Origin of the sequence: Arthrobacter sp. zg-Y1219, from assembly GCF_030125545.1 — a bacterium.
Lineage (GTDB): Bacteria > Actinomycetota > Actinomycetes > Actinomycetales > Micrococcaceae > Arthrobacter_B.
The window spans coordinates 57,672-115,342 of the sequence record NZ_JASKLY010000014.1; the positions used below are offsets into that span (position 1 = coordinate 57,672).

The 57,671-nt window shown below is 66.9% G+C and carries 48 protein-coding genes and 1 pseudogene (2 of these 49 cut by a window edge); 35 read left to right on the forward strand and 14 right to left on the reverse strand.

Going from position 1 to position 57,671, the window contains the following annotated elements:
• On the forward strand, positions 1 to 1,387 hold the 3' end of the coding sequence (locus QNO00_RS11575; RefSeq protein ID WP_284024610.1) for a pyruvate carboxylase. 2,021 nt of this gene lie to the left of the window's left edge; the window shows 1,387 of its 3,408 coding nt (coding positions 2,022–3,408); the start codon falls outside the window, past its left edge; its stop codon occupies positions 1,385 to 1,387.
• A gap of 101 nt (positions 1,388 to 1,488) precedes the next feature.
• A complete protein-coding gene (locus tag QNO00_RS11580; protein ID WP_284024611.1) occupies positions 1,489 to 2,901 on the forward strand; it encodes a mycothione reductase in 1,413 nt (470 codons plus the stop codon).
• A 32-nt stretch (positions 2,902 to 2,933) separates the two neighbouring features.
• Here QNO00_RS11580 and QNO00_RS11585 read toward each other — a convergent pair whose 3' ends face one another.
• The gene (locus tag QNO00_RS11585; RefSeq protein ID WP_284024612.1) at positions 2,934 to 4,742 is read right to left on the reverse strand and encodes an AMP-dependent synthetase/ligase; all 1,809 of its coding nucleotides are present in this window, start codon (positions 4,740 to 4,742) and stop codon (positions 2,934 to 2,936) included.
• Between the two features lie 261 nt (positions 4,743 to 5,003).
• Between QNO00_RS11585 and QNO00_RS11590 the strand changes: the two genes are divergently transcribed.
• Positions 5,004 to 5,966 carry an ROK family glucokinase gene (locus tag QNO00_RS11590; RefSeq protein WP_229967123.1) on the forward strand — a complete coding sequence of 321 codons (963 nt, stop codon included), beginning with the start codon at positions 5,004 to 5,006 and terminating at the stop codon, positions 5,964 to 5,966.
• Positions 5,967 to 5,978: 12 nt separating this feature from the next.
• Here the strand turns inward: QNO00_RS11590 and QNO00_RS11595 are convergent, their stop codons facing one another.
• Positions 5,979 to 6,629: a hypothetical protein gene (locus tag QNO00_RS11595; RefSeq protein ID WP_284024613.1), complete on the reverse strand. Its 651-nt coding sequence runs from the start codon at positions 6,627 to 6,629 to the stop codon at positions 5,979 to 5,981.
• On the reverse strand, positions 6,626 to 7,387 hold the full coding sequence (locus QNO00_RS11600) for an alpha/beta hydrolase (protein ID WP_284024614.1): 762 nt from the start codon (positions 7,385 to 7,387) through the stop codon (positions 6,626 to 6,628). The genes QNO00_RS11595 and QNO00_RS11600 overlap by 4 nt, the downstream gene beginning before the upstream one ends.
• A gap of 167 nt (positions 7,388 to 7,554) precedes the next feature.
• Between QNO00_RS11600 and QNO00_RS11605 the strand changes: the two are divergent.
• Positions 7,555 to 8,229 (forward strand): annotated as a pseudogene (locus QNO00_RS11605) (lysophospholipid acyltransferase family protein); the annotation flags it as partial.
• A gap of 396 nt (positions 8,230 to 8,625) precedes the next feature.
• Here QNO00_RS11605 and QNO00_RS11610 read toward each other — a convergent pair.
• Positions 8,626 to 10,116 carry an FAD-dependent oxidoreductase gene (locus QNO00_RS11610; RefSeq protein ID WP_284024615.1) on the reverse strand — a complete coding sequence of 497 codons (1,491 nt, stop codon included), beginning with the start codon at positions 10,114 to 10,116 and terminating at the stop codon, positions 8,626 to 8,628.
• A 221-nt stretch (positions 10,117 to 10,337) separates the two neighbouring features.
• Between QNO00_RS11610 and QNO00_RS11615 the strand changes: the two genes are divergently transcribed.
• Entirely contained in the window at positions 10,338 to 11,732 is a 1,395-nt protein-coding gene (locus QNO00_RS11615; protein ID WP_229967011.1) for a class II 3-deoxy-7-phosphoheptulonate synthase, read from the forward strand.
• A 197-nt stretch (positions 11,733 to 11,929) separates the two neighbouring features.
• On the opposite strand, the gene QNO00_RS11620 is transcribed toward QNO00_RS11615, so the two are convergent.
• On the reverse strand, positions 11,930 to 14,125 hold the full coding sequence (locus tag QNO00_RS11620; RefSeq protein ID WP_284024616.1) for a Stk1 family PASTA domain-containing Ser/Thr kinase: 2,196 nt from the start codon (positions 14,123 to 14,125) through the stop codon (positions 11,930 to 11,932).
• Between the two features lie 87 nt (positions 14,126 to 14,212).
• Complete coding sequence (locus QNO00_RS11625) at positions 14,213 to 15,493, reverse strand: LysM peptidoglycan-binding domain-containing protein (RefSeq protein WP_284024617.1); 1,281 nt, start codon at positions 15,491 to 15,493, stop codon at positions 14,213 to 14,215.
• Between the two features lie 278 nt (positions 15,494 to 15,771).
• Here QNO00_RS11625 and QNO00_RS11630 point away from each other — a divergent pair, with 278 nt between their 5' ends.
• Positions 15,772 to 16,125, forward strand: a complete 354-nt coding sequence (locus QNO00_RS11630; protein ID WP_229966987.1) for an Rv2175c family DNA-binding protein — start codon at positions 15,772 to 15,774, stop codon at positions 16,123 to 16,125.
• Positions 16,126 to 16,306: 181 nt separating this feature from the next.
• On the opposite strand, the gene QNO00_RS11635 is transcribed toward QNO00_RS11630, so the two are convergent.
• Entirely contained in the window at positions 16,307 to 17,413 is a 1,107-nt protein-coding gene (locus QNO00_RS11635) for a polyprenyl synthetase family protein (protein ID WP_229966986.1), read from the reverse strand.
• Between the two features lie 6 nt (positions 17,414 to 17,419).
• Positions 17,420 to 17,710 carry a hypothetical protein gene (locus QNO00_RS11640; RefSeq protein ID WP_229966985.1) on the reverse strand — a complete coding sequence of 97 codons (291 nt, stop codon included), beginning with the start codon at positions 17,708 to 17,710 and terminating at the stop codon, positions 17,420 to 17,422.
• Between the two features lie 427 nt (positions 17,711 to 18,137).
• On the opposite strand from QNO00_RS11640, the gene dinB reads away from it, so the two are divergent.
• The 23 genes from dinB to dnaE all read left to right on the forward strand — a co-directional run bounded on the left by dinB (position 18,138) and on the right by dnaE (position 45,581).
• Complete coding sequence (gene dinB / locus QNO00_RS11645) at positions 18,138 to 19,346, forward strand: DNA polymerase IV (RefSeq protein ID WP_229967009.1); 1,209 nt, start codon at positions 18,138 to 18,140, stop codon at positions 19,344 to 19,346.
• A 231-nt stretch (positions 19,347 to 19,577) separates the two neighbouring features.
• Positions 19,578 to 19,961, forward strand: coding sequence for an SCO2097 family morphological protein (locus QNO00_RS11650; protein ID WP_229966984.1), 384 nt, complete (start codon positions 19,578 to 19,580; stop codon positions 19,959 to 19,961).
• Between the two features lie 294 nt (positions 19,962 to 20,255).
• Positions 20,256 to 20,687 (forward strand): division/cell wall cluster transcriptional repressor MraZ, encoded by a 432-nt coding sequence (mraZ, locus tag QNO00_RS11655; RefSeq protein ID WP_229966983.1) that lies wholly within the window; start codon positions 20,256 to 20,258, stop codon positions 20,685 to 20,687.
• Positions 20,688 to 20,905: 218 nt separating this feature from the next.
• Positions 20,906 to 21,904, forward strand: a complete 999-nt coding sequence (rsmH, locus tag QNO00_RS11660; RefSeq protein ID WP_284024618.1) for a 16S rRNA (cytosine(1402)-N(4))-methyltransferase RsmH — start codon at positions 20,906 to 20,908, stop codon at positions 21,902 to 21,904.
• Positions 21,901 to 22,656: a cell division protein FtsL gene (gene ftsL / locus QNO00_RS11665; RefSeq protein WP_284024619.1), complete on the forward strand. Its 756-nt coding sequence runs from the start codon at positions 21,901 to 21,903 to the stop codon at positions 22,654 to 22,656. The genes rsmH and ftsL overlap by 4 nt, the downstream gene beginning before the upstream one ends.
• A gap of 29 nt (positions 22,657 to 22,685) precedes the next feature.
• On the forward strand, positions 22,686 to 24,476 hold the full coding sequence (locus QNO00_RS11670) for a peptidoglycan D,D-transpeptidase FtsI family protein (RefSeq protein WP_229966980.1): 1,791 nt from the start codon (positions 22,686 to 22,688) through the stop codon (positions 24,474 to 24,476).
• A 143-nt stretch (positions 24,477 to 24,619) separates the two neighbouring features.
• Entirely contained in the window at positions 24,620 to 26,266 is a 1,647-nt protein-coding gene (locus tag QNO00_RS11675; protein ID WP_284024620.1) for a UDP-N-acetylmuramoyl-L-alanyl-D-glutamate--2,6-diaminopimelate ligase, read from the forward strand.
• Positions 26,267 to 26,272: 6 nt separating this feature from the next.
• Entirely contained in the window at positions 26,273 to 27,796 is a 1,524-nt protein-coding gene (locus QNO00_RS11680) for a UDP-N-acetylmuramoyl-tripeptide--D-alanyl-D-alanine ligase (RefSeq protein WP_284024621.1), read from the forward strand.
• Positions 27,796 to 28,899, forward strand: a complete 1,104-nt coding sequence (gene mraY, locus QNO00_RS11685) for a phospho-N-acetylmuramoyl-pentapeptide-transferase (RefSeq protein WP_229966977.1) — start codon at positions 27,796 to 27,798, stop codon at positions 28,897 to 28,899. The genes QNO00_RS11680 and mraY overlap by 1 nt, the downstream gene beginning before the upstream one ends.
• Positions 28,881 to 30,473 (forward strand): UDP-N-acetylmuramoyl-L-alanine--D-glutamate ligase, encoded by a 1,593-nt coding sequence (gene murD / locus QNO00_RS11690; RefSeq protein WP_229966976.1) that lies wholly within the window; start codon positions 28,881 to 28,883, stop codon positions 30,471 to 30,473. The genes mraY and murD overlap by 19 nt, the downstream gene beginning before the upstream one ends.
• The gene (ftsW, locus tag QNO00_RS11695; RefSeq protein WP_229966975.1) at positions 30,474 to 31,838 is read left to right on the forward strand and encodes a putative lipid II flippase FtsW; all 1,365 of its coding nucleotides are present in this window, start codon (positions 30,474 to 30,476) and stop codon (positions 31,836 to 31,838) included.
• A complete protein-coding gene (gene murG, locus QNO00_RS11700) occupies positions 31,835 to 32,944 on the forward strand; it encodes an undecaprenyldiphospho-muramoylpentapeptide beta-N-acetylglucosaminyltransferase (protein ID WP_284024622.1) in 1,110 nt (369 codons plus the stop codon). The genes ftsW and murG overlap by 4 nt, the downstream gene beginning before the upstream one ends.
• Positions 32,941 to 34,401 carry a UDP-N-acetylmuramate--L-alanine ligase gene (gene murC, locus QNO00_RS11705; protein ID WP_229966973.1) on the forward strand — a complete coding sequence of 487 codons (1,461 nt, stop codon included), beginning with the start codon at positions 32,941 to 32,943 and terminating at the stop codon, positions 34,399 to 34,401. The genes murG and murC overlap by 4 nt, the downstream gene beginning before the upstream one ends.
• A complete protein-coding gene (locus QNO00_RS11710) occupies positions 34,394 to 35,347 on the forward strand; it encodes a cell division protein FtsQ/DivIB (RefSeq protein ID WP_284024623.1) in 954 nt (317 codons plus the stop codon). Before murC ends, QNO00_RS11710 begins: the two co-directional genes overlap by 8 nt.
• A gap of 232 nt (positions 35,348 to 35,579) precedes the next feature.
• The gene (gene ftsZ, locus QNO00_RS11715) at positions 35,580 to 36,776 is read left to right on the forward strand and encodes a cell division protein FtsZ (protein ID WP_229966971.1); all 1,197 of its coding nucleotides are present in this window, start codon (positions 35,580 to 35,582) and stop codon (positions 36,774 to 36,776) included.
• 56 nt (positions 36,777 to 36,832) lie between these two features.
• A complete protein-coding gene (locus QNO00_RS11720) occupies positions 36,833 to 37,540 on the forward strand; it encodes a purine nucleoside phosphorylase YfiH/LACC1 family protein (protein WP_229966970.1) in 708 nt (235 codons plus the stop codon).
• A gap of 89 nt (positions 37,541 to 37,629) precedes the next feature.
• Entirely contained in the window at positions 37,630 to 38,394 is a 765-nt protein-coding gene (locus QNO00_RS11725; protein WP_284024625.1) for a YggS family pyridoxal phosphate enzyme, read from the forward strand.
• A gap of 73 nt (positions 38,395 to 38,467) precedes the next feature.
• A complete protein-coding gene (locus QNO00_RS11730; RefSeq protein WP_229966968.1) occupies positions 38,468 to 39,013 on the forward strand; it encodes a cell division protein SepF in 546 nt (181 codons plus the stop codon).
• A 66-nt stretch (positions 39,014 to 39,079) separates the two neighbouring features.
• A complete protein-coding gene (locus QNO00_RS11735; RefSeq protein WP_284024626.1) occupies positions 39,080 to 39,370 on the forward strand; it encodes a YggT family protein in 291 nt (96 codons plus the stop codon).
• A gap of 152 nt (positions 39,371 to 39,522) precedes the next feature.
• On the forward strand, positions 39,523 to 40,230 hold the full coding sequence (locus QNO00_RS11740; RefSeq protein WP_284024627.1) for a DivIVA domain-containing protein: 708 nt from the start codon (positions 39,523 to 39,525) through the stop codon (positions 40,228 to 40,230).
• A gap of 152 nt (positions 40,231 to 40,382) precedes the next feature.
• A complete protein-coding gene (gene lspA, locus QNO00_RS11745; RefSeq protein ID WP_442860528.1) occupies positions 40,383 to 41,018 on the forward strand; it encodes a signal peptidase II in 636 nt (211 codons plus the stop codon).
• A 2-nt stretch (positions 41,019 to 41,020) separates the two neighbouring features.
• A complete protein-coding gene (locus QNO00_RS11750) occupies positions 41,021 to 41,956 on the forward strand; it encodes an RluA family pseudouridine synthase (protein ID WP_231712867.1) in 936 nt (311 codons plus the stop codon).
• Between the two features lie 85 nt (positions 41,957 to 42,041).
• Positions 42,042 to 45,581, forward strand: a complete 3,540-nt coding sequence (gene dnaE, locus QNO00_RS11755; RefSeq protein WP_284015980.1) for a DNA polymerase III subunit alpha — start codon at positions 42,042 to 42,044, stop codon at positions 45,579 to 45,581.
• Positions 45,582 to 45,645: 64 nt separating this feature from the next.
• Here the strand turns inward: dnaE and QNO00_RS11760 are convergent, their stop codons facing one another.
• Entirely contained in the window at positions 45,646 to 45,840 is a 195-nt protein-coding gene (locus QNO00_RS11760; protein ID WP_284024628.1) for a helix-hairpin-helix domain-containing protein, read from the reverse strand.
• Between the two features lie 365 nt (positions 45,841 to 46,205).
• Positions 46,206 to 47,711 carry a YhgE/Pip domain-containing protein gene (locus tag QNO00_RS11765; protein ID WP_284024629.1) on the reverse strand — a complete coding sequence of 502 codons (1,506 nt, stop codon included), beginning with the start codon at positions 47,709 to 47,711 and terminating at the stop codon, positions 46,206 to 46,208.
• Positions 47,712 to 47,791: 80 nt separating this feature from the next.
• On the opposite strand from QNO00_RS11765, the gene QNO00_RS11770 reads away from it, so the two are divergent.
• The 3 genes from QNO00_RS11770 (at position 47,792) to nrdR (ending at position 50,525) form a co-directional block, all read left to right on the forward strand.
• Positions 47,792 to 48,451 (forward strand): TetR/AcrR family transcriptional regulator, encoded by a 660-nt coding sequence (locus tag QNO00_RS11770; RefSeq protein ID WP_284024630.1) that lies wholly within the window; start codon positions 47,792 to 47,794, stop codon positions 48,449 to 48,451.
• 42 nt (positions 48,452 to 48,493) lie between these two features.
• Positions 48,494 to 49,855 (forward strand): histidinol dehydrogenase, encoded by a 1,362-nt coding sequence (gene hisD / locus QNO00_RS11775; RefSeq protein WP_284024631.1) that lies wholly within the window; start codon positions 48,494 to 48,496, stop codon positions 49,853 to 49,855.
• 172 nt (positions 49,856 to 50,027) lie between these two features.
• The gene (gene nrdR, locus QNO00_RS11780) at positions 50,028 to 50,525 is read left to right on the forward strand and encodes a transcriptional regulator NrdR (RefSeq protein ID WP_229966961.1); all 498 of its coding nucleotides are present in this window, start codon (positions 50,028 to 50,030) and stop codon (positions 50,523 to 50,525) included.
• A gap of 130 nt (positions 50,526 to 50,655) precedes the next feature.
• Here the strand turns inward: nrdR and ppgK are convergent, their stop codons facing one another.
• On the reverse strand, positions 50,656 to 51,462 hold the full coding sequence (ppgK, locus tag QNO00_RS11785) for a polyphosphate--glucose phosphotransferase (RefSeq protein WP_229966960.1): 807 nt from the start codon (positions 51,460 to 51,462) through the stop codon (positions 50,656 to 50,658).
• Between the two features lie 41 nt (positions 51,463 to 51,503).
• Positions 51,504 to 52,382 (reverse strand): type I methionyl aminopeptidase, encoded by an 879-nt coding sequence (map, locus tag QNO00_RS11790; protein ID WP_229966959.1) that lies wholly within the window; start codon positions 52,380 to 52,382, stop codon positions 51,504 to 51,506.
• An 89-nt stretch (positions 52,383 to 52,471) separates the two neighbouring features.
• Between map and QNO00_RS11795 the strand changes: the two genes are divergently transcribed.
• The gene (locus tag QNO00_RS11795) at positions 52,472 to 52,648 is read left to right on the forward strand and encodes an SPOR domain-containing protein (protein ID WP_229966958.1); all 177 of its coding nucleotides are present in this window, start codon (positions 52,472 to 52,474) and stop codon (positions 52,646 to 52,648) included.
• 136 nt (positions 52,649 to 52,784) lie between these two features.
• Here QNO00_RS11795 and QNO00_RS11800 read toward each other — a convergent pair whose 3' ends face one another.
• Both QNO00_RS11800 and panB read right to left on the reverse strand, forming a co-directional pair.
• The gene (locus QNO00_RS11800) at positions 52,785 to 53,219 is read right to left on the reverse strand and encodes an NUDIX hydrolase (RefSeq protein WP_284024632.1); all 435 of its coding nucleotides are present in this window, start codon (positions 53,217 to 53,219) and stop codon (positions 52,785 to 52,787) included.
• Between the two features lie 287 nt (positions 53,220 to 53,506).
• On the reverse strand, positions 53,507 to 54,376 hold the full coding sequence (gene panB / locus QNO00_RS11805) for a 3-methyl-2-oxobutanoate hydroxymethyltransferase (protein ID WP_229966956.1): 870 nt from the start codon (positions 54,374 to 54,376) through the stop codon (positions 53,507 to 53,509).
• Between the two features lie 254 nt (positions 54,377 to 54,630).
• Between panB and glnA the strand changes: the two genes are divergently transcribed.
• Both glnA and QNO00_RS11815 read left to right on the forward strand, forming a co-directional pair.
• The gene (glnA, locus tag QNO00_RS11810; RefSeq protein ID WP_229966955.1) at positions 54,631 to 55,971 is read left to right on the forward strand and encodes a type I glutamate--ammonia ligase; all 1,341 of its coding nucleotides are present in this window, start codon (positions 54,631 to 54,633) and stop codon (positions 55,969 to 55,971) included.
• A 53-nt stretch (positions 55,972 to 56,024) separates the two neighbouring features.
• A protein-coding gene (locus QNO00_RS11815) for a bifunctional [glutamine synthetase] adenylyltransferase/[glutamine synthetase]-adenylyl-L-tyrosine phosphorylase (protein WP_284024633.1) crosses the window boundary here: on the forward strand, positions 56,025 to 57,671 show its 5' portion. The gene runs 1,371 nt beyond the window's last position; the window shows 1,647 of its 3,018 coding nt (coding positions 1–1,647); it begins with the start codon at positions 56,025 to 56,027; its stop codon lies off the right edge, out of view.

Below are 57,671 nucleotides of genomic sequence, written 5' to 3' on the forward strand. Positions count from 1 at the left end.
CATGATGGATCCGAACGAGACGCTGTACACGCTGGACTACTACATGGACCTCGCCCAGCAGATGGTCGATGCCGGCGCGCACATCCTGGCCATCAAGGACATGGCCGGGCTGCTGCGTCCCGCCGCCGCGGCCAAGCTGGTTGCCGCCCTGCGTGAACGCTTTGACCTGCCCGTGCACCTGCACACCCACGACACCGCCGGCGGCCAGTTGGCCACCCTGCTGGCTGCGGCCAACGCGGGCGTGGATGCCGTCGACGTGGCCAGCGCCTCGCTGGCCGGCACCACCAGCCAGCCTTCGGCGTCGTCGCTCGTTGCCGCGCTGACCAACACGGACCGCGACACGGGGCTGAGCCTGGATGCCATCAGCGCCATGGAGCCGTACTGGGAAGCGGTGCGCCGGGTCTACGCTCCGTTCGAGTCCGGTCTGGCCGGACCCACCGGACGCGTCTACCAGCATGAGATTCCCGGCGGACAGCTCTCCAACCTCCGCCAGCAGGCCATCGCCCTCGGCCTGGGCGAGCGGTTCGAAGCGATCGAAGACATGTACACCGCCGCGGACCGCATTCTGGGCCGGCTGGTCAAGGTCACGCCCTCCTCCAAGGTGGTCGGAGACCTCGCCCTGCAGCTGGTCGGCAGCAACGTCTCACCCGCGGACTTCGAGGAAAATCCGCAGAACTACGACATCCCCGATTCGGTCATCGGCTTCCTCAGCGGCGAACTTGGCAACCCGCCCGGCGGCTGGCCGGAGCCCTTCCGGACCAAGGCGCTCCAAGGCCGCACCATCAAGGTGCGCGACGCCGAACTCACCGAGGTGGACCGCGCCGGCCTGTCCGGCGACTCGGCCACCCGGCGGGAAACGCTGAACCGGCTCCTGTTCCCCGGCCCGGCCAAGGAATTCGCGACCGTCCGTGAAACCTACGGCGACGTGTCGGTCCTGGACACCCGTGACTACCTCTACGGCCTGCAGCGCGGGGTTGAGCACGTGGTGGAACTCGAAAAGGGTGTCCGCCTGATTGCCACCCTTGAAGCCGTGGGGGAGCCCGATGAAAAGGGCATGCGTTCGGTGATGACCACCCTGAACGGCCAGATGCGCCCCGTCCTGGTCCGTGACCGCAGCGTGCAGTCGCAGGTGAAGGTCGCCGAACAGGCCGACCCGGGCAATCCCGGCCACGTTGCCGCGCCGTTCGCCGGCGCCGTGACCATCACGGTCCAGGAAGGCGATGAAGTGGCGGCCGGCGAAACCGTTGCCACCATCGAAGCCATGAAGATGGAGGCCTCGATCACGGCCCCCGTCGCCGGCACCGTGACGCGGGTGGCGATCTCCGCCGTTGAGCAGGTGCAGGGCGGGGACCTGCTGGTGGCGATCGATCCCAAGAAGGAGAGTTAGCCCCAGCGCTTCCGCCGCACGGCGGAAGCACAACGGAAGCACATAAGGACCCCGGGAACCGGTTACGGATCCCGGGGTCCTTGCGGCTCTAGACTGGAATCGTGACTCATTTTGATTTGGCCATCATTGGCTCGGGTTCGGGCAATTCGCTGATCACCCCCGACTGGGACGGCAGGAAAGTTGCCGTCATCGACGGGGGCACCTTCGGCGGCACCTGCCTGAACGTCGGCTGCATCCCGACGAAAATGTTCGTGTATCCGGCGCAACTTGCCGCGGCCGGTGCCGACGGCCGGCGACTGGGCGTCGACCAGACCCTGGAGAAGGTGCGCTGGCGGGACATCCGCGACCGCATCTTCACCAGGATCGATTCCATCTCCGAGGGCGGCCGCCGCTACCGTGCCGAGGAGCTGGAGAACGTCACGCTGTATGAGAACCACGTGCGGTTCGTCGGCGAGCACGCCCTGGAGACCGACGACGGCCAACGCATCACCGCCGACCAGATAGTGGTGGCCGCCGGCTCACGGCCGGTGCTGCCGGACGTGCCCGGCATGGACCTGCCGCAGGTGCACACCTCTGACACCGTGATGCGGATACCCGACCTGCCGGAGCGAATCCTCATCATCGGCGGCGGTTACATAGCCGCCGAGTTTGGATTCGTGTTTTCCGCGTTCGGCGCCAAGGTCACGATGGCGGCGCGCTCCGGTCCGCTGCTGCGTGCCTTGGACGCGACCTTGTCCGCACGGTACACCGAGGAAGTCTCCAAGCAGTGGGACGTTCGGCTCAACACCCAGGTGACGGCGCTGATGGAAAACGCCGACGGCTCCGTCCGGGCGCTGCTGCGCGGACCCGGGGGAGAGACCGGCATGGACGTTGATCTTGTGCTGGTGGCAACCGGCCGGGTGCCCAACACCGACCGCCTTGATGTCCAGGCTGCCGGATTCGACCAGCGTGCGGACGGACGGCTGGCAGTGGACGAATTCCAGCGCGTGCTGAAGGACGGCAGGCCGGTCGACGGCGTCTGGGGATTGGGGGATGTCAGCAGCGACTTCCAGCTCAAGCATGTGGCCAACCATGAGGCGCGCACCGTGGCGCACAACCTGGTGCACCCCGGGGACCTGCGCGCGAGCGACCACCGGTTCGTTCCCGCGGCGGTCTTCACCAGCCCGCAGATCGCATCCGTGGGCATGACCGAGGAGGAAGCCCGCCGCGATACCCGGGCGAGGGGAGTGGAACTGGCCGTGGCGGTGCAGGAATACGGCTCCACCGCGTACGGCTGGGCGATGGAAGACACGACCGGATTTGTGAAGCTGCTGGCGGAGAAGGAAAGCGGGACGCTGCTCGGGGCGCACATCATGGGCCATGAGGCGTCCATGCTGATCCAGCCCTTGATCCAGGCCATGTCCTTCGGTTTGGATGCGCAGACGATGGCCTCGGGCCAGTACTGGATCCATCCCGCGCTGACCGAGGTGGTGGAGAACGCGCTGCTGTCCCTGCGGACCGGCACTGCCCGGTAAATCCGCAGGGACTGCTGCCGCGACGTGCCGGGCTAGACCTTCTGGCCGCTGTAGATGTCTTCCACCACGGCTGAGTAGTCCCGAAGCACCTGGGCGCGCTTGATCTTCAGGGACGGCGTGAGGTGGCCGCTGGCTTCGGTGAAGTCGGTCGGAACCACGCGGAAAACCTTGATGGCCTCGGCCTGGGAGACCGTCTTGTTGGCGCTGTCCACCAGGGCCTGGATTTCGATCTGCAGCTGGGCGGTCTCGGCAGCTTCGGCCACCGTCGTACCGGCCGGCAGCTTGTGGCGCTCGAGCCAGCCGGGAAGGGCTTCCTCGTCCAGGGTGACCAGTGCGGAGATGAAGGGCCGCTGGTCCCCGACGACGACGCACTGGGAGATGATGGCGTCGGCGCGGATGCTGTCCTCCAGGACCGCCGGAACGACGTTCTTGCCGCTGGCGGTGACGATGATTTCCTTCTTGCGGCCGGTGATCTTCAGGAAGCCGTCCGAGTCCAGCTGGCCGATGTCCCCGGTGCGGAACCAGCCGTCGTCGAAGGCTTCAGCCGTCAGGTCGGGGCGCTTGTAATAGCCCTTCATGACGCTGACGCCCCGGGTCAGGATCTCGCCGTCGTCGGCGATCTTGACCGCGTTGCCGGGCAGGGGCGCGCCGACGGTGCCGATCTTGATCAGCTTGGGGGTGCTGACGCTGATGGGAGCGGTGGTCTCGGTCAGTCCGTAGCCCTCCAGGACCATCACGCCGATGCCGTGGAAGAAGTGCCCGAGACGGTCCCCCAGGGGTGCTCCGCCGGAAATTGCATACTGGACCCGGCCGCCCATCGCGGTGCGGATCTTGCCGTAGAGCAGCCTGTCGAAGACGGCGTGCTTGACCTTGAGGGCCAGCGGGATCTTGCCGGCCTCCTGCGCTTTGGACCATTCAATGGCGGTCTTGGCGCCGGCGTGGAAGATCTTGCCCTTCCCGCCGTCCTCGGCCTTGAGCATGGAGGAGTTGTAGACCTTCTCGAAGACGCGGGGGACCACGAGGAGGAAGGAGGGCTTGTAGCTCTGCAGATCCGGAAGCAGGTTCTTGACGTCCGGCGTGTGGGCCACTGTGGCGCCGGCGGTGACGCACAGGACGGAAATGAACCGGGCAAACACGTGGGCGAGCGGCAGGAACATGATGGTCTGCGCGCCTTCGCGGCAAACTTCGGGCACGGCCAGGGCGGCGTTCCGGGAGAGATTCACGAAGTTGCCGTGCGTCAGTTCGCAGCCCTTGGGCCGGCCCGTGGTTCCCGAGGTGTAGATAATGGTGGCGGTGTCCTCCAGCGTGGCCTTCGAACGGCGCGCTTCGAGCTCGGCGTCGGACACTGCTGCGCCGGCCGTGCGGAGCTCATCCAGGCCCGAGCCGTCGATCTGCCAGACGTTGCGCACGGCGTCGAGATCTTCCTCCACACCGGCCTGCCGGACCACGTTCTCATGGCGGGCGGCTTCGACGACCACGGCGACGGCACCGGAATCACCGAGGATCCAGGCCACCTGGGAGGGCGATGAGGTCTCGTAAATCGGCACGGAGACCGCCCCGGCAAACCACAGGGCAAAGTCCACGAGCGTCCACTCGTACCGGGTGCGGGCCATGATGCCCACGCGGTCGCCCGGTTGGATGCCGGAGGCGGCGAAGCCCTTGGCGAGCAGCCGGACGTCCTTCAGGAAATCAGTGGCGGTGATGGGCTGCCAGGTGTCGTCGGCTGCCCGAACCGAGAAAAGGGCCGGATTGGAGGCCTTGGCCGCCTGTTCCAGCAGTAGGTCGGTGGTGTTTGTCTCCAATGGTGATTCCACCAGAGGGGGGACACTGTATTCACGCACGATAGCTCCTTTGATATCCGGCCGGCCCGCAGGCGTTACCGCAGACTTTACCGCACAACCTATAACGTGGGTCACATAAAATACCCGCCAGTAACTTCTCGAAGCAATAACGCTTTCGCTGGCGGACCGGCCGGTGAATACAATTGGTTGTTGATGCGTCCCGTTAACCCAGCGCCCGTTCCCCGTTCTTCCCCGATCCTTTGGCAGCGCCGTGCCATTGAGCCCTTCCCCGCCCGCCGTCCCATCCGGCTGCCGAACCGGATGCGGCGACGCGGGCTGGCCATCGGGATCGATATCGGCGGCACCAAGGTGGCCGCGGGCCTGGTCGACGGCGACGGCCGCATCATTGCCGAAGCCCGCCGCGCCACTCCCGGCCAGGATCCGCGCGAGGTCGAGTCCGTCATCGTGGACCTGGTGCGGGAACTGTCCGCGAACCACCACGTGTGGTCCGTCGGCATCGGCGCCGCCGGCTGGATGGACCTTGCCGGCAGCACGGTGCTCTTCAGCCCCCATTTGGCCTGGCGCAACGAACCGCTGCGGGAGAACCTCGAACGGCTGCTGCGCCGGCGCGTGTACCTGGTCAACGATGCCGACGGCGCTGCTTGGGCAGAGTGGCGCTTCGGGTCCGGACTGGGCCAGAGCCGGATGGTCTGCGTGACGCTCGGCACCGGAATCGGTGGTGCCATGGTGATGGACGGCCGGCTGGAGCGGGGAAGGTTCGGCGTGGCGGGAGAGTTCGGCCACCAGATCATCATGCCGTCCGGGCAACGCTGCGAGTGCGGAAACCGCGGCTGCTGGGAGCAGTATGCCTCAGGCAATGCGCTGGGTCGGGAAGCCCGTGAACTGGCCGCCGCAAACTCCCCGGTGGCCCAGGAACTGCTGCGGGCCGTGGACGGCGACATCAGTGCCATCACCGGCGCCGTGGTCACCAGGATGGCACTTGAGGGCGACCAGACGTCAGTGGAACTGCTGGAAGAGGTCGGTCAGTGGCTTGGCCTCGGACTGGCGAACCTGGCGGCCGCGCTGGATCCGGGAATGTTTGTCATCGGCGGAGGCCTGAGCGCTGCCGGTGACCTGTTGCTGGAACCCGCCCGCAGGTCCTTCGCCCGGAACCTGACCGGCCGCGGGTTCCGGCCCGCGGCGCGGCTGGAACTGGCCGCCCTCGGGCCCGCTGCCGGCATGATCGGTGCCGCTGACCTGTCCCGGATTGCAGCCCGGCGCTGAGTTCAGCTGCCCTTAGACGGCGGCGCCGTCGTCATCGCGGTGCTGGGGCAACCGGAAGAGCAAATAGCCCACGGCCACACCGAAGAGGGCCACCAAGCCGAGTATGACGGCCAGCGGAGCTCCGCGCCAAAACATGGCGAACAGCAGCAGCAGGAGGGGCCCGCCCAAAGCGCCGATCCACGCCAGGACCACGAGCGGCTCACCGGTGCTGAACGGCGGCGGTTCGGGCGGCACAAACTCACCCTCCGACTCGAGTTCCTCGGGCTCGTCGTAATCCCGGGGGCCCCGCGGCGGCTGTGCGCGGAACGGCTGGTTCTCGAAAATGGCGCGGGTGCGCTCGGCGGGGGAGCGCGGAACGGGGCCGCGGGCCGGGGTGCCTTCACCGGAGCCCGGCTTGGCAGCAGTTTCGGCTCCGCCGGTCCCGGAGGGAGTTTCGGGGTGAGCCCCTTCGTCCGCGCCCGCCGGCGATGGTGAACCAGCCGCATCCGGCCCGGACGCCGTCGCTCCGGGTTTGATCCGGGACCCTTCGGAGCTGCCGTGTCCGCCGGGTGCATCCCGGCCGCCGTGCGTCTCATCAGCCGGCATATTCTCCAGCCGGGCCACGAGGTCCAGCCAGACGGCGTTGTCAGTGGACTCGTTGCGTTCCGGTTCGCGTTCTTTCATGCTGGCGCACCTGCGCTGATCCTTTGGATGAACTGGTGGGAACGGTCAAAAATCAAGGGAGCATCATGATCCATGGTTGCCACATGATAGCTGTTTTCCAAGGGGACCACCTCCAGTTCGCTGCCCAGATACCTGCGCAGGACGTCCATGCTGGAGTCCGGGACCACCGAGTCCACCGTCGAGCGGAAGGCGAGGACCGGTGCCGTGATCCGCGGCAGCACCGCCGTCGTGTCCTTGAACAGCCGCATGAGCTGGTGAACGCCGCCCACGGGGGTCCGCAGGTAGGCACCTTCATCCTGGCCGTCGAGCTTGATGTTGTTGGCAATCGCCGGTACTGAACGCTGAACGTACTTCAGGAGTCCCGAGTACCTGGCCCGCGGATCATCGATGGTCAGTCCCGGATTCACCACCGCCACCCCGGCGACGGGGCGGTGTGCGGCAAGGCGGAGGGCCAGCGTCCCGCCCATGGACAAGCCCGCGGCGACCACGCTGTCGGTCCGCTCTGCGAGTTGCTGGTACGACCGGTCGTAGGCGTCATACCAGAGCTCCCAGGGAGTGCGGGCCAGCTCCTGCCAGGTGGTTCCGTGTCCGGGCAGCAGCGGCAGGCTCACCGCGTAGCCCTGGGCGGAGAGGTGCCGGGCCCAGGCGGCAAGGCTGACCGGGGACCCGGTGAAGCCGTGGCTCAGGAGAACGCCGGTGGCTGCATTCACGCCTTGCCCGTCGCTGGTAAAGGCGGCTGCGCCCGGTGGGAGAGTCATACCTCTATGGTTGCATTCAGGAGGCTGATTTCCACCCCCGTAACGCCCAAAGTTGCGTCGCCGCCGAGAGTCGAAATTCAACGCAGCCGGGAGGGCGCATAGAGTAGGAGTTGGGAAACCAAACCGGGTCCCTGATTTGTTATGTCCGGACGGGAGAGCTGGCTTACGTGTTCTATTGGGTGATGAAGACCATTTTCATCGGACCGGTGGTCAATCTGCTCTTCAGACCCTGGGTTAAAGGCATGAACAATGTGCCCGAAACCGGTCCGGCCGTGCTGGTGAGCAACCACTTGTCCTTCTCCGATTCGATCTTCCTGCCGCTGGCGGTGCCGCGTCCCGTGAGCTTTCTGGCGAAGTCGGAGTACTTCACGGGCAAGGGGATCAAGGGCAAGCTCACTGCCGCTTTCTTCCGGCTCACCAACCAGCTCCCGATGGACCGTTCCGGCGGTGCGGCATCAGCCAGCTCCCTCAGCGCCGGCGTGGACGTCCTGGAGAACGGGGGACTGCTCGGCATCTACCCCGAGGGCACGCGCAGCCCGGACGGCCGGCTGTACCGCGGCAAGACCGGCGTGGCCAAACTGGTGCTGAAAACCGGCGTCCCGGTGATTCCGGTGGCCATGATCGGCACTGACAAGGTCCAGCCGATCGGCCGGAAGATCCCCAACATCCGCCGCATCGGCATCATCGTCGGCGAGCCGCTGGACTTCTCCCGGTACGCGGGCATGGAGAACGACCGGTTCATCCAGCGCTCGGTGACCGATGAAATCATGTACGAGCTGATGCGTCTGTCAGGCCAGGAATACGTTGACGTGTACGCCAGCACCATGAAGGAAAAGCAGGCCGCGGCCCGCAAGGTTTCCAAGGGAGCCGAGGCCCGCAGCGCAGCGGTGCGTCTGCCCGAGCCGGGCACCGCCGCCTCGAAGGCGGTCGGATCCTCAGCTGCCGCAGCGGTGCCCGCGGAACCCGGCGGCCGCACCCATCCGGCAGCGGAGCATGGCACCGCCGGCACCGGCGACGGCTCGGCGCCTTCACCAGGGTCGGCACCCGGACAGGAGCCGGCAGCCGCCGAAACGCCGTCCCGGCGGAAATCGCTGCGGAAGCCCGGCACGGTGACGATCATTGGCCGCCGGAAAACGCCGCCCGCATCGGCGGGTCCCGCGGCATCCACGGGTGCCGAACCCGAGGACACGGAACCCCACAGCGCCTAGTCTGCCGCCGTCGTCCGGCTTATCCGGGCCTTACCCGGCTGGGGCTTCCGCTTGCTCCGCTGCCGCTGCGCCGGCGCGCCGGCCAAAGAAGGTTCCGTCGCCCAGGGACGTGCCGCTGATGTAGCCGTGGCCGTGCAGGCCCGAGGTGACCCGGCCGGCGGCATAAAGTCCCGGCATCGGTGAGCCGGAAACATCGAGGACTTCGCCGTCGAGCCCGGTGCGCAGCCCGCCAAGGCTGAAGACCTTGGCCCCGCCCCGCCCCGAAGCACCCAGCTCCGGCGACGCCATCCCGCGGCTGACGTCGATCGCGGCAAACGGTGCCTCCAGTGGACGCACCCACCGCTTGTCCTTGTGGAAGTACGGATCCTCGCCCGCCGCCGCGTGTCGGTTGTACTCGCTCGCTGAAGCGGTCAGGGCGCCGTCGGGCATGCCGATCTCCTGTTCCAGCTCGCCGGTGGTTTCGGCAACGTAGTGCGGAAGCACGCCCCAGCGTTCGTTTTCGGGCACTTCCTCGAAGGACTTTTCGTCCAGGATGATCCAGACTGCCAGGTCCTGCCGGAACAGGGCGGCCTGGCCCAGCATTCCGGGATACTGGTCTTCGTTGATGAACCGCTGGCCGACGGCGTTGACCAGCATGCCGCGCACCGCCAAGGCCGGCACCAGGGTGATGCCCACCTGGGCCGCCGACATCCGCTGCACTGCTGCTCCGGCCGCCTGGGCCATTTTGATTCCGTGCCCGTCGTCCCCGCCGTCGCTGGTCACGCCCAATCCGATCAGCTGCGGGGCGTGCTGGGCCACCATCTCCGCATTGTCGGCAAATCCGCCCGTGGTCAGAATGACTCCCCGCCGGGCCCGGTAGGTCACCGGCTTTCCGAAGCGGCGCGCAGTAACACCAACAACCCGGGGCCCGTCAAGGATGAGCTGCGTGGCATAAGTATCGGTATGGATCCCGGCCCCCGCTTCCTCCACGGCCCGGCAAAGGACATCCATCAGCACCTTGCCGCCGAAGCCCTTGGCGGTAACCCGGTGACCACGGGGTGCCGGCTTGGCGAGGCCGGTGAAGGGGTACGCGTTTTCACCCAGCCACATCAGGCCGTCGTCGGTGGGAGGAACCCAGGAGGGAGTTCCCCAGAAGGACGGCTTGAACGGGACGCCCTGCTTGGTGAGCCAGTCGTAGTGCTCCAGGCTGCCGCGGCTGTACATCCTGATTTTCGCGGCGTCGGCCGAGGGCCCCAATGCCGCGAGCAGATACGCTTCCATGTCTTCGGCGGTGTCGGTGAAGCCGCAGGCACTCTGGATGGGAGTGCCGGCACCCAGATAGATCTCTCCGCCGGAGGCCGCGGACGAGCCGCCTCCACCGCTGGCGCGTTCCAGGACGATGACGTCGGCACCCCGGCTGCGCGCTTCCAGGGCTGCGGCGGCTCCGGCACAGCCGTATCCGATCACCAAAACGTCGGTTTCGTAGTCAAAGTCGAGGACACTCCGGCGATCCGCCGGTCCCGCCGGTTCTTGCCTGCTCATCATTGAGCCCCTCCGCTAGTCGATTGGTTGGTTACTAAACCATGGGCGGCTCCGGGCGGAAACCCGGTCCCGGCCAACGGGACTCGGTCGGCTGCAGCCGGACCGGGGAGGCGGCCAGGCAGGCACGTGCGGCGGCCAGTGTTGCGGAGCGGCGGGCCCAGATTACGTCAGCCTGCGTGCGCCTTCTGCCCCGGAGCGCTGCAGACAGTACCCTTGAAGGCGTGACTTACACTCCTGTAGACAACGCGTCAGATTTTTCCACCGCTCCCCGGCAGGGCGCGGCGGACTATCCGGGCCTGGACGACTGGCGGTCCCTGCCGGCTCTCCAGCAGCCGTCGTGGCAGGACCACCCCGGGTATCCGGCGGCAGTCGCCGAACTGTCGATGGTCCCTCCGCTGGTCTTCGCCGGAGAGGTCGACATCCTCCGTGACCGGCTGGCAGCCGCAGCCCAGGGCAAGGCGTTCCTGCTGCAGGGCGGTGACTGTGCCGAGACCTTCGACGGTGCAACCGCTGACAAGATCAGTGCCCGGGTAAAAACCATCCTGCAGATGGCAGTTGTCCTGACCTACGGCGCCTCGCTGCCCGTCATCAAGATGGGCCGGATGGCCGGCCAGTTCGCCAAGCCGCGTTCCTCCAACGACGAGACCCGGGCGGGCGTGACGCTGCCCGCCTACCGCGGCGACATGGTCAACGGCTACGACTTCACTCCGGAGTCCCGCGAGCACAACCCGGCACGGATGGTCCGCGCCTACCATACGTCCGCTTCGACCCTGAACCTCATCCGGGCGTTCACCCAGGGCGGGTTTGCCGACCTGCGCCTGGTGCACCACTGGAACAAGGGCTTCACCGCGAACCCGGCACATTCACGGTACGAGTCACTGGCCCGCGAGATTGACCGGGCCGTCCGGTTCATGGATGCCTGCGGGACGGATTTCGAGGCGCTCAAGCGCGTGGAGTTCTTCGCGAGCCACGAGGCACTGCTCCTGGACTACGAGCGCGCGCTGACCCGCATCGACTCCAGGACCGGATTCCCGTACGACACCTCGGCGCACTTCCTCTGGATTGGCGAACGCACCCGCGACCTGGAGTCCGCACATGTGGACTTCCTGTCCAAGGTCCGCAATCCGATCGGCGTCAAGCTGGGCCCGAACACCAAGCCCGAAGACGCCCTGGCCCTGATCGACAAGCTCGATCCGGAACGCGAACCGGGCCGCCTGACCTTCATCACGCGGATGGGTGCGCAGAACATCCGGGAAAAGCTACCGCCGCTGGTGGAGCGGGTCACCGCCTCCGGCGCCAAGGTTCTCTGGGTGACGGATCCGATGCACGGCAACACTGTGACGTCTCCGAACGGCTACAAGACCCGCAACTTCGACGACGTCATGGACGAGGTCCGCGGCTTCTTCGAAGTGCACAACGCACTGGGCACCTTCCCGGGCGGCCTGCACGTGGAGATGACCGGCGACGACGTCGCTGAGTGCCTGGGCGGGGCGGACCCGGTGGATCAGGAGGCGTTCCTGGAAGGCTACGAGTCCGTCTGCGATCCGCGCCTGAACCACATGCAGTCACTGGAAATGGCGTTCCTGGTCGCCGGGGCCCTCTCCCGCCAGGGCTAGAGGCCACGGGCGTCCGGTTCCGCCGGATCATTCCCCCGAAATGGCAGTAGGGGGCCCCCCCCCCGCGTGGGGGTGCGCCGCCGGCCCTTTAGGGCGGGGGGCAGCGTGTAGCCCCCGGCAACAGCCCCCCCAAATGCCCTATGGTGCCCCCCCCCCCGAGGGGTGGCCCCCCTACTGCCATTTCGGGCGGAGGAACGCTAGACCACCCGCAGCGTGATGACCGACCCTTCCGGTGCCATCGATCCGCCGCTGGGATCCTGTGACTGGACGATGCCAAGGAGGCCGCCCAGCAGCTCGCTGATCTGGACCTGGAAGCCCAGACCCTCCAGCTGCGCCCGGGCCTCGTCGGGGGACCGGCGCACGACGTTCGGCACCGACACCATGACGGGACCCTTCGAGATGGTCAGCTCCACGGCCGAACCGCGCTGCACCTGGCCGGCGGCCGGTGTCTGGGCGGCAACTGCTCCGTCGGGTGCCTCGCGGCTGTTTACCTGCTCGGGAAGGACTTCCGCCGTCAGTCCGGACTCTTCAAGAATCTTCACTGCTTCCGCCTCCGACTTTCCCACGACGGAGGGCACTTCCACGGGGGCGGGCCCCAGCGACACCTCCAGGTTCACGGCGGCATCGCGCCGCAGCTGCGTGTCCGGCGCCGGGAACTGGCTGATGACCTTGCCGGCATCGACGGTTTCGCTGTATTCCTCGGTCACCGCGCCGACGACGAGGCCGGCATCCGTAATGTTCTCCGACGCCGACTCCGCGGTCCGCTGCACCACGTTGGGGACATCAAACAGCTCGGGCCCCATGCTGATCAGCAGGGTCACCGGCTGATAGCGCCGGATTTCGGCCGGGGCGTCGGGATCCGTTCCCACAGCCAGCCCGGCGGCGACCATTTCGTCGTGGACTTCGTTTGTGGAGTACTGCAGCCCCTCACCGCTGAGCAGGGCGCCGGCCGCCTCCTGCGAGACGTTCGCGACATCAGGAACGGTGACGACGGCGCCCGGCCCGCGGCCGAAGAACCAGCCGGTAAACAGCGCACCGGTGATGAGCAGCACAGCGAGCACGATCAACAGCGCGCCGCGCCGCCGCGGCCGTCCGCGCCGCAGGGAGATTTCCGGGCGGTGCGCGTCCCGGCTGGACTGCCGCTCGAAGGCCTTCGCCTCCCGGCGGGCCTGCCGCCGTTCGGTGCGGGTTCCCGGGGCCGGATGCTGCTCCGGAGCGTTGGCGCCGTCGTCGTCGGCGGTCTCGCCTGCCGGATAACCGCCGGAATTATCGGGAGGCAGGTGCGGGCCTCCGGGACCGCGCCCGCCGGCAGGGAACACCGAGGTCGCGTTGTCGGACCGGCGGATGACCTCGGTGGGATAGGCCCCGGCCCCCGTCGCAGCGGCTGCGCCCGCCGTCGAGATGACTTCGGTGGCACCGGCCGGGGGGCGCGGAAGGGCGGTCGTGGTGTCGGCCTGCAGGGCTTCGGTGACACCGGATGCGGAGGGAAACTGCTCTCCGGCGGGGTCGGCACAGCGGAAATCCAGCTGTTCATCGGTGAGGGACGTCCGAATGTGGCGGAGCTCGCCCAGCAGCGCCTTGCCGTCCACGGGACGGTTGTCAGGGTCAGGCGCAGTGCACCACTGCACCAGCTCATCCAGATCGGGGGCCAGGCCGGGGCAGGCGTCGGACGGCGCCGGCACGGTGGAGTGCACATGCTGAAAGGCGATCTGGATGGGCGCCGTGCCGGTGAAGGGCTGGCGGCCGGTCAGCATTTCATACAGCATGATGCCGGCGGAATACACGTCGCTGCGCTCATCGGCACCGGTGCCGGTGACCAGCTCGGGCGCCAGATAGGCAACGGTTCCCACCAGCGTGCCGGTGTTGGTGCTGGTGGACACCGCACGGGCCAGGCCGAAGTCGGCAATCTTGATGCTGCCGTTGTCGGCCAGCAACACATTCTCGGGTTTGACGTCCCGGTGAATCAGTCCGGCGTTGTGGGCTGCGGCCAGGCCGTCGACGACGGCGTCCAGCAGCGCCAGGGCGAGCCGCGGAGTCAGGCGGGTCCGGGCTTCCAGCAGTTCGCGCAGCGTTTTGCCGGGAACATACTCCATCACCAGATAGGCCAGGTTGTTTTCGGCGAGGCCCTGGTCCAAGACTCCGACGACGTGCGGATGGGACAGCCGGGCGGCGGACTTGGCCTCCCGCTCGAAGCGGTCGAGGAAGCCGCGGTCGGCAGCCAGGTGGGGGTAGAGGACCTTGAGGGCGACGTCCCGGTCCAGGCGCAGGTCAGTGGCCAGATAGACCGTGGACATACCGCCGCGGGCAATACGGGAGAGCACCCGGTAGCGCTCGTCCACCACGGTGCCTACTATGGGGTCATTTCCTCTGGGGTCAGTTCCGGAATCATGCACCCTACGATCCTACGTGCGCGAAAGGGCAGGGCCCGGATCGACACCCGATCCGGGCCCTGCCCTCCTGCGTCAAGCAGCTGCGGCGTCCTAGGAGAAGGACTCGCGGTGCGCCAGCACCGACGCCACATAGCCGCGGGTGTCCTCGAACATGCCATGGGTCGTCACTGAGTACTGGCCCTGGTAGTAGGAGGCAACGGCGTTTTCCAAGCTGTCGCTGGTCTGCATGAGCGAGCTGATGATCGCAACTCCGGCGGTGGCGTTGTCATAGGGATCCAGCAGGTTCAGCTGGCGTCCCACGAGGTCCGATGCCCAATCTCCGGAACTGGGGATGACCTGCATGGCGCCGATGGCGTTGGCGGGGGAGACTGCCCGCTGGTCAAAGCCGGACTCCTGGAAGGAGAAGGCCATCGCCAGGGCGGGGTCGACACCCATCTGCGCCGCCGTCTGGGCCACGATCTGCTGCATCTCGGCCTGCCCGGGCACTGCCGCGCCGTTCAACGCCTGCTTGTTGACGTTGGCGTCGGCGACCACGTCGTCCGGGTACGTGTAGTGCAGGAAGGTGTTGGGAACCAGGTCCGCGGGGGCGGCTTCGGCCGGAGCCGCGGCAAGGGTGGTGACGCCTGCGCCGCCGGAAAGGACGACGACGTCGCCCGGGAACAGGACGGTGCTCTCATCCATGCCGTTGGCCGACATGAGCGCGGCCACGCTGACGCCGTGGCGGGCGGCGATCCCGGTCAGGGTGTCACCGGCCTCGACGGTGTGGTTCGCTGCGGCTGCAGATGCCGGAGCTGCGGCGGAGGCCGAACCGCCGGACAGGGCGATTTCCTGGCCGGGCATGATGACTGACGTCATGGTCAGGCCATTCACCGCCAGGACGCTCTCCAGGCCGACTCCGTTCGAGGAGGCAATCCCGCTCAGCGTGTCGCCTGCTTCCACGGTGTAAGTGCCGGCAGCTGCGCCGGACGTCGAAGACGCTGCTGACGAGCCGCCGGCAGGCAGGCGCAGTTCCTCGCCGGCGAAGATCAGCGAACTGCTCTGCAGGTTGTTCACCCGAAGTACTTCATCCAGCGACACGCCGTAGCGCACGGCAACGGAACTGGCGGTATCGCCGGCCTCAATGCGGTGAGTGGCGGGCACGCTGGATTCCGCGGCAATGGTAGACGGAATCTGGGCGGCCAGCTGCGAGGGCGCCGCAACGTTCGCGGTTCCGGCGGTCAGGTTCTTGATGGCCTGGAGCGGAACCTGCGGGAAAAGCGCAGCGTTCGGGCCAACGGGAGCTGCCTGAGCCGGTTCGGCAAGCACGAGTGCTGACATCATGACGGCGGGAATGGCCGCGGTGGTAACGGCAACACTGAGTTTGCGGGGCATTCCCCTGAAGCTGGAACGCGGGGAATTGCTTCCCTGAATCGACTGAGCAGTCATAAAGGGTTGTTTCCTCATCTGTAGACGGCGCGGCCTTTACCGCAACTCGTTTTAAACCAGTGGCAATAATGGTGCGGGTGTGACAGAAGTGATTTCTGTAACGTAAGCGAATTTACACTACCGCGGGTCTCCGGCCTACCTGAGTAGACACTGCGTCTCGATTTCCATTGAGTAACGAGTGAGGGAAGTGGCTCCGAACGGGGTTCTCGTGGGAACCTAGGAAGGTGACTGAACTTGAGGAACTTGTTTCCGACTGGCTGACCCTGCCCGATGTGGCTGAAAAACTTAACGTTTCCATTACCAAGGTGCACAGCATGCTCGAAGAGCGTGCGCTGGTGGCCGTACGGCTGGGGGAGCGCAAAATCCGCAGTATCCCGGCCGCCTTTATCGCCGACGGCGCTGTCCTGGACAGCTTGAAAGGCACGATTTCCGTGCTGATCGATGCCGGCTACAACGACCGCGAAATGATTCGCTGGCTCTTTACCGCGGATGACTCGCTGCCCGGACGTCCGGTGGATGCCCTGCGCGAGGGGCGGAAGACCGAAATTCGCCGCCGCGCCCAGGCCCTGGGCTGGTAGCGCACAAACACGGATAGATAGTAAGACATTGAAATATAAAGCAGGACGCAAATAACACAGCAGCGGCTCCCAATGGGAGCCGCTGCTGTTGTATTACTGCGCGGCTTGTATTACTGCTGTTTTGCTTCGCCGTTGTATTACCGGCTGCCTATTGTTGCCTCGCCGGCGCAGGGACGGACCGTCAGGCCGAGCGGGTGACTGCGGCGTGGGCCAGGGAGGTCAGGGCAGCCCGGGCCACGTCGTCGACCGGCATCTGCTCCAGTGCGTCAAAGGCGGCGCGGGTGTGTCCCTCTATGAGGGTTTCCGTTGCCGCCAGCGCCCCGGAGTCCTCGATCAGGGCGCGCAGCGCGGCTACGCCGTCGTCGTCCAGATCGGTCCGACCGAGCGCGGAGCCGATCACGTCGCGGGCGGAGGGTCCGCCCAGTGCCAGCGCGTAGGCGATCAGCACCGTGCGCTTGCCTTCGCGCAGGTCATCGCCGGCGGGCTTTCCGGTCTGCGCCGGATCGCCGAAAACGCCCAGGACGTCGTCGCGCAGCTGGAATGCCTCTCCGAGCGGCAGCGCAAACCGGGAGTACCAGTCGAGCAGCTCCTCTGAAGCTCCGGCCAGGGCTCCGCCCAGGGTCAGCGGGTGCTCAGTGGTGTACTTCGCTGACTTGAAACGCAGGATGTTCCGGGCCCGGACGACGGCCCGCTCGGGCTCGTGCGTGGGTCCCACCACCTCTTCGAGGATGTCCAGGTACTGCCCGGCCATGACCTCGGTGCGCATGCGGTTGAAGATCCGCCGGGCCGGTGTGCCGTGCGCGGCCTGGGCGCCGACTGCTGAAAACATTTCCTCGCTCAGGGACAGGCACAGGTCGCCGGCGAGGATGGCGGCTGACGAACCGAAGTGGGTGCCGTCCAAGTGCCAGGCGGCCTCAGTGTGCGCGGTGCTGAACCGACGGTGGACGCTGGGCCCGCCGCGGCGGGTGTCGGAGCGGTCAATGATGTCGTCATGGATCAGGGCAGCGCTCTGGAACAGTTCCAGTGCGACGCCCGCCCGGACCGCTGGTCCGCCCAGCTCGGCCCCGCCGGCGCCGCGCCAGCCCCAGTAATTCAGCAGTGCCCGCAGCCGCTTTCCGCCCTGAGCCAGGGAGGAGACGGCGTCGAGCAGCGGAAGCGCCTCCATTGAAACCTCTTGGAGCACTGCCTGCTGCTCGGTGAGGAAGGCGTCCAGCTCGCTGCCGAGAAGCTTCCGGTACTCCGCCTGTTCACGAACTGCCACCTCGGGGGCAGGAAGGACATTCCCCATGCCGGCCTACTTGGCTGACTCTGGGAGCAGATTAATGCTGGCCGTATAGGTGAAGCTGCCGTCGCGGGGAACAACTGTCACGTTGGCCAGGTCGTCACCACCGGCGCGCACGAACTGCCGGAGCGTGGCGGTTCCCTCGTTTTTGGCGTCATTGGGCGTGAAGCCCTGCGCCTCGAATTCCCCGGCGTAGTAGGCCAGGATTTCCTCGGTGGAAGCGCTGGTTGTGGCCGTCAGCGAGGCGGTGAACAGTTCGGGGGTTTCCTCGAAGCTGGTGGAGACCGGAGTGGACTTCGGCATCACCGAAATGACGTCAGTGGGAAATCCTTCAGCGATGGCGGAGTTTGTGGATTTTTCAGTCGGCGTGGCCGAGCTGCTGGGGGAGGCAGAACCGCTGGGCGACGCCGAGCCGGAGGCGGACGCAGAGCCGGACGCGGATGCCGTACCGGAGGGGGAGGCAGAGGCGGACGGCGAAGCCGACGGAGACGCGCTCGACGCCGGCGTTTCAGCCGTACCGGAATTCGTCGATTCGGTGTCCGGGGTGCAGCCGGAGGCAACCAATAACAGGGCAGCGGCGGTAAGGGCAATCAGGGGCTTATTCATTGGTGTCCGCTTCTGGTGGGGGTCAGGATCTGGTCCCCAGTCTAGGCGAAACGAAAACGTCGGACCCGTTGTCTACCATGAAGGGGTGAGCAATGGCCCCAGCGAAAACCGCGACTGCACCATCATGCACGTGGACATGGATGCCTTCTACGTTTCGGTGGAATTGCTGAAACGACCCGAGCTGACGGGCCGCCCGATCATCGTGGGTGGCCTCGGGGGCAGATCGGTGGTCCTGTCGGCCTCCTACGAGGCACGGCGCTACGGCGTCCATTCCGCCATGCCGATGTCCGTCGCCTACCGGCAGTGTCCGCAGGCGGTCATTCTGGAGCCGCACCAGGAGGACTATCGGGAGGTATCGGGGCGGCTCATGGCGATCTTCGAGTCCATCACGCCGCTGGTGGAGCCCCTCAGCGTTGACGAAGCTTTTCTGGACATCGCCGGTGCCATGCGGCTGCTGGGGCCGCCCCGGGTCATCGGCGAGCTGATCCGCAGCCGGGTGGCTGCGGAGCTCGGCATCACGGCCAGCGTGGGCATCGCCGCCACTAAGTTCGTGGCAAAGATTGCGTCCACCCGGTCCAAACCGGACGGCCTGCTGCTGATTCCGCGCAGCGAAACCGTCGCGTATCTCCATACCCTGGACGTTTCGGCCCTGTGGGGAGTGGGGGCCAAGACGAGGGAAACCCTTGCCCGGGTGGGCATTTCAACGGTTGAAGACGTGGCACGCACTCCGGTCAGTGTCCTCAAGCGCCTGCTGGGCGCCACCGGTGAGCACGTTTACGAACTGGCCTGGGGGCGCGACCCGCGGAGCGTCACTCCGGTGCGGCGGGAAAAGAGCATCGGCGCAGAGGAGACATTCGCCCGGGACGTGTCCGACGACGAGACCCTGCACACGGAGCTGCTGCGCCTGGCGCACAAAACTGCTGCCCGGCTCCGGGCCGCAGGGTTGCAGTGCCGCGCGGTGTCGCTGAAGCTGCGCTACGCGGACTTTTCCACACTCACCCGGACCCGCACGCTTCGCGAGCCGGTGGACAGCGCCCAGCTCATCTACGAGGAAACGCGGGCGCTGCTCGCCGCGCTGGGACCCCGGCGGATGAGCGTCCGGCTGATCGGGCTCCGCACGGAGCGGCTGGAGGCGGCGGAGGGCGCGGCGGTCCAGTTGACCCTTGACGGCCGCGACGACAACTGGCGGTCGGCCGAAGACGCCCTGGACAAGATCAACGCCCGGTTCGGCGAGCTCGGCGTCATGCCGGCCCGTCTGCTGGACCCCACCCGCAGGGGCCGGCCGGGCCGCACTCCGGGACCGGCTGTTCCGCCGCCGGCGGGCGCAGACTAAGCCCTAGGCGGAATGGATCCCCGCTGTGCCTCCCACCGCTTTCCCCCGACCAGAATGCCACCTATCCTAAGACGTAAGCACAACACGCGTTCTGCCCGGGTTGTCGGTCTGGCGGTGCCCCGATTTCCCGGGGCGTCTCCGCAGCCAGCCGGGGTGTCGGGAGCGGGAACCGTCCCGGTACCGGGATCGTTGGTTGGGTTACAGAGAATTTCGGACCGCAAGGAGGCAGTAATGGCACTCTCGGAACACGAGCAGCGCTTGCTGGACCAGTTGGAGCAGCAATTACACGCCGAGGACCCCAAATTCGCAAATTCGATGGCGACTCCGGCCGGCGCCGGAATTTCGACCCGGCGGATAGTGATCGGATCCCTGGTCGCAGTGGCGGGCATCGCGCTGCTCCTCCGAGGGGTTTCATTGGAAATGCCGATCAGCCTCATCCTGGGAATTCTCGGCTTCCTGGTGATGGGATCGGGCGTGTACTACGCGACGACGCGCGGCAGGCGCGGCGCGCAGGCGAATTCGCCGGCACGCAAGAAGGAACGCGAGGCCACGTCATCGAAGAATTTCATGAGCAATCTGGAAAATAAATGGGATGAGCGAAAGCGGGACCAGTAACCTCCGGAGGCCCGCACCACCTTCCTCCACCGGTCATCCACGATTCGAAAAAGACCCGCTGCGGCGGGTCTTTTTGGGTTTAAGAGCCGAGGCCAACAACGCCCCGCGACGGCTTTTTGCGCTCCGAGCCCTCCACCGGCCCTTCTCCGCGCCGATCCGCGGAAGAAAAGGCGCGGCGCGCCGCAGTTCGGCTGCCCAATCGTTGACTGTGGAGTGAAGTGGAGTAAAGTGGAGGCTATAAGAGTGTAGGGGCAGCGCAGGAGGAACTTCTTCCAATCAGACAGGTGGTGACTGATGTTCCTCGGAACACATTCACCGCGCCTGGACGAGAAGGGGCGGCTCATTCTGCCGGCAAAGTTCCGCGAGGAGCTGGCTGAGGGACTGGTGCTCACAAGAGGCCAGGAGCGCTGCATTTACGTTTTCAGTTCGAAAGAATTCGAGCGGGTCCACGAACAGATGCGGGAAGCTCCGCTCTCCTCGCGTCAGGCACGGGACTACATTCGGGTTTTTCTCTCGGGAGCATCCGATGAAGTCCCGGACAAGCAGGGCCGGATCACCATTCCGCCGGCGCTGCGGGCCTACGCCGGACTCGGCCGTGAACTGGCAGTGATTGGTGCCGGGACCAGGGCTGAAATCTGGGATGCATCAGCATGGCAGACCTACCTCGAAGAGCAGGAAACGGCGTTCTCGGAAACCGACGAGGAAACCATGCCGGGCATTTTCTAGGCCGGCACTTCCGACCAGCAGTACCCGCACCACCCCCACGAATATCCACCAAACAAACAGAGACCGGACCGCAGCGGTTTCTTGCATGAGATCTCCAGCCGCCCCGCAAGGCCGGCACCTGACTCACTTCCCCGGAGCCAGGCGCCGGCAGCGTGAGGCGCGGATGGGGGTCTGATATAAGAACTACGCCGCCGTCCCAGGACGCGGAAGGACAGCAGATGAGCGAAGAACGCCCTACCGAAGAACGGCATGTTCCGGTGCTGCGTGACCGCTGCATTAATCTGCTGGCACCGGCCATCGAAAAAGCAGTGGCCGAGCGCGGCTCAGCCGTCGTCGTCGATGCCACGCTGGGCATGGGCGGGCACACCGAGGCCATGCTGGCCCGGTTCCCGCAGTTGCACGTGATCGGCATCGACCGCGACCGCCAGGCCCTGGCCTTGGCCGGCGAACGGCTGGCACCTTTCGAGGACCGCATCGACCTGGTGCATGCCATCTACGACGAGATCGCCGACGTCGTCGCCGACTTGGGCTTCGACGGCATCGACGGCGCACTCTTCGATCTGGGCGTCTCCTCGCTGCAGCTCGATGAGCGGGACCGCGGATTCGCCTACTCCTATGACGCGCCGTTGGACATGCGGATGGACACGAGCCGCGGACGCACCGCGGCCGACATTGTTAACACGTACGGTGAAGCGGACCTCGTCCGCATCATCCGCAAATGGGGCGAGGAGAAGTTCGCCGGCCGCATTGCCTCCGCCATCGTGGCCACCCGGGCTGCCAAGCCGTTCACCACCACCGGTGAATTGGTGGACGCGATCCGCACAGTGGTGCCGGCCGGGGCCGCCCGCACCGGAGGACACCCCGCCAAGCGGACCTTCCAGGCGCTGCGGATTGAAGTCAATGAGGAACTCGACGTTCTGGAGCGCGCCATTCCGGCCTCCCTGTCCGTCCTGAACCTCGGCGGCAGAGTAGTTGTCATGTCCTACCACTCGCTGGAGGACAAGATCGTCAAGGGCGTCTTTGCGGCGGGGGCAAGCTCCTCCGCTCCCAAGGGCTTCCCGGTGGAACTTGAACAGCACAAGGCCCAGCTGCTGCGGCTGACCAAGGGAACCGAAGTTCCCACCGACGAAGAAATCGCCGAAAATCCGCGTGCCGCCTCCGCAAAGCTGCGGGCCGTTGAACGGATCCGCATCCCGACCGACAGGGCAGGATCATGACGCAGGTACAGACACGGCCGCACACGGCCGCCGGTGCCGCCCGCCGGGCAACCCACGGCAATACGGCCCGGGCCCTGGACTGGAATCCGGGAACACTGCCGCCGGCATCCCCGGCGTCCCCGGCATCCCCGGCGTCCCCGGCATCCCCGGCGCCCCGCCGCCGGACCCCGCTCTCCGTGGTGCCCGCTTCCAAGCGGCGCCGCCGCGCTCCGCTCGTCGTCTTCTGCTTTATCGCCCTGATCCTGGGTCTGGGCGCTGTCCTGCTGCTCAACATCTCGGTTTCCAGCGGCCAGTACCGCCTGGTCGAACTGCATACCGAGCGGACCGAGCTGGCCCAGCGCAACGAAGCCCTGACCCAGCAGTTGGAAAACCACGAAGCGCCGCAGGTCCTGGCCGCGGCGGCCGCGGATCTGGGCATGGTTGCCGCCTCGACCTTCGGGAGCATTGACCTGCAGACCCTTGCCGTCACGGGTAATCCCGTTCCGGCAGAGGAAGGCACTCCGCCGCCCGTCCTGATCAGTGCCCCCAACGTGCTGACCCAGCCGATAGCCCCGGCCGGAGTGGAACCTGCTCCGGCCGCCGACGAATCAGTCCGGGCAGCCGAGGCGAGGGAAGCCGAGGCAGCCGACGAAGCAGCCGCCGTGCCGGCGGCACCCGGTGAAGCTGCCGGCGCAGAACCGGCTCCGGCCGAACAGGAAGCAGATCTGAACGGCGGAACCATTCCGGCTCCGGTCCAGAGAAGCGGATACTAATTTTTACTGAGCAGTGACGAGGATACGTTGTGGCAAAAGAGCGGGGTTCCGGAAGGGACAACCACAGGGTTGCCATCGTTACCGGCAGGCTGCGGACCGGCCTGATCCTGGCACTGGTGCTGTTGACAGTGCTGGGGGTGCGGCTTTTCCAAGTGCAGGCGGTGGATCCCGAGGGCATGGCCGAGGCGGCCGTGGAAAAGCGGCTGACCACGCAGACCATCCCGCCGCTGCGCGGCAGCATCCTTGACTCCGAGGGCAAGTATCTCGCCCGCAGTGTTGAGCGGTTCGACCTGGTCGTGGACCAGACGTTGTCCCACGACTACACCGAAGAGCAGGAGTACCCCCGCCGCAACGCGGAGGGGCTGCTGGAGGACATCAGCTTCGACCAGGCCTTCGAGGAACTCTCCGCCATCCTTGGGCAGGACCCGGACACGCTCCGCAACGCGGTGCTGGGGGACAACTCCTTCAACTTCGTCGCCAAGACCGTCACCCCGGAGATCAAGGACAAGGTCCTGGCCGTCAAGTTCCCCGGCATCTACGCCGACCGGACGACGCTGCGCACCTATCCTTCCGGAGCGGTGGCCGGCTCCATTGTGGGGTTCTTGGGAACCGACGGACCGCAGGAAGGCCTGGAACTCACCCAGGACGACATCCTGGCCGGCGAGGCCGGCAGCAAGACCTACGAAATCGGCGGAGACGGCATCCGGATTCCCTATGCCACCAACGAGGACTCTCCGGTGGTGGACGGTGAGTCGGTCAAACTCAGCATCGACCAGGACCTGCAGTGGTTTGCCCAGCAGACCATTGCCAGCCAGGTGGAGGATTACAACGCCGAGTGGGGCAACGTGGTGGTTGTCGAGGTTGAGACCGGCCGCATCATCACCATGGCCGAATCGACCACCGTGGACCCGAACAATCCGGGCCTGACCCCGGCGGAATCCCGGCAGCCGCTGTCCGTGACGGTTCCCTTCGAACCCGGTTCCACCACCAAGGTCATCACCATGGCAGCGGCCCTGGAAGAGGGCATCATTGACCCGCTGACCGAGTTTGAAATTCCGTCCACCTACACGGTGGAGGGCCAGACCTTCAAGGACGCCTTCGATCACGGCACGGTGCACATGACGGCCGCGGGCATCCTGACGAAGTCGATGAATACGGGCACCGTCATGATCGGCCAGCAGCTGACGCGGCAGGAGCGCTACGACTGGCTTCGCAAGTTCGGCTTCGGCGAACCGCTGAACGTGGGCCTCAACGGCGAAACAGTGGGCATCCTGGCGGAACCCGACGAATGGGACACCCGCCAGCAGTACACGGTGCTTTTCGGCCAGGGCCTGGCCCAGACAGCGCTGCACACCGCGATGGTCTACCAGACCATCGGCAACGACGGCGTACGGCTGGCCCCAAGCCTGATTGACAGCTACGTGGCGGCCGACGGCACTGAGACTCCGGCCGAGGAGGGGAAATCCACCCGTGTGGTCTCGGAGGAGACGGCCAGTGAAGTCCAGCACATGCTCGAGACCGTTACGGCCGAAGGATCAGGTGCCGGCGGGAAATTGGAGCAGTACCGGGTCGGTTCCAAGACCGGTACGGCCGAGGCGCCGGCGAATGGGGGCTATGACGGCTACACACTCTCCTATGCTGGTATTGCACCCATGGACGATCCCAAGTACGTGGTGGTGGTGACGCTGCAGCGCCCCGAGGGGTCACTGCAGGTCCTGGATCCGGGGAAGACCTTCAAGAAGGTCATGGAACAGGCGTTGACCTCTCAAAACGTGCCGCCGTCCGACTCGGAACCGGAGCTGTACCCCGTGGAGTACTGACTCCGTTATCCCAGGCACCGGCCCGCGCCGGCGCCTGACCACCGCAAGTACCGGGCCTCCCCTTGCCGAGTACCACGTCAATTTTCTGGAGTAATGCAGTGCCTACAAGTGATCAGCGCAATCCGCCCCAGCCGGGAAGCGGAATGCGGCCATCCGCGCAAGATCCCGTCTCCCTCCGGGCGGCAGCCGACGCCCTGGCCGCCAACGGGCTGCCGGGGATCGCACCTGCCCGGGACACCGACGATGACCGCGGCATTCTGCTGACCGGCCTCACCATCAGCTCCCTCGAGGTCCGGCCGGGAGACCTGTACGTGGCGCTGCCCGGCGCCCGCCACCACGGTGCCCGCTTCGCCGCTGCCGCTGCCGCCGCCGGGGCCGCCGCCGTGCTGACCGACCCCGACGGCGCCGCGCAGCTGCAGTCGCTGCCGGTCCCCGTCTTCGTCACGGCCGATCCCCGGCGCATTGTGGGACCGCTCGCCGCAGCCGTCTTCCGCAGCCAGCCCCGGGACGCCGGCACGCCCACCCTGTTCGGCGTCACGGGCACCAACGGCAAAACCACCACCACCTACTTCATCAATTCGCTGCTCGGAGCCCTGGGCAAGACCACCGGGCTCATCGGCACCATTGAAATCCTCGCCGGGGGAGAACCCATCGCGAGCACCCTCACGACTCCCGAGTCGCCCCAGGTTCACGGGCTGCTGGCCCTGATGCGGGAAAAGGGCCTGGACGCCGCGGCCATGGAAGTGTCCTCGCACGCCATCTCCTATCGGCGCGTGGACGGCGTGGTCTTCGACGTCGCCGGCTTCACGAACCTCACCCAGGACCACCTGGACCTCCACGGCTCCATGGAAGAGTACTTCGCGGCCAAGGCAGCCCTCTTCACGCCCGAGCGCGCCAAGCGCGCCGTCATCACCGTTGACGATGAATGGGGTGCGCGCATGGCCGCCGCCTCCCCGGTCCCGGTCTGGACGCTGACCACGCGCGACGGCGGCCCCGGGTCGGACTGGCGGGTGACCGACGTCGTCCGCGCCGGGCTGGGCCACCGCTTCGTGCTGCGCGGCCCTGCCGGAGCCGTCCTGCGGGCCGGCACCGGGCTGCCCGGCACCTTCAACGTCTCCAACGCGGCGCTGGCGGCCCTCATGGTCCTGGCCTCGGGCGTCGACGCGGCTGAGCTGCAGGACGCCCTGGACCGCAGCGACCCCTTCACCGTCGAAGTTCCGGGCCGGATGCAGCTGGTCGGCGAGGCGCCCGCAGCAATCGTGGACTTTGCCCATAATCCCGACGCGCTGGCCCGGACCCTGGAATCCGTGCGCCGGGAAGCTCCCGCCGCCGGTGACGCAGCAGGCAGCGACGACGCCGCTCCCGCCGCGGAACCGAAACCGCGCGTGATCATCGTTTTTGGTGCCACCGGTGAGCGCGACCAGACCAAGCGCCCCCTGATGGGGGCCATCGCAGCCCGGCTCGCCGACGTGGTGATCGTCACCGACGATGATCCCCACGACGAGGACGAAGCGGCCATCCGCGCCGGCGTCCTCGGCGGAGCGCAGGCCGCCCGCGAGCAGGAAGCCCTGCCCTGCGAGATCCTTGAGGTGGCACCGCGTGCAGCGGCCATAGACCGTGCCGTGGCACTGGCGCGCCCGCAGGACACAGTGCTTGTCGCGGGCCGGGGACACGAGATTTTCCAAGAGGTTAAAGGAGTGAATGTGGCCCTCGACGACCGCGTTGAACTGAGGCAAGCTTTGACAAGGTACGGATTCCCTGTGCTGTCCGGCGACGGGGTAGAGTCCTAGATCGTCATGATTGAACTTAGTGCAGCAGACATAGCGGTAATTACCGGCGGCGAACTGATTGGCGGGGCCGCGCAGGCGCCGAACACGATCGTGAACTCGGCCACAACCGACTCCCGGGAAGCCTCCCCGGGGTCCCTGTTCATCGCCAAACCCGGCGAGGCTTCCGACGGACACCTCTTCGTCGAAGCGGCCTTCGCCCGCGGCGCGGTCCTGGCCCTGGTCGAGCGTCCGGTCCAGGATCCCTCCGGCGGCGTGTACCCGGCCATCCTGGTTCCCGACGCCGTCCTGGCCATGGGTGTGCTGGCCGGCGACATTGTCCGGCGGCTGCGGGCCGATGCGCCGCTGACCGTCATCGGCATCACCGGATCGGCGGGCAAGACCACCACCAAGGACCTGCTGGCCGGCATCCTGCGCGCCGAAGGCGAAACAGTGGCTCCCATGGGGTCCTACAACGGCGAGGTCGGCGTTCCGCTGACCATTTTCGGCGCCGGTTACGGCACGCGCTACCTCGTGGTTGAAATGGGCGCCACCGGCATCGGCCACATCCAGTACCTGGCGTCGATGGTGAAGCCCGACATCGGCGTCGTCCTCGGTGTGGGCAGCGCGCATGCGGGGGAGTTCGGCGGCGTGGAAAACATCGCCAAGGCCAAGGGCGAACTCGTTGAGGCACTGGCACCGGGCGGCACCGCCGTCCTGAACGCCGACGACATCCGGGTTTCCGCCATGGCGGCACGGGCAGGTTCAGACGTCGGGGTCCTGTACTTCACGTCGTCGCCGGAGGCAGCGCACGGAGCAAAATCGGCGCTGCGCGCCGTGGATGCCCGCACTGACGCCCTCGGCCGGCCCGTCTTCACCCTCCGGTTCCCGGACGGCAGCGAACACCCGGTGGAATCCGGGCTGATCGGCGCCCACCACACGGCAAACCTCCTGGCCGCCGCCGCTGCCGCCTTTGCCGCCGGCATTCCGGGCGACCGGATCGCGGCCGGGCTCTCCGGACAGAAAGCTGCCAGCCGCTGGCGCATGGAACGCACCGACCGCGCTGACGGCGTCACCGTCATCAACGATGCCTACAACGCCAACCCCGAATCCATGCGGGCAGCCCTGCGCACCCTGGCCGAACTGGGCCAGGGGCGGCGCACCTGGGCCGTGCTGGGCGAAATGCTCGAACTCGGCGACTCAGCAGTCACCGAGCACGACGCCGTCGGCCGCTACGTGGTCCGCCTGAACATCTCCCAGCTCATTGTGGTCGGCACCGGTGCACGCGCCATGCACACCGGTGCGGTCATGGAAGGGTCCTGGGGCGACGAATCCATTTTCGTGGAAACAGCCGAGGACGCCGAACGCATCCTCAACGCTTCACTGGAACCCGGCGACCTGGTTCTTTTCAAATCCTCAAACGGCGCTGCCCTGCGCTACCTCGGTGATCGGATAGCTTTGAACGCCCCATCTTCAACCTCCGCCCTGCCGCCGGAATCCCGGCCGCAGCACACCAGCCCGGAACCTGCCGGGGAAGCCGGAGGCGTCCAGTAGTGGTTTCCCTGCTTATCGGCTCTTCGCTGGCCCTGGTCTTTGCCTTCATCGGCACCCCGCTCTTCATCCGGTTCCTGGTGCGGAAAAGTTACGGGCAGTTTGTCCGCGACGACGGACCGACCTCGCACCACACCAAGCGCGGCACGCCCACCATGGGCGGCACCGTCATCGTCGCGTCAGTCGTGGCGTCCTACTTCATCACTCACCTGATCAGTTACGCCATCAATCCCAGCAGTTTCGGACCGTCAGTCTCCGGGCTGCTGGTGCTGTTCCTGATGGTCGGCATGGGAATGGTGGGGTTCATTGACGACTACACCAAGATCTCCCGCCAGCGCAGCCTGGGCCTGAACGCCAAGGCCAAGCTGATCCTGCAGACCCTGGTGGGCGTCACCTTCGCGATCCTGGCCCTGAACTTCCCGAACGACCAGGGCCGGACTCCGGCCTCGACCAGAATCAGCTTCATCCGCGACACCGGAGTCGACCTGGCCTTCGCCGGAACGCTGATCGGCGCGATCCTGTTCATCCTGTGGGCCATCGTGATCATCACCGGCACCACCAACGGCGTGAACCTGGCCGACGGCCTGGACGGCCTGGCCGCCGGCGCCTCGATCCTGGTCTTCGGCGCCTACTTCCTGATCGGCATCTGGCAGTCGAACCAGAGCTGCGGAGCCCCCGGCTCCGGGGCCGTCTGTTACGAGGTCCGCGACCCGATGGACCTGGCCCTGCTCGCCGGCGCGATCGCCGGCTCCCTGGTGGGCTTCCTCTGGTGGAACACCTCACCGGCCAAGATCTTCATGGGCGACACCGGATCCCTGGCCATCGGCGGTGCCATCGCGGCGTTCGCCATCCTCTCCCGCACCGAACTGCTGCTGGTGATCCTTGCCGGGCTCTTCGTGATCATCACCCTTTCGGTGATCATCCAGGTGGGGTACTTCAAGATCAGCGGCGGAAAGCGCGTGTTCAAAATGGCACCGCTGCAGCATCACTTCGAGCTCAAGGGCTGGGCTGAGGTCACTGTCGTGGTCCGGTTCTGGATCGTGGCAGGCCTCTGCGTCGCCGTCGCCCTGGGCCTCTTCTACGCGGAATGGGTGGTCGGAAATTGAGCGACTCAGCAGACACCGGGTCCGGCAACACTGAGGCCGGAACATCGCGGCTGGACGGACTGACCACCTGGGACGCGCCCTGGCGCGGACTGCGCGTGGTCGTCACCGGGATCGGCCTGTCCGGATTCTCGGCAGCCGACACCCTGATCGAGCTCGGCGCCCGTGTGGTGGTCGTGGACGCGAAGGACACCGAAGAGAACCGCGCCAAGGCCGACACCCTGCAGATCGTGGGTGCCGCCGACGTCCTGCTGGGCGCTGACTCCGCCAAGGAGCTGCCGCTGGTGGACGGCGAGCCGGCTGAACTGGTGGTCACCTCGCCCGGATTCAGCCCATCCCACCCCCTGATGACCGCCGCTTCCGACGCCGGCATCCCGGTGTGGGGAGATGTGGAACTGGCGTGGCGGGTCCGTGTCCGCGAAGGCCGCAAGACGGCCGAGTGGCTGACGATCACCGGAACCAACGGCAAGACCACCACCGTGTCAATGACCGAGAGCATGCTCCGCGCCGCCGGCCTGCGCGCCATCGCCGCGGGCAACGTGGGCACTCCCATCCTGGACGCCATCCGCGATCCGCAGGGCTACGACGTTATTGCGGTGGAACTCTCCAGCTTCCAGCTGCACTGGTCCTCCTCGATCTCGCCCCTGGCGAGCGTGTGCCTGAACATCGCCGAGGACCACGTGGACTGGCACGGATCCTACGAGGCGTACCTGGCCGACAAGGCAAAGATCTACGAAAACACCCGCGTCGCCTGCATCTACAACGCTGAGCAGTCCGAGACCGAGCACATGGTCGAAGAAGCCGACGTCGTGGAAGGCTGCCGCGCCGTGGGCTTCACCACCGGCATGCCCGCCGTCTCCATGGTGGGCATGGTGGAAAACCTGCTGGTGGACCGCGCCTTCATCGAACAGCGCAAGGATTCCGCCGCGGAACTGGCCTCCCTGGCCGACGTCGGCGAACCGGCGCCGCGGCACATGGTGGCCAACGCCCTGGCGGCTGCAGCCCTGGTGCGGGCTTTCGGCGTCGAGCCGGTTGCCGTCCGGGACGGGCTTCGGGCCTATGCCCCCGGTGCACACCGCATCCAGCCGGTGGCCCGCCTCAATGACATCCTCTGGGTCGACGATTCCAAGGCCACCAACCCGCATGCGGCCGCCGCTTCGCTTTCGGCGTTCGACCCGGTGGTCTGGATTGCCGGCGGACTGTCCAAGGGAGTGGACTACGACGACCTCGTCCGGACCCAGGCTCCGCGGCTGCGTGCGGTCATCCTGATCGGCGCCGATTCCTCCCGGCTTCGCGAGGCCCTGGCACGACACGCCCCGGGCATCCGGGTGATTGACGCCGTTCCGCCCCACACTGGTGGAAGGCCCGCCTCCGTACCAGTAGTCAGCGGGGAGGAAGTGATGGCCCTGGCTGTCGCCGCCGCAGCCGCTGAGGCCCGTTCCGGAGACACGGTCCTCATGGCGCCGGCAGCGGCATCCATGGATCAGTTCGCGTCCTACGCACACCGCGGCGACGCTTTCATCGAGGCTGTCCGCGGGTACGTGGAAGGACAGGCGCAGACCACCAAGGAGTCCTAGATGGTCACTACGTCCTCAGGAAACCCCCGCAAGCCTGTGCTTCGCTCCAAGCGGCCGGCCGCCGGCACCTCACCGGCGGCCTCGGGCCGGGGAACCGGCACGCCGTCGTCGGGCCGGCCCGCGTCCGCAGGCTCCCGGCCTGCGTCCCGCGCGCCCGCCGCGCCGGGCAAGAAACCGTCGATGTTCGAACGCGGCATCGTCCTCATCGATGGCAGCCGCCGCACAGCCACCGGATCGGCCTATTACACGATTCTGGGCGCCTCGCTGGCGCTGACGGCCATCGGACTGATGATGGTGCTTTCGGCATCCTCGGTGGAGTCCATCGCCGCCTCGGCCGGTGAATCGGTGGGCAGCACCTTCAACTTCTTCGTGAAACAGGCCATGTTCGCCGGGCTCGGCGTGGCCGCCATGCTGGGCTTGTCGCGGCTCGGTCCCAAAACGTTCAAAAAGATGGCATGGGGCCTGATGGCCCTGGCCGCCGTGCTGCTGATCCTGGTACTCATTCCGGGGATCGGCAAGGAAGTGAACGGCAACCGGAACTGGATCGAAATTGGTCCGATCACCGGGCAGCCCTCCGAGGCGGCGAAGCTGGCCATGGCCATCTGGTTCGCCTCCATGCTGTCCCTGAAGCAGAAGCTCATCACCCAGTGGAAGCACGCCCTGGTTCCCGTGGTCTTCCCCGGCGGGCTGCTGCTGATCGGGCTGGTCATGCTCGGCAGCGACCTGGGCACCGTGATCATCATGGGCATGATCATGATTGCCGCCCTCTTCTTTGCCGGGGCGCCGCTGCGCTTCCTCACCGCACTGGTGGGACTGGGCGCGGGCGCCGCGGTGCTGATGTCGGCGCTCAGCGGCAACCGCTCCAGCCGAATCAGCGCGTGGCTGAAGCTGGACTGCGGGGGAGGCGTGTGCGACCAGGCCAATGCCGGCATGTACGCCCTGGCCTCCGGCGGCTGGTTCGGTGTGGGCATCGGGCAGAGCCGGCAGAAGTGGAGCTGGATCCCCGAAGCCCACAACGACTTCATCTTCGCGATCATCGGTGAGGAGTTCGGCCTGCTGGGCACGCTCCTGATCGTGCTGCTCTTCGGCGTCCTGGCCGTGGCCACGATCCGGATGACGATGCGACACACGGATCCGTTCATCCGGATCCTCTGCGGCTCCATCCTGGTCTGGATCATCGGGCAGGCCTTCGTGAACATCGCCATGGTGACCGGGCTCCTTCCGGTGATCGGCGTACCGCTGCCCTTCATCTCCTACGGCGGGTCCTCCCTGACCTTCACCCTGGCCGCCATCGGTGTCCTGCTCTCCTTCGCCCGCAAAGTCCCCGAACACAAACTTCCCGAAAGTGAACCATCAGCTCCATGACGCAACGTCCCCTTTCCCTCGTCCTCGCCGGAGGCGGCACCGCCGGGCACATCAGCCCGCTCCTTGCGGTGGCCGGAGCCGTGCGGGACTCCGCGCCGGAGTCCCGCATCAAGGTTGTGGGCACCGCCGCCGGGATGGAAACGCGGCTCGTTCCGGCAGCCGGCTTTGAGCTGGCCGTCATCGACCGCGTGCCAATGCCGCGCCGGCCCGGCGCCGATCTGGTCCGCCTGCCCGGCCGGCTGCTGCGCGCCGTAACGCAGGCCGGCGACATCCTCGACGAAGCCGCCGCCGACGTCGTCGTGGGCGTGGGCGGCTACGTCTCCACCCCGGTCTATCTTGCCGCCCGCCGCCGGAAGCTGCCGATCATCGTGCACGAGGCCAACGCCCGCCCCGGGCTGGCCAACCGCGTCGGCGCACGCTTTGCCGACGTCGTTGCCACGGCCTTCGCCGAGACCCGGCTGCCCGGCGCCCGGCTGGTGGGAATGCCGATGCGGCGGGGAATCTCCGGCCTGGACCGGCACGCCGCCCGGTCCGGAGCACGCGCCGCCCTCGGCCTGGATCCGTCGCTGCCCACCCTGGTGGTCACCGGTGGCTCCTCCGGTGCGGCCTCCATCAACCGGGCCGTGGAAGCATCGCTCCCGGCCCTTGCCGCCGCGGGCATCCAGACCCTGCACATCACCGGCCGCGGCAAGCAACTGTTCACCGCCGACGGCGCACTGCTGAGCGCCCCGCGCTACCACCAGGTCGAATACGTCGACGGCATGGAACAGGCCTACGCTGCCGCCGACCTGCTGCTGGCCCGCTCCGGTGCCGGCACCGTCTGCGAAATCAGCGCCGTCGGCCTGCCCGCCGTGCTGGTGCCGCTGCCGCACGGCAACGGTGAGCAGGCGCTGAACGCTGCCGGCCTCGTCGCCGCCGGCGGAGCGCTTCTCGTTTCGGACAGCCTCTTCACAGCGGAGTGGATATCGGACAAGCTGATACCTTTGCTGGCCGATCCCGCAGCGCTGGAGTCGATGTCCGCGGCCGCGGCCGCCCAGGGCATCCGGGACGCCGACCGGCAGATGGCGACATTCATTCTCGAAGCAAACGTAAGGTTCCGCGCATGAGCAGGCTGAAGCTGTCGGACCTCGGACGGGTGCATTTCATTGGGCTTGGGGGAGCGGGCATGTCAGCCGTTGCCCGGGTAATGATGGGCCAAGGCGTTTCCGTCTCCGGCTCCGACTCCCGTGATTCACCGGGGCTCCGCGCCCTGGAAGCCCTGGGCGCCACCGTATTTGTCGGGCAGGATGCCGCGAATGTGCAGGGCGCGGACACAGTGGTGATCTCCACTGCCATCCGATCGGAGAATCCTGAACTTGCCGCGGCCCGGGCCGCGGGGCTGAGGATCATTCACCGGTCCGTTGCCCTGGCCGCGGCCATGGGCAACCAGGAGGTGGTGGCCGTCGCCGGAACACACGGAAAGACCACCACCACCGCGATGGTGACCGTCCTGCTGCGCGAAGCCGGACTGGATCCGTCCTTCGCCATCGGCGGCGATGTCGCTGCGCTGGGGGTCAACGCCGCGCACGGCAGCGGCAACGTGTTCGTTGCCGAGGCCGACGAATCCGACGGTTCGTTCCTGAACTACCTGCCCCGGATCACCGTCATCACCAACGTCGAGGCCGACCACCTGGACCACTACGGCACCGAGGAAGCCGTCTTCGCCTCCTTTGACCGTTTTGTCCGGCTGCTGCCCGCTGACGGCCTGCTGGTGGCATGCGCCGATGATCCCGGTGCCGTCGACGTGGTGAGCCGCTCCGGCGCTGCGCAGGTCCGCACCTACGGCTACAGCGAGACGGCCGACATCCGCATCACCAAGACCCGGCCGGTGGCCAGCGGTTCGGTCTCCGTGCTCCGCTTCAGCCTCGACGGCCTGGAATGCGAGCAGGAACTGCGCCTCCTGGTTCCCGGGGCGCACAACATCCGCAACGCTGCTGCGGCCTTCGCCGTCGGACTCGGACTGGGCGTGGATCCGGCCCGAGCCGCGGCAGGGCTGGCAGTGTTCTCCGGTGCGGCCCGGAGGTTTGAAGCCAAGGGCGCCGTGCGCGGCGTCCGGGTCTTCGATGACTACGCCCACCATCCCACCGAACTGGTGGCCGCACTGGAGGCCGCCCGCACGGTTGCCGGGGAGCACCGCGTCCACGTCCTGTTCCAGCCGCACCTGTTCAGCCGGACGCTGGCCTTTGCCGCGGAGTTCGCCTCCGCCCTGGAGCTGGCGGACAGCGCGACAGTGCTGGACATTTACGCCGCGCGGGAAGACCCGGTGGAAGGCGTCACCAGCGAGCTGATCACCGCCCGCGTGAACCGTCCCGGCGGCTACGCGCCCGATCCGGCCCGAGCCGTGCAGGACATCTGCCGCCGCGCAGCGGCCGGCGACATCATCCTGACCGTGGGTGCCGGCGACGTCACCGCGTTCGGTGCCGTCCTGGTGCGGGAACTCGCCCGGACCGCTGAAACCGGCCCCGCCGGAGATTCCGCCGCAGCGGCGGTTCCGCCCGCGTCCCGTGAGGGACACCGTGGGTAGCCGGAAGCCGCGCCGGCCAGCGGTGGACCAGGGACGCCCCGGACCGTCCGCCCGAAGCGGGGACGGCCTGCGCCGTTCCGGGCACGGCGAACCGCGCCGGACCGCCGGTCCGCGCCGCGGAGCCGACCGGGCATCCCACCATTCCGGGGCCGGCACGGACCCGCGGCTCCGCGCCGGGGACGGAACATCCTGGGGAGCTGGTTCCGCCGGCGAGGCGACTGTCTCCGCCACGGTCCTGTCCTTTCCCCAACCGCCGGTCCGCCGGCGTCGGCGGTGGCTGCTCATCTCGGCGGTGTCCGGTGTTGTCCTGTTCGGCGCGTTTCTGGCCGTCCTGTTTTTCTCGCCGGCTTTGGCGCTGAAGACGGTGACGGTGCAGGGCAACTCGCTGCTGTCCACCGAAGAGGTGCAGAGCGCCCTGCAGCCGCTGATGGGACAGCCGCTGACCACGATTGCCGACGACGACGTCGCGGTGCTGCTGGCGGACCGGCCGGAGGTCGCCGGCGTGGACGTGGTGGCGCAGCCGCCGTCCGAGATTGTGGTGACCGTAGCCGAGCGGGTCCCGGTGGCCGTCCTGCAGAGCGGCGACGCCTTCCTGCTGATTGACGACGAGGGCCTGGCCATCGGCACGGCGGCCAACCGGGCCGAGGCCCGGCTGCCGCTGATCGACGGCGGAACCGAGGCGGTGAACACGGAGGTGTTCAGCACTGTCACGTCCGTCCTGTCCGTTTTGCCCGAAGATGTCCTGGCGCAGCTTGACCACGCCTCGGCATCGTCGGTCGACTCCGTGGAGCTGCAGCTCCTCAACGGACAGAAGGTATTCTGGGGGAGCGCCGAATCCAATGTGGCCAAGGCCCGCACCCTGGAAGCGCTGATGAAGATGCCGCCCAAGGATCCGCCGATCAAGGTATTTGATGTCAGCACTCCGAGCGCACCGGTAACACGGTGATATTTACCTCTTGGGGCAAAGAAAAATCCGACACGCGGCAGAGGTAATTGCAGAACCAGTTTTCGCCCCATAGCGTCACAGGTAGAGGATTACTTGACATAACTATAACCTTCAACTTGAGCCTTAGGGTCTTAAGCTGAAGGTTGGACGTAAGGTTCAAGGTTTTTCGGCCGGGGGATGATCCCCGGCCACCAATGATCAGTTGCACAGATTCGAACAAGGGACACAGGACGTGGCAGCACCGCAGAATTACTTGGCCGTCATCAAGGTCGTCGGCATCGGCGGCGGTGGCGTGAACGCCGTAAACCGGATGATTGACGTAGGACTCCGAGGCGTGGAGTTCATCGCCATCAACACCGATGCACAGGCACTGCTGATGAGCGACGCCGACGTCAAGCTTGACGTCGGCCGTGAGCTGACCCGCGGCCTGGGCGCCGGTGCGGATCCCGAGGTTGGCCGCAAGGCAGCCGAGGATCACGCCGAGGAGATCGAGGAAGTCCTGCGCGGGGCTGACATGGTCTTCGTCACCGCAGGCGAGGGTGGCGGCACCGGTACCGGCGGCGCTCCCGTCGTGGCCCGGATCGCCCGTTCCCTGGGTGCCCTGACCATTGGCGTGGTTACGCGCCCCTTCACTTTCGAAGGCCGCCGCCGCTCCAACCAGGCCGAGTCGGGCATCGACACGCTGCGCGAGGAAGTCGACACGCTGATCGTGATTCCGAACGACCGCCTGCTGTCCATCAGCGACCGCAACGTGTCCATGCTGGACGCTTTCCGTTCCGCTGACCAGGTGCTGCTCTCCGGCGTTCAGGGCATCACCGACCTGATCACCACCCCGGGCCTGATCAACCTCGACTTCGCGGATGTGAAGTCGGTGATGCAGGGTGCAGGTTCGGCCCTCATGGGCATCGGTTCCGCACGAGGGGAGGACCGGGCCGTCAAGGCCGCCGAGCTGGCAATAGCTTCTCCTCTGCTGGAAGCCTCCATCGACGGCGCCCACGGCGTCCTGCTCTCCATTCAGGGTGGCTCCGACCTCGGCCTGTTCGAGATCAACGAAGCTGCGCGCTTGGTGCAGGAAGTGGCCCACCCCGAGGCCAACATCATCTTCGGTGCCGTCATTGACGACGCCCTTGGTGATGAAGCACGCGTGACGGTCATCGCCGCCGGCTTCGACCAGGTCGACGTGACCTCGCAGCCGATTTCGCACAAGCCGGCCGAGCCCGCAGCACCGCCGGTCAACGCACCGGCAGGCGGCAGCTACGCCGGCGCCGCACCCGCTTCCGCGGGCCTGTCGGCGTGGTCGCAGCGCTCGACCCAGCACAGCGACGTTCCCGCCGACGCCGGTTTCGACGTCGACCTGCCGGCCGTCGTGGAATCGGACCTGTCCACGGGCCGGAACGACGACCTGGACGTTCCTGATTTCCTGAAGTAACACCCCCGGTCCGGACACGAGTCCGGAACGCCCGGCAGCAGCGAGGTTGTTCGACAATGTTTTGGTGGCAGACACAGACCGGTGACGGGCTGACCGTCGGCTTCACCAATACGGCGGCGGGCAACCTCGCTTTGCATGTCGGGGATGATCCCGCACAGGTTCGGCTGCGCCGCGGCGCCCTGGAAAAAGCCATGACCGTTGCCGCGGGATCGCTGCGGTTCATGAACCAGGTCCATTCCGCCGACGTCGCACTCGTTTCCGGCGGAACGGACGCCGCTTCCGCCGCCCCGACCGCTGATGCCCTCGTCAGTCCCGACGGAAGCGCGCCCCTGGCCGTCATGGTGGCGGACTGCGTGCCCGTGGTGCTGGTTGGCCGGAAACCCGGCGGCGGCGTCGTGACCGCTGCGGCCCACGCCGGACGCAAGGGGCTGCTGGACGGCGTCCTGCCCAACACCGTGCGGGCGATGCGTGCAGCCGGTGCCGCCGGCATCACGGCCTGGATCGGCCCGAGCGTGTGCGGTGAATGCTACGAGGTTCCCGAAGCCATGCTCGAGGAAGCGGCAGACCTGCTGCCGGTGCTGCGGTCGCGCACCCGGCGGGGCACGCCGGCCCTGGACCTCCCGGCCGGCGCCGAGGCCCAGCTGGCCGCCCTGGACGTGGAAGTGATCCGCGTGCCCGGCTGCACGCTGGAATCCGATGAGCTGTACTCGCACCGGCGCACCAGCAGTGCCGGGCGCTTTGCCGGTGTCGTCTGGCTGAGCTGAGCCACCAGAGCTGAGCCGCCGGACCCCACCGGACCACGGCCCTTTTTCCGGCGGGCAACGCCCGCGTTCGACCCAAGGAACGAACCCCCATGACATCGAGCATTTCCCCGGCTGTCCGCGCAGCCGAACTCGCCGAACGGCTTGGCCGGGTCCAAGCCCGCATCCGGGCAGCGGCACCTCCGGGAACCGCTCCAACGCTGATCGTGGTCACGAAATACTTTCCCGCGGCCGACGTCGAACTGCTGGCCGGTCTGGGCGTCACCGACGTCGGGGAAAACAAGGACCAGGAGGCGGCTGCGAAAGCTGCCGACACGGCGTCCCTGGGGCTGTCCTGGCACTTCATCGGCCAGCTGCAAAGCAACAAGGCCAAGTCGGTGGTGCGCTATGCCGAAGCCGTCCATTCCGTTGACCGGGCCTCGCTCGTTCGGGCCCTGGCCAAGGCGATGGAGGCCGAGCAGCAGCGCCGAACCGGCGCCGGGCTGCCGCCGCGGGCGGACCTGGAGTGCTTTCTCCAGGTCGACCTGCGCGACCCCGCCGCCGGCGTGGGCACGACACCTTCCGGCCCGGCCCGCGGGGGAGCGCTGCCCGCCGATGTACCGGCCCTCGCTGACGCCGTGGCTGCGGCGCCCGGTCTCCGGTTGGCCGGCCTGATGGCGGTGGCGCCGCTGGGCGGGGACCCGCGCGAGGCCTTCGGCCGGCTCCGCGCCCTGTCCGGGCAGCTGCAGGAAACCCACCCCGGCGCCGCAGGGATATCGGCCGGAATGAGCGGGGACCTGGAAGCAGCACTGGAATACGGGGCGACACACCTGCGCATCGGCTCCGATATTCTCGGGCCGCGCCCCCCGGTGCGGTAGCGTCTAATGGAGGAAAGTTCCTCATTTGGCGAGGAACGGGTGCTACGGCGCTGAAGTTCTAGAAGGAGCAACCATGGCTGGCGCAATGCGCAGGACAATGATTTACCTTGGCCTCGCCGACGGTGACGAGCACTACGAGTCCGAGCCGAAGACCCAGCGGGATGCCCCGGCACGCAGCGAGGAATACACGCCCGATTTCGAGCGTGCCGAGCGTCCGGACCGGGAAGCCGAGCCGACACCGGCACCTGCCCCCGTGACCCGCACCGCAGTCGAGGAGTACCGGGCACCGGTAACGCCGATCAAACGAGCTCCGTCATCCCGAGAGGAAGTGGCTGGCTTGCGCCAGATCACCACCGTCCACCCCCGTTCGTACAACGACGCCAAGATCATCGGCGAGAGTTTCCGTGACGGCATTCCCGTGATCATGAACGTGACCGACATGGGCGAAGCCGACGCCAAGCGGCTCGTCGATTTCTCCGCTGGCCTCGTCTTCGGACTGCGCGGTAGCATTGAGCGCGTGACCAACAAGGTCTTCCTGCTGTCGCCCTCCTACGTGGAGGTGCTGGGGGATGACAAAAAGGTCAGCGAGTCCCAGTCGGCATTCTTCAACCAGAGCTGACCGCATCCCCGCCGCGGCGGGGGCAGTGCGGGCGGCTGAGGCTTACCCGGAAACGAAACCACACGCGTGAGTATTATTTTTTCCCTGCTGTATCTGCTGCTGGTCCTCTTTTATTTTGCCCTGCTGCTGCGGATTGTTTATGACGCGGTCCAAATCTTTGCCCGCCAATGGCGCCCCAAGGGGCCCGCACTGGTGCTCGCATCCGCGATCTACGGCGCAACGGATCCGCCCATCCGGCTCCTGCGGAGATTCATCCCTCCGCTGAGGCTTGGCGGCATCTCCCTGGACCTGGCGTTCATCGTGCTGTTCATCGTGGTCGCCATTGCCAGGTCAATCGTGGCCAGCCTCATCCGCTAGCCGCTGCGGCCCCTCCGGGACCGGTTAGTCTTCCGCACCCGGAAGATATACTGTGAAAAAGAATTAGACTTCCCAGTTTCTTATGTTCGTTATTCTGTACGTAGAACCGTCTGCTTGACTCGCAGGCGAATCTTATAATGTGAGGTGACCAGATGGCTCTGACGCCAGAAGATGTTGTCAATAAGCGGTTCCAGCCGACTAAGTTCCGTGAAGGTTACGACCAGGATGAGGTTGACGATTTCCTCGACGAGATCGTCGTCGAGCTTCGCCGCCTGACCGCGGAGAATGAAGACCTGCGCCGCCAGCTCGCTGATTGCGTTGCCGGCACCAGCACCAGCACCGGCACCAGCACCGAAGCCTCAGTTCCGGCCCCGGTCTCCGCCGCGGCGAAGACCGAGCAGGTCACCGAGCCGGTGAAGGAAGAGAAGAAGCCCGAGGCCGTCAAGGCCGTGGAGCCCAAGGCTCCGGCCGCGAAGGCTGAAGAGCCCAAGGTCGAGGCTCCGGCCCCGGCCGCAGCAGCGGCACCCGCCGCCGCAGTGAGCAACACCGAGACCGCCGCCGGCATCCTGGCCATGGCCCAGAAGATGCACGACGACTACGTTGGTGCCGGTGTTGAGCAGCGCGACAAGATCATTGCGGACGCACAGATCGAAGCCACCGGCCTCGTCACCGAAGCCCAGGACAAGAGCCGCAAGATCCTCAGCAACCTGGAACAGCAGAAGGCTGTCCTGGAGCGCAAGGTCGAGCAGCTGCGCGGCTTCGAGCGCGACTACCGCTCACGCCTGAAGACCTACATCGAAGGCCAGCTGCGGGATCTTGACGCCCGCGGTTCCGTTGCCTCGGAGACCGCTGACGCGTAACCCGAACGGCCCCGTGGCGACACGGGTGGACTAAACTGAGATAAAGCACGGGCCGGCTGGCCGGGGCGCCCCCGCCCCCCGGCCCCGTGGTTTTGGATGCGGCGTCCTGCGACGCCGCCCACCAACGAAAGCACCGGGACGAAGAAACCTACATGACGAAATCTTCTGAGGAATCAGCGGCCGCCAAAGGCCATGCCGGCGCACACGTGCGTCCGGCCTGGACCGGTTACGCCCTGATCATGCTGGCCTGCGCTGTCCTGGCGCTCGGTTTTGACCAGCTCACCAAATGGTGGGTGGAGAGCACCATGACCCTGGGCCAGGTCACCGACGTGCTGCCGCCGGTGCTGCGCTGGCATTACATCCTCAACCCCGGGGCGGCGTTCTCCATCGGCACCGACCACACCTGGGTGTTCACCATCATCATGGTGGCCGTCAGCGGGTTCCTGGTGTACCTCATGCTGAAGGTGCGCTCCCTGTCCTGGGCCATCGCGCTCGGGCTGGTTCTGGGCGGCGCACTGGGGAACCTCACGGACCGGCTGTTCCGGGCCCCCTCGTTCGGACAGGGCCACGTGGTGGACTTCATTGCCCTGCCGAACTTCGCCATTTTCAACATTGCGGACTCCTGCGTGGTCAGTGGCGTCATCCTGGTCTGCCTGCTGACCCTGCGCGGCACGGGCCTGGACGGGAAGCGGGATGAACCCCGGAACTCCGTTGCCGTCCACGACGGCGAACAGGGAAGCAACGCCCGGGAAACCGGCACACAAGATACGAAGAACGGCGAAGACTAACCATGAACGAGATCCATACCGTCCTGCAGATTCCGGACGAGGCCGACGGCGGCCGCGCCGATGCGGTCCTGGCCAAACTCCTTGATGTCTCGCGCTCCACGGTGGCCCCCTGGTTCACCGACGGCTACTTCAGCATGGCGGGGCGCCCGCTGGGCAAATCGGACCGGCTGGCTGCCGGCGACAAGGTCACCGTGGACATTCCCGAACTCCGGGACCCGCTCGCCGTCGTCGTCGAGCCGGTAGAAGGCCTGAACATCCTTCTCGACGACGAACACTTTGTTGTCATCGACAAGCCGGTGGGTGTGGCAGCGCATCCGTCCCCGGGCTGGGTGGGCCCCACCGTCGTCGGCGGCCTGGCTGCCGCCGGCTACCGCATCTCCACCTCCGGAGCTCCGGAGCGGCAGGGCATCGTCCACCGGCTGGACGTGGGCACCTCCGGAGCCATGGTGGTGGCCAAAACCGAGCACGCCTACAACGTGCTGAAGCAGGCTTTCAAGGACCGCACCGTGGACAAGATGTACCACGCCGTGGTCCAGGGCCTGCCGGATCCGCTGCGCGGCACCATTGACGCGCCGATCGGCCGGCACCCCTCCTACGACTGGCGCTTCGCAGTGCTGGAGGGCGGGCGCCCGTCGGTCACCCGCTACGAGGTGCTGGAGGCCTTTGGCAAGGCGTCCCTGGTGGAGGTGCAGCTGGAAACGGGCCGGACGCACCAGATCCGGGTGCATTTCTCCGCCCTCAAGCACCCCTGTGCCGGAGATCTCACCTACGGCGCCGAGGCCAAACTCGCGGCCGAGCTGGGCCTGACCCGGCAGTGGCTGCATGCCCGCCAACTGGCCTTTTCCCACCCCGGCACCGGTGAACGCGTGGAAGTTGTCAGTGAATATCCGCAGGATCTGCAGTACGCCCTGGACGCCCTCCGGCGCGGCGACGTCTAGCCGGCTGCCCGCGCCGGAGCCGCGGGCCGGCTCCGGTCGCGGCGTGCCGTCCGGAGCCCGCCGCGACCGGGCCTAGAATGGTTCGGTGGCTTCAGCAACTAGTTCTTCGAAATCGTTTGTCCATCTTCACAACCACACCGAATACTCCATGCTGGACGGTGCGGCCCGTCTGACGGACCTCTTCAGCCACGCTGACGAGCTGGGAATGAACGCCGTGGCGACCACTGACCACGGGTTCGTGTTCGGTGCGTTCGACTTCTGGAACAAGGCCCGCAACGCCGGGATCAAGCCGATCATCGGCGTCGAGGCCTATCTGACCCCGGGCACCGCCCGAGCGGACAAGACCCGCGTCAAGTGGGGCGACGGCGGCCGGAACGACGTGTCCGGTGCCGGTGCCTACACGCACATGACCATGTGGTCCGAGACCACCGAGGGCATGCACAACCTCTTCCGGATGTCCTCCCTGGCCTCGCTGGAGGGCTTCCTCTACAAGCCGCGCATGGACCGGGACCTGCTGCAGACCTACGGCAAGGGACTCATCGCCACCACCGGCTGCCCGTCGGGGGAAGTGCAGACGAAGCTGCGCCTGGGGCTGTACCGCGAGGCGGTTCAGGCGGCCTCGGACTTCCGCGACATCTTCGGTGCTGATAACTTCTTCTGCGAAATCATGGACCACGGCCTGGACATTGAGCGCAACGTGCAGGCGGACCTGTTCAAGCTCGCCCGGGAACTGAAGCTGCCGCTGGTGGCCACCAACGACCTGCACTACACACACGCGGAGGACGCGTCGGCGCACGCGGCCCTGCTGTGCGTGCAGTCCGGTTCCTCACTCGCCGACCCCAAGCGCTTCAAGTTCGACGCCGACGAGTTCTACCTGAAGTCCCCGGCCGAAATGCGGGCCATCTTCCGCGACTACCCCGAAGCCTGCGACAACACGCTGCTCATCGCCGAGCGCTGCGACGTCGAGTTCAACACCAACGCCAACTACATGCCGCGGTTCCCCACCCCGGAGGGGGAAAACGAGGAGTCCTGGTTCGTCAAGGAAGTGGAGGCGGGCCTGCACCGCCGCTATCCGAACGGCATCAGCGACGCCGTCCGCAAGCGCGCCGACTACGAAGTGGGCATCATTGCCCAGATGGGCTTCCCGGGGTACTTCCTGGTGGTGGCCGACTTCATCAACTGGGCCAAGGCCAACGGCATCCGAGTGGGTCCCGGCCGCGGCTCCGGCGCCGGCTCCATGGCCGCCTACGCCATGGGAATCACCGACCTGGACCCGCTGCAGCACGGCCTGATCTTCGAACGGTTCCTGAACCCGGACCGCGTTTCCATGCCTGACTTCGACGTCGACTTCGATGATCGGCGCCGTTCCGAGGTGATCCACTACGTCACCGAGAAATACGGCGACGAGCGCGTGGCCATGATCGTCACCTACGGCACCATCAAGGCCAAGCAGGCGCTGAAGGACTCCTCCCGCGTCATGGGCTACCCCTTCTCCGTGGGGGAGCGGCTGACCAAGGCCATGCCGCCGGACGTAATGGGCAAGGGCCTGTCCCTGGCCGACGTGCACAACAAGGAAGCCAAGCGGTACGGCGAGGCCGAGGAGCTGCGCGAACTGCTCCGCACCGACCCCGATTCCCAGCGGGTGTTTGACACGGCGCTCGGCCTGGAAGGCCTGAAACGGCAGTGGGGCGTGCATGCGGCCGGCGTGATCATGTCCTCGGATCCGCTGATCGACATCATTCCGATCATGCGCCGTGACCAGGACGGGCAGGTCATCACGCAGTTCGACTACCCCACCTGCGAAGGCCTGGGGCTGATCAAGATGGACTTCCTCGGCCTGCGCAACCTGACGATCGTCTCCGACGCCGTCGAGAACATCAAGAACAACCGCGGCGAGGACCTGGTCCTCGAAGACCTGCCGCTGGACCTGAAGCCCGCCTACGACCTCCTGGCCAGCGGCGACACGCTGGGCGTGTTCCAGCTCGACGGCGGACCCATGCGGTCGCTGCTCAAGAGCATGCGTCCTGACAACTTTGAAGACATCTCCGCCGTCATCGCGCTGTACCGGCCCGGTCCCATGGGTGCGAACTCGCACACCAACTATGCGCTGCGCAAGACCGGCCAGCAGGAAATCACTCCCATCCATCCGGAGCTCGAGGAACCGCTGGCGGAAATCCTGGGCACCACCTACGGCCTGATCGTGTATCAGGAGCAGGTTATGGCCATCGCGCAGAAGGTGGCAGGCTTCAGCCTCGGCCAGGCAGACATCCTGCGCCGGGCCATGGGTAAGAAAAAGAAGTCCGAACTGGACAAGCAGTACGCCGGCTTCCATCAGGGGATGGTGGACCGCGGCTACTCGGAGGCCGCGATCAAGGCACTCTGGGACATCCTGCTGCCGTTCTCCGACTACGCCTTCAACAAGGCGCACTCCGCGGCGTACGGCGTCGTCTCCTACTGGACCGCGTACCTGAAGGCGCAGTATCCGGCAGAGTACATGGCAGCCCTGCTCACCTCGGTCGGTGATGACAAGGACAAGCTGGCCATGTACCTGAACGAATGCCGCAAGATGGGCATCACCGTGCTGCCGCCGGACGTGAACGAGTCCAGCGTGAACTTCACCCCGGTCGGCACCGACATCCGCTTCGGCATGGGTGCCATCCGCAACGTGGGCGCGAACGTGGTGCAGTCGATGGTCGCCGCCCGCGAGGAAAAGGGTGCGTTCACCAACTTCAAGGACTTCCTGATGAAGGTTCCGGCGGTGGTCTGCAACAAGCGCACCATCGAATCCCTCATCAAGGCCGGGGCCTTCGACTCCATGGGTCATGCCCGACGCCCGCTGGCCATGATCCACGAAGAGGCGATCGACTCCGTCGTCGTGCTCAAGCGCAACGAGGCGGTGGGCCAGTTCGACCTGTTCGCCGCGATCGCCGACCAGGAGCCGGAGGACTCGATCAGCATCGAGATCCCGGACCTGCCGGAGTGGGAAAAGAAGGACAAGCTCTCCTTCGAACGCGACATGCTCGGCCTGTACGTCTCGGATCATCCGCTGCAGGGGCTCGAGGGCATCCTCAGCCAGCACGCAGATTCCTCCATCACCAACATCGTGGGGGAGGAAGGCCCGGCCGACGGCGCGATCGTCACCATCGCGGGCATGATCACCTCGCTGCAGCGCCGAATCGCGAAAAACAGCGGCAACGCCTATGCCCGCTGCGAGATCGAGGACCTGGCCGGCTCCATGGAGGTCATGTTCTTCGGCCAGGTCTACGGTCCGATCGCCGCGGTGCTGGCCGAGGACCTGATCGTGGTGGTCCGCGGCCGGCTGCAGCGCCGCGACGACGGCGCCGTGACGCTGAATGCGCAGGAACTGACCGTGCCGGACCTCAGCGAGGGACACTCCGGGCCGGTAGTTATTTCGATGGCCACCTACAAGGCCACGGAGACCGTGGTGACCCAGCTCGGCGACGTGCTGCGCACCCATCCCGGAACCTCCGAGGTGCAGATCCGGCTCAACGGCTCACGCACGGTGGAAGTGATGAAACTGGGCGTTGACATGCGCGTGAACCCCACGCCGTCGTTGTTCGGCGACCTGAAGGTGCTGCTGGGCCCGGCCTGCCTCGACGCCTGAGGCGCCGGGGTTCGGCCCCCTGCAACCGTCCGCGGCCCCCTCGGGGGCGATCCCTCGGGATGCGCTATCGCAGAGCGAGACCGTGTTCCTTCAGGGCTTCTTCGATGATGCGGAGGGCCTTGGGGCCGACCCCGTGCAGCCGGGAAAGCTCAGCGCGGTCGGCGTCCGCCAAGTCCTTCAGGGACGAATAGCCGGCAGCGCTGAGGCCGCGCGCTGCCGGCGCTCCTACCCCGGGCAGGGAGTCGAGTTCCGTTGTCATCACTCGACCCTAGGGCCGGCGCAGGGCGCGCGGGAAGGTACGGGGGAAGGCAGGCGGAGGATCCGGGGGAGGGCAGGGGGACAAGCACGGGCCAGGGCCGCAGCCTGGCCACATTCGGCGCGGTCAGCACCGGACGTCGTGGGCCGTGCGGACCGCGTCGGGATCTATCGTGCAGATAACGGTGCTTCGGGAAATCTATCGTGCAGATAACGGGCTGAAAATGCCCGAAAACCGGCCTTTGAGCGCGTTATCTGCACTATGAATTCTCCGTTGTCCCGTTATCTGCCCGAAGGATGCCTGTCGGATGCGAAAGCCCCGCAACCAGGAGCAGCCCCGCCACCAGGAGCAGCCCTGCGGACAGCGGCTTAGGCCGCAGCCGGCCCGGCGGCCGTTGTTCCGCGCCGGCCGAACATCCGGTCGTAGAGCGTGCTGACGAGGAAGCCGATCAACAGTGCGGCCGCGAGGATCAGGGCAAGAGCCACAACATCCGCGCCCAGACCGGTGTCAGTGCCTGAACCGAAGTAGAGGACGCTGCGGATGGCGTTGGCGATGTGGTGCAGGGGTTCCCAGGGCGCGATGGCCCGGAAGAAGCCGGGCAGCGCCTCGAGCGGCACCACGGCTCCGGACGAGGGCAGCCCCATGAGCACCAGGTAGATCATCGCGACCAGCAGGCCGGCGTTGCCGAAGACGGTCAGCAGGGCAAAAACCACGGCCGACACCGCTGACATTGCGAGCCAGCTGGTGAGGAACAGGGTTCCGCCGTTCGGCAGGGGAACGGCCGCGGCGGAGGCCACCCACATCACGACACCGGCTGCGGGTGCCGCCGCTGTGACGAAAATTCCCCACTTGAGCAGCATGGACAGCCACCGGGACGGTGTGGCCCGCCGGGCCACGAGGAACTGCGGTCCGATTTCCAGCGGAGTAATTCCCAGCCGGCCGTCCACCAGGACGTTCACGCCGATGGATCCGGTGAGCCCCAGCACGAGCAGCAGGAGCGCGTAGTAGAAGGAACCCATGCCCAGGGCCGTGCCGCCTTCGACCGGATGGTAATTCTCGGTAATCACCTGGACGGGATCCTGAAGCAGAACCGCTGACGCCGCGCTGACGGTGGGGGCCAGCTGCTCCGCCAGCTGGGAGGGGGTGCCGGCCTGCTGCGCGGTGAGCTGCCGGGCGAAGGCCACGGTGGCCGGACCGCCCTTTGCTGCGGCTTCCAGGGTTCGGCGCGCCTGCTCATTCTGGGACTCCGTCAGCTGCTGTTCGACGGCGCTGCGGGCCTGGGCCTCCGCATCTTGTGCTGCGGCGGCAAGTTGCTCACCCAAGGACGCGCTGGCCTCGGCCAGACCCGGTTCAACGACGCCGGCCGCAAGGCGAGCGGCCAGGGCGCCGGCTTTCGGATCGGTGTAGACGCTGACAGCGGGGCGGGCCGACTGCTCCTGCGTCAGTGAACCGGTGACAAGTCCGGTTGCATCGGCGGAGAAGGAGGCAGGGATGACGACGGCGGCATAGACCTCTCCGTTCTCGAGCTGCTCCCGCGCGTCCGCCCAAGAGAGGACCTGAAGGTCCAGCTCCTCTCCCTCGGCGGCGCGGTCGGCGAATCCGTTCACGATCTCCTGTCCCAGATTCTGCGGAGCCGCTCCGTCGGCGCTCCCTTCAAGACCGGTGTCCTCGTTCACCACTGCCACGGGGAAGTCCTTCAGATGCGCCGTCGGGTTGGCCAGCCCGCCCATGTAAAGGCCCGTGCCGACCGCTGCCAGCAGGACCACCACGAGCATGGGAAGCAGCCAGAACATCGGCGACCGGTAGGGGGAGGCGGACCGCCGATCCTCCGGCCGGGCGGCGTGGCGGGGGCGGGCTGAAACGGGCGTGGACATGCGGGCATTCCTTTTCGAAGCTCACTGGATACACGAGTGTATTGACTGCCTCCGACGATACACCCATGTATCGTGGAAGGATGAACCCCGCAGGAAAGAGGACCGCCTTGGACGCAGCCGAACCGGCCAAACGGTCCCGAACCGCCACCCGCAACCGCCTGCTGGCAACTTCCGCCGACGTCTTTGCCGAACGGGGCCTGGAGGGCGCCAGTGTGGGGGAGCTGTGTGCCGCTGCCGGATTTACCCGGGGCGCCTTCTACAGCAACTTCGCCACCAAGACCGATCTGGCGCTGGCCATGTATGAGGACCATGTCAGCCAGTTGGTCGCCCGGCTGCAGGACCAGCTCGACCATTGGCTGCAGCGCGGCGCGCAGGATCCGACCGCCGTCATCGAGCGCATCCTGGAAGGAATGGCTGACTTCACCTCTGACACCGTGTGGCACGCGGTTCGCCTGGAACTGCTGCTGGCCGCCCGGCGATCCGACCGAGTGCGGGTCTTCGTTGCAGGCCAGCGCAACATGCTGGCCGAAGCGGTGACCGCAGCGCTGCTCCGGGTGGCCGATGCCCAGGAAGCGGAGTTCACTGTCGACCCGGCGGAGCTGGCGCGGCTTCTGCTGGCGGTGTACGACGGCCGGCTGAACGAGCAGATCGCCGGCAGCGGCAATTCTGCCGCCAAAGTGAACCTCGTTTCCATCACCTGGTCGAACCTGACCCGGCCCAAAGCCCGTCCGGAGCCGTAACGAAGTCACCGGCTGCCGGCGGGCGGGGGGTGCTTGGGTAGAATGGGAAGCGTGAATTCCTCAACCTCCGGACCTGCCTTCGAATCCTTCCGCACCATCGATCTGCGCGGGCAGCATTTGAGCCCGGCTGGTTTGAAGCACGCGATGCCGCGCGCCGAAACCACCACCGATGTGGCTTCCGACGCCGTCGCCGCCATCATCGCGGACGTCAGAACGCGCGGATATGACGCGCTCAGCGAGCTGGCCTCCCGCTTCGACGGCGTGGAGCAGCATCATCCGCTGGTGCCCCGCGAGGCGCTGCGCGAGGCGCTGGCGCAGCTCGATCCGCCCGTCCGGGCCGCCCTGGAAGAGTCCATCCGGCGGGCCCGGCTCTTTGCCGAGGCCCAGCGCCCGCAGAACACCGATCTGCAGATCGGGCCCGGCGCCAACGTTTCGCAGAACTGGCTTCCGGTGGGCCGCGTGGGTCTGTACGTTCCGGGCGGGCTGGCCGTGTATCCGTCGTCAGTGGTGATGAACGTGGTGCCCGCCCAGGCCGCCGGCGTCCCTTCGCTCGCCCTGGCGTCCCCGCCGCAGCGGGAGTTCGGCGGGCTGCCGCACCCCACCATTCTGGCTGCCGCGGAGCTGCTGGGCATCGAAGAGGTGTACGCCATGGGCGGCGCCCAGGCCATTGCAGCCTTCGCCTACGGCATTCCCGCGGCCGGAGTTAACCAGGAACTGGCGCCGGTCGACGTCGTCACGGGGCCGGGCAACGTCTACGTGGCGACCGCCAAGCGGCTGGTGAAGGGCGTCGTGGGGATCGATGCCGAAGCCGGTCCCACCGAAATCGCCATCCTGGCCGACGCTGGAGCGGATCCGCGCCTTGTTGCCGCTGACCTGATCAGCCAGGCCGAGCACGATCCCAATGCCGCCTCGGTCCTCGTCACCGATTCCCCGGACCTGGCGGGCCGGGTCCGGCATGAACTGGGCCGGCAGGTTCAGGCCACCCGGCACCGTGCCCGGGTGGAAACCGCGCTGTCAGGCCCCCAGTCCGGAACCATCCTGGTGGATGACCTGGACCAGGGGATCGCCGTCTGCAATGCCTACGGGGCCGAACACCTGGAAATCCAGACCGCCGGTGCCGCCGAAGACGCAGCCCGCATCACCAGCGCCGGGGCCATCTTTGTCGGAAACTACAGCCCCGTCAGCCTGGGCGACTACTGCTCCGGATCCAACCACGTGCTCCCCACGGCCGGGACTTCAGCCTTCTCCTCCGGCTTGAACGTGACCACCTTCATGCACGCCATCCAGGTCATCAACTATGACCGGGCTGCCCTGCAGGAAGTCAGCACCCATGTCGTGGCGCTGTCCCGGGCCGAGGACCTGCCCGCTCACGGCGACGCCGTGTCAGTCCGGTTCGAAGCCTGACCACCATATGTAGTAGCGGGTGCTACTACATATGGTGAGAGGCAGTTGGTGATGTCGGGGTTGCGGCTCTAGAATGAGTGCGCAGCTCAGCTCTGCTGCACCGGGACTGGTTCCCCGGTGCGGTCGGGTCCGGGATGCAGCCCGCTTCCGACCTCCAGCGAAAGGACTCCGGATGTACTGTCCGTTCTGCCGCAACGCTGATTCCCGAGTCGTTGACAGCCGTCTGGCCGACGACGGTTCGGCGATCCGCCGCCGCCGCCAGTGCCCCGAGTGCGGGCGCAGGTTCAGCACGGTGGAGACCACGAGCCTGAGCGTCATCAAGCGGTCGGGCGTGGGAGAGCCGTTCAGCCGCGGCAAGGTGATCAACGGTGTGCGCAAAGCCTGCCAGGGCCGGCCCGTCAGCGAGGACGACCTGGCCATGCTGGCCCAGGAGGTCGAGGAATCGATCCGTGCCAGCGGAGTAGCCGAAATTGATGCCCACGAGGTGGGACTGGCCATCCTGAAGCCGCTGCAGAAGCTCGACCAGGTGGCATACCTGCGGTTTGCCAGCGTCTACCAGGCCTTTGAATCGCTGGAGGACTTCGAGGCTGCCATAGCTGAACTGCGCGAAGAATCCCCGCGTGCTTCCACTGTCCCCGCCGGAGCCCAGCGGCCGCTGACCGCCCGCTGAGCTTCCCCGGAGCGGAGCCCCGAACCCTTCCCCGGACCCTGAGACCCGAACAACCGGGTCCGGACGCAGCGGAAGCGGCGGCAGGTCTCCCCGCCGCCGCTTCCGAGCCGGCCCCCGCGTGGTGCGGGTCCTACTTGATGTAGTTGAAGTGCATGGCCGCCTGCAGGGCAGCGCCGACAATGCCGGCATTGTTCTTGAGGTTGGCGGTGACCAGCGGCGTGCGCAGATTCAGCAGCGGCAGGAAGTCCTCGCTGCGCTTGGAGATGCCGCCGCCGACGACAAAGAGGTCCGGCGAGAACAGGAACTCCACATGGGAGAAGTACCGCTGGAGCCGCGTGGCGTATTCCTCCCAGGTGATCCCGTCGCGTTCCCGGGCGGAGGCGGAGGCCCGGGTCTCGGCGTCGTGCCCGTCAATCTCCAGATGGCCCAGTTCCGCATTGGGGACCAGCATGCCCCTGTAGATCAGGGCCGAGCCAATGCCCGTGCCCAGGGTGATCACCAGGACGGTGCCGTCCACCTCGCGGCCGGCGCCGTAGCGGGCCTCCGCCAGGCCGGCGGCATCGGCGTCATTCATGACCTGAACGTCGCGGCCCAGCGCCTTGGTGAGCAGGGTGTCAACGTCCGTGTCAATCCAGCTCTTATCCACATTGGCTGCGGAGCGGGCAATGCCGTGCTGGATGATGGCCGGGAACGTGACGCCCACCGGAACCTCGGGGCCGGGGCCGTCCGGGCGGGAGGAGAGCTCCGCCACGATCTGGCCGACGACGCCGGCCACTGCTTCGGGCGTCGCGGGCTGCGGGGTGGGAATGCGGAACCGCTCGCCAACCAGCTTGCCCTTGGTCAGGTCGACGATGCCGCCCTTGATGCCGGTGCCACCGATATCAATGCCAATGACCGCGTTGGCGTCGCCGTGCTTACTCTTGTGTTTCTTGGCCATGGTTCTCCAGAAGTAGGTCTGTCTCGGCTGCGTGAACGCTGCTAAGGGAGGGTCAGGATTTCGGCGCCGGTGTCCGTCACGAGCAGGGTGTGCTCAAACTGGGCGGTGCGTTTGCGGTCCTTGGTCAGGACGGTCCAATTGTCGTCCCACATGTCCCACTCGATGGTGCCAAGTGTGAGCATAGGCTCAATGGTAAACACCATTCCCGGTTCAATGAGACGGCTGTAGGCCGGCGCGGCGTCGTAGTGCGGAATGATGAGCCCCGTGTGGAACGCCTCGCCCACACCGTGGCCGGTGAAATCGCGGACCACGCCGTAGCCGAAGCGCTTTGCGTAGGACTCGATGGTGCGGCCGATGACGTTGATCTCGCGGCCCGGCATGACTGCCTTGATGGCCCGGCGCAGGGATTCGGAGGTGCGCTCGACCAGAAGGCGGGACTCTTCGTCCACGTCGCCCACCAGGAACGTCCAATTCGTGTCGCCGTGCACGCCGTTGAGGTAGGCGGTGATGTCGATGTTGATGATGTCGCCGTCGTTCAGCACCGTGGTGTCGGGAATGCCGTGACAGATGACCTCATTGACCGAGGAGCACAGGGACTTGGGAAAGCCGCGGTAGCCCAGGGTTGACGGGTAGGCGTGGTGGTCGAGCAGGAATTCGTGGCCCACACGGTCCAGTTCATCGGTGGTGACGCCGGGAACGATGTGCTTGCCGACCTCCACGATGGCCTGGGCGGCGATCTTGCTGGCGACCCGGATTTTCTCGATGGTCTCGGCGGACTTGACCTCGGAACCGGTGAACGGGGTGGGAGCTTCCTTGCCCACGTATTCCGGACGCGGGATCGACGCGGGAACCGGCAGGCGCGGGCTCACGGTTCCCGGAGCGAGACGGCCAAGGGGTGCAGTGGCAACAGTTTGGGGCATACCATCGATCTTATCGCCGGACGGCCCATGCCGTGGCACGGGGGTGCCCCACCCGGGGTTCGGAAGCATTTTTTGAAGGAGAGCACACCATGGCTGAGTACTGGTTCAATGTCGTCACCCACGAGGTCGAAAAGGGCCCCCAGTCCGACTGGACCAAGCTGCTGGGCCCGTACTCGACTCCCGAGGAAGCAGAACTGGCCCTGCAGAAGGTCCAGCAGCGCAATGAGGCCTGGGACAAGGAAGACGAAGAAAACCGCAACTGGTAGGCAGCGGCACCTGGACGCCTTCGGGGCGCCGAGATGGCAGTAAGTGCATGTCCCAGGGCTGGGACGAGCACTTACTGCCATCTCGCGGAACTGCTATCTCGCGGAACTGCTGAGCCGCGTGCGGTACCGGAACGCATTACGCGTATAGGGCGCCCACCATTGAGCCGAGCCCGCCGGCCAGGACGTGAGCCTGGGACAGCGGCATCCACCAACACTCCCAGCGTTTCGGCCCGCCGCCGTGTTCGGGATCGTCTTCACCGGCTTGCCAGCGTTCACTGAGGGGACGTGCAGCGGTGGTGAGGAGGAAAAAATGGCGGGTGGCTATTTCGAACCGGGCCGGGGAATAGTCGTACGCCGCGGTCCCCAGGTTCCGCACCACTGTCGCACCCAGACCGGTTTCCTCCCGCACTTCCCGAACCGCCGCTGCTGCCGGAGCCTCCCCAAGGCGCACCGTTCCCGCCGGCACCTGGACGCCGGCCACTTCCAACGGAACATCGAGATGGGTGAAAACCAGCAGGTGTTCCTGGCAGACCACATAGCAGACGGCTTTGGTGCTGGTGCTCTTCTCCATCGGATGAGCCTACATTCCGGCTGCGTTCGGCGGCCCGGGGCTGCGCGGGCAGCAACGGTTCAGGTTTCTTGGCCTTTGCGGCGCCTGAGCGCGTGCCGGCGGGGATACGGCGGGTTCGCGCACCAGTTCCCACCCTTTGTGACGCCTGTTACTGGTGGGACCACATTAGTAACAGGAATGCACAGACAGTGGGAACCAGCGCGGCTGAGGCCGAGCCAGGCCCCGCCAGGCGGACCTGCCCGCCGGGAGGCGGACCTTGGAGCGGGAGGCGGAACGCCGATCCGCTCCTAGAAGCTGTGCTCCGGCCCCGGGAACGTGCCGCTGCGCACTTCGTCGGCGTAGGCGCGTGCCGCGGAGGACAGGACCGAGCGGACATCCGCGAACTGCTTGACGAAACGCGGCAGTTTGTCCCCGCGCATTCCGGCCATGTCCTGCCAGACCAGGACCTGCCCGGTGGTGGCGTTGCCGGCGCCGATGCCGATGGTGGGAACGGCGACGGCGGCATCCACCTCGGCGGCGACGTCGGCCGGCACCATTTCCATCAGGACACAGAAGGCTCCCGCTTCGGCCAGGGCGGCGGCGTCGTCGAGCACTGTCCGGCGCGCGTCGCCGCGGCCCTGCACCCGATAGCCGCCCAGGGCATGCTCACTCTGCGGCGTGAAGCCCACATGCGCCATCACCGGAATTCCCGCGGCCACCAGAGCGCTGACGTGCGGCGCGTAAAACGCACCGCCCTCCATCTTGACCGCGTGCACCAGCCCCTCCTTGAGGAGGCGGATGGAGGACTCGACGGCCTGCGCGGGGGAGATCTCATAGGAGCCGAAGGGCAGGTCGCAGACCACCAGGGCGCGGCTCGCTCCGGACGTCACCGAACGTGCGAACACGATCATCTCGTCGAGCGTGATCGGCAGCGTGGTGGCGTGGCCCATGACGTTGTTCGCCGCCGAATCACCCACCAGCAGCACCTCGATGCCGGCCTCGTCGAAGATGGCGGCGGTGTACTGGTCATAGGCGGTGAGCATCGCGAAATGCTGTCCTGAATCCTTGATCTGCTGCAGGTGCGGGATGCGGATCCGGCGCGGTCCGGCGGGCTTCCCGGGGGCAGCGGAGCTGGCAGGTCCGGCAGTGTAGGGGGCGGGGTGTTCGGCGTCGGTCATGCGCCGAGCCTACTAAACAAGCGCGGCGTTGCGGCCCCGGTCCCGCAAGCCGGTACCGCTGACTGTGGCAGCCGGCGGCGGCACGCAGGCACAAGCCGGCGGCGCGTGCAGTGCCGGCCGGCGTAATGCGGTGCCGCGCCAGCCTGCGACGGCGGTAATCCGCCGCGGGATAGGTAGAGTGAAGGAAGGCTTGAAACGCAGGGGCTGCCCGGAAGGATCCGGGTGCGGTCCCACAGTCCAGAAAGAGGGTAGGGATGAACCGCCAGCAGGAATTCGTTTTGCGCACCATCGAAGAGCGAGACGTCCGGTTTGTGCGGTTGTGGTTTACCGATGTTGTGGGCACGCTGAAGTCGGTGGCGCTGGCCCCCGCCGAGGTGGAAGGCGCCTTCGAGGAGGGCCTGGGCTTCGACGGTTCCTCGATCGAGGGCCTGGCCCGCGTTTTCGAGTCCGACATGCTGGCCCAGCCGGACCCCTCCACGTTCCAGATTCTGCCCTGGCGCGGTGACTCCGAGCAGACCTCCCGGATGTTCTGCGACATCCTCACCCCGGACGGCCAGCCCTCCGCGGCCGATCCCCGCAACGTCCTCAAGCGCCAGCTGGCAAAGGCCGCTGACATGGGCTTCACTTGCTACACCCATCCCGAGATCGAGTTCTACCTGCTGAAGTCCGATGAGCTCGGTCCCGACGGAGAGCCCGTCCCCGTGGACCGGGCCGGCTACTTCGACCACGTTCCCGGCGGCGTGGCCCAGGACTTCCGCCGCACGGCGGTCTCCATGCTCGAAGCCGTGGGCATCTCGGTGGAGTTCAGCCACCACGAGGCCGGCCCCGGCCAGAACGAAATTGACCTGCGCTACGCTGATGCGCTGCAGACGGCCGACAACATCATGACGTTCCGCACCGTGGTCAAGGAAGTGGCACTGACCACCAGCTGCTACGCCACGTTCATGCCCAAGCCGTTCTCCGACCACCCCGGTTCCGGCATGCACACGCACCTGTCCCTGTTCGAGGGCGACACCAACGCGTTCTTCGAAGCCGGAGCCGAGTTCCAGCTCTCCCGCACCGCCCGCCAGTTCATTGCCGGCGTGCTGCGCCACGCGCCGGAGTTCACCGCGGTGACGAACCAGTTCGTCAATTCCTACAAGCGGCTCTGGGGCGGCGGCGAAGCCCCGAGCTACGTGTCCTGGGGCCACAACAACCGCTCCGCCCTGGTCCGGGTTCCGCTGTACAAGCCGGGCAAGGGCCAGTCGGCGCGCATCGAATACCGCGGCATCGACTCAGCCGCCAACCCGTACCTGTCCTACGCCGTCCTGCTCGGCGCCGGGCTCAAGGGCATTGAAGAGGGCTACGAGCTGCCCGCCGGCGCAGAGGACGACGTCGAGAGCCTCTCGGCGGCCGAACGCCGCGCCATGGGCCTGGATCCGCTGCCGGCCTCGCTGCACGACGCCGTCCGGGCCATGGAAGAGTCCGAACTGGTGGCCGACATCCTGGGCGAGCAGGTCTTCGAGAACTTCCTGCGCAACAAGCGCGCCGAGTGGAACGAGTACCGCCAGCACGTCACGCAGTTTGAGCTGAAGAAAAACCTGGGCATTCTCTAGCCAACCGCCGGTACTGAGCGTTACGGAGGAATGAAGGATATGGAGGACCTCCTATGAGTCTCACCCGCCGGCTGATTGCCGCAGGCTTCACGGACCTGGAAAAAAGCAGCCGCTTCCTGCAGGCGCCCGAACTCGAGGGGCTGGATGAAGCGGTGCTGTTCACCGGGTTCCTGCAGGCCGCGGACCCGGACCTGGCCCTGCAGTCACTGGTGCGGCTGCTGGACCGGGTGCCCGAGCTGCGCGAGCTGGTCGAAGGCGGCGAAGAGGCAAGCGAAGCCCTCTTCCGGCTGCTGGGCGCCTCCGAGGCGCTGGCCGAATTCCTCATGCGCCACCCCGAGGCTGCCGACAGCCTGCGGGTGCCGCTGCGCGCTGAACCGGCGGAGGTACCGGGAGACATCCTCCGCGCGTCGCTGCTGGAATCGGTCAAGGCCGGCACCGGGGACGCTCCGGTGGCGGGCCTGACGGGGACCGAGGCGTACGTGGCCCTGCGTGCACGGTACCGCAAGCACCTGCTGGACCTGGCCGTGCGCGACCTGGGGGCGGCGTCGCCCGCCGATGTCCTGCCCGCCGTCGGGCGCGAGCTCGCTGACCTGGCCGGCGCCGCCCTGGAGGCCGCGCTGGCGGTCTCCCGCGCGGAACTCGCCGCCAGCTATTCGGCGGAGGACATTTCCCGGGTGCGCCTTGCCGTGATTGCCATGGGCAAGTGCGGAGCCCGGGAGCTGAACTACATTTCCGACGTCGATGTCATCTACGTGATGGAATCCGCCGGGCTCGACGAGACCCTGGCCGCGAAAATCGGCACCGCTCTCGCCGCCGGCATCTCCCGTGCGATCAACGCCTCGGCGCCCGAGCCGGCGCTGTGGGAGGTGGACACCAACCTGCGGCCCGAGGGCAAGGACGGCCCGCTGGTGCGCACCCTGGACTCCCACCTGAGCTACTACACCCGCTGGGCGCACACCTGGGAGTTCCAGGCGCTGCTCAAGGCCCGCGCCGCCGCCGGGGATCCCGACCTGGGCCGGCGCTACGAGGAAGCCGTGGCCCCGCTGATCTGGTCCAGCACCGAACGCGAGGGTTTCGTGGAGTCGGTCCAGGCCATGCGCCGCAGGGTGACCGACAACATTCCCGGCCACGAGGAGGCCCGCCAGCTGAAGCTGGGCAGCGGCGGCCTGCGCGACGTCGAATTCACCGTCCAGCTGCTGCAGCTGGTGCACGGCCGGACCGATGAAACGCTGCGGGTGCGCGCCACGACGGCTGCCATCGCGGCCCTGAGCGAGGGCGGCTACATCGGGCGCAGCGACGCCGTCGACCTCGACGCCGCCTACCGCTACCTGCGCGTCCTGGAGCACCGCATCCAGCTGGTGCACATGCGCCGCACGCACCTGATGCCGGACACCGAACCGGCCCTGCGCGCCCTGGCCAAGGCCGCCAGCGGTTCGCTCGCCGTAGGCCGGCCCACCGCCGAACGGCTGACCGACACCTGGCAGCGCACCAAGCGCCTCGTCCGCCGGCTGCACGAAAGCATCTTCTACCGCCCGCTGCTGAACACCGCCTCCAACCTCAGCGTGGACGAGGTCAAGCTCTCTCCGGCCGCCGCACAGGCCCGGCTCGCAGCGCTGGGCTATGCGGATCCGAAGGGGGCCATGCGGCACATCGAGGCCCTCACCGTCGGGATCAGCCGCCGCGCCGCCCTCCAGCGCCAG

Bases quoted from the DNA above. Each gene is read 5' to 3' on its own strand.
- QNO00_RS11800 (WP_284024632.1), bottom strand. From the start codon at position 53,219: ATGGAGAAGAGCACCAGCACCAAAGCCGTCTGCTATGTGGTCTGCCAG.
- QNO00_RS11625 (WP_284024617.1), bottom strand. From the start codon at position 15,493: ATGCCCCGCAAACTCAGTGTTGCCGTTACCACCGCGGCCATTCCCGCC.
- ppgK (WP_229966960.1), bottom strand. From the start codon at position 51,462: ATGGCCAAGAAACACAAGAGTAAGCACGGCGACGCCAACGCGGTCATT.
- dinB (WP_229967009.1), top strand. From the start codon at position 18,138: ATGCACGTGGACATGGATGCCTTCTACGTTTCGGTGGAATTGCTGAAA.
- QNO00_RS11675 (WP_284024620.1), top strand. From the start codon at position 24,620: ATGCGGCCATCCGCGCAAGATCCCGTCTCCCTCCGGGCGGCAGCCGAC.
- nrdR (WP_229966961.1), top strand. From the start codon at position 50,028: ATGTACTGTCCGTTCTGCCGCAACGCTGATTCCCGAGTCGTTGACAGC.
- QNO00_RS11765 (WP_284024629.1), bottom strand. From the start codon at position 47,711: ATGTCCACGCCCGTTTCAGCCCGCCCCCGCCACGCCGCCCGGCCGGAG.
- QNO00_RS11770 (WP_284024630.1), top strand. From the start codon at position 47,792: ATGAACCCCGCAGGAAAGAGGACCGCCTTGGACGCAGCCGAACCGGCC.
- murD (WP_229966976.1), top strand. From the start codon at position 28,881: ATGGGTGGTCGGAAATTGAGCGACTCAGCAGACACCGGGTCCGGCAAC.
- murG (WP_284024622.1), top strand. From the start codon at position 31,835: ATGACGCAACGTCCCCTTTCCCTCGTCCTCGCCGGAGGCGGCACCGCC.
- QNO00_RS11680 (WP_284024621.1), top strand. From the start codon at position 26,273: ATGATTGAACTTAGTGCAGCAGACATAGCGGTAATTACCGGCGGCGAA.
- QNO00_RS11730 (WP_229966968.1), top strand. From the start codon at position 38,468: ATGGCTGGCGCAATGCGCAGGACAATGATTTACCTTGGCCTCGCCGAC.
- QNO00_RS11590 (WP_229967123.1), top strand. From the start codon at position 5,004: ATGCGGCGACGCGGGCTGGCCATCGGGATCGATATCGGCGGCACCAAG.
- QNO00_RS11610 (WP_284024615.1), bottom strand. From the start codon at position 10,116: ATGAGCAGGCAAGAACCGGCGGGACCGGCGGATCGCCGGAGTGTCCTC.
- murC (WP_229966973.1), top strand. From the start codon at position 32,941: ATGAGCAGGCTGAAGCTGTCGGACCTCGGACGGGTGCATTTCATTGGG.
- rsmH (WP_284024618.1), top strand. From the start codon at position 20,906: ATGAGCGAAGAACGCCCTACCGAAGAACGGCATGTTCCGGTGCTGCGT.
- QNO00_RS11750 (WP_231712867.1), top strand. From the start codon at position 41,021: ATGAACGAGATCCATACCGTCCTGCAGATTCCGGACGAGGCCGACGGC.
- QNO00_RS11740 (WP_284024627.1), top strand. From the start codon at position 39,523: ATGGCTCTGACGCCAGAAGATGTTGTCAATAAGCGGTTCCAGCCGACT.
- QNO00_RS11595 (WP_284024613.1), bottom strand. From the start codon at position 6,629: ATGAAAGAACGCGAACCGGAACGCAACGAGTCCACTGACAACGCCGTC.
- QNO00_RS11650 (WP_229966984.1), top strand. From the start codon at position 19,578: ATGGCACTCTCGGAACACGAGCAGCGCTTGCTGGACCAGTTGGAGCAG.
- map (WP_229966959.1), bottom strand. From the start codon at position 52,382: ATGCCCCAAACTGTTGCCACTGCACCCCTTGGCCGTCTCGCTCCGGGA.
- glnA (WP_229966955.1), top strand. From the start codon at position 54,631: ATGAACCGCCAGCAGGAATTCGTTTTGCGCACCATCGAAGAGCGAGAC.
- QNO00_RS11760 (WP_284024628.1), bottom strand. From the start codon at position 45,840: ATGACAACGGAACTCGACTCCCTGCCCGGGGTAGGAGCGCCGGCAGCG.
- ftsL (WP_284024619.1), top strand. From the start codon at position 21,901: ATGACGCAGGTACAGACACGGCCGCACACGGCCGCCGGTGCCGCCCGC.
- QNO00_RS11640 (WP_229966985.1), bottom strand. From the start codon at position 17,710: ATGCCGAAGTCCACTCCGGTCTCCACCAGCTTCGAGGAAACCCCCGAA.
- hisD (WP_284024631.1), top strand. From the start codon at position 48,494: ATGGGAAGCGTGAATTCCTCAACCTCCGGACCTGCCTTCGAATCCTTC.
- mraZ (WP_229966983.1), top strand. From the start codon at position 20,256: ATGTTCCTCGGAACACATTCACCGCGCCTGGACGAGAAGGGGCGGCTC.
- QNO00_RS11635 (WP_229966986.1), bottom strand. From the start codon at position 17,413: ATGGGGAATGTCCTTCCTGCCCCCGAGGTGGCAGTTCGTGAACAGGCG.
- QNO00_RS11795 (WP_229966958.1), top strand. From the start codon at position 52,472: ATGGCTGAGTACTGGTTCAATGTCGTCACCCACGAGGTCGAAAAGGGC.
- panB (WP_229966956.1), bottom strand. From the start codon at position 54,376: ATGACCGACGCCGAACACCCCGCCCCCTACACTGCCGGACCTGCCAGC.
- QNO00_RS11725 (WP_284024625.1), top strand. From the start codon at position 37,630: ATGACATCGAGCATTTCCCCGGCTGTCCGCGCAGCCGAACTCGCCGAA.
- ftsW (WP_229966975.1), top strand. From the start codon at position 30,474: ATGGTCACTACGTCCTCAGGAAACCCCCGCAAGCCTGTGCTTCGCTCC.
- QNO00_RS11600 (WP_284024614.1), bottom strand. From the start codon at position 7,387: ATGACTCTCCCACCGGGCGCAGCCGCCTTTACCAGCGACGGGCAAGGC.
- lspA (WP_442860528.1), top strand. From the start codon at position 40,383: ATGACGAAATCTTCTGAGGAATCAGCGGCCGCCAAAGGCCATGCCGGC.
- QNO00_RS11720 (WP_229966970.1), top strand. From the start codon at position 36,833: ATGTTTTGGTGGCAGACACAGACCGGTGACGGGCTGACCGTCGGCTTC.